At 38.7% G+C, this 57,671-nt stretch carries 45 protein-coding genes (2 of these 45 running past the window's edge); 15 read left to right on the forward strand and 30 right to left on the reverse strand.

Annotated features, from left to right (window positions below):
* A protein-coding gene (locus H9N25_RS15045; protein WP_190326422.1) for a hypothetical protein crosses the window boundary here: on the reverse strand, positions 1 to 1,913 show its 5' portion. 172 nt of this gene lie to the left of the window's left edge; the window shows 1,913 of its 2,085 coding nt (coding positions 1–1,913); the start codon lies at positions 1,911 to 1,913; its stop codon lies beyond the left edge, outside the window.
* Between the two features lie 231 nt (positions 1,914 to 2,144).
* On the opposite strand from H9N25_RS15045, the gene H9N25_RS15050 reads away from it, so the two are divergent.
* Complete coding sequence (locus H9N25_RS15050; RefSeq protein WP_223833397.1) at positions 2,145 to 2,852, forward strand: L,D-transpeptidase family protein; 708 nt, start codon at positions 2,145 to 2,147, stop codon at positions 2,850 to 2,852.
* A 158-nt stretch (positions 2,853 to 3,010) separates the two neighbouring features.
* Here H9N25_RS15050 and fabG read toward each other — a convergent pair whose 3' ends face one another.
* From fabG to sucD, 12 genes are all read right to left on the reverse strand, one after another.
* Positions 3,011 to 3,754 (reverse strand): 3-oxoacyl-[acyl-carrier-protein] reductase, encoded by a 744-nt coding sequence (gene fabG, locus H9N25_RS15055; RefSeq protein WP_167296775.1) that lies wholly within the window; start codon positions 3,752 to 3,754, stop codon positions 3,011 to 3,013.
* Between the two features lie 49 nt (positions 3,755 to 3,803).
* Positions 3,804 to 4,103 carry a GIY-YIG nuclease family protein gene (locus H9N25_RS15060; RefSeq protein WP_190326424.1) on the reverse strand — a complete coding sequence of 100 codons (300 nt, stop codon included), beginning with the start codon at positions 4,101 to 4,103 and terminating at the stop codon, positions 3,804 to 3,806.
* Between the two features lie 136 nt (positions 4,104 to 4,239).
* Complete coding sequence (locus H9N25_RS15065) at positions 4,240 to 5,316, reverse strand: agmatine deiminase family protein (protein WP_190326425.1); 1,077 nt, start codon at positions 5,314 to 5,316, stop codon at positions 4,240 to 4,242.
* A gap of 89 nt (positions 5,317 to 5,405) precedes the next feature.
* Entirely contained in the window at positions 5,406 to 6,281 is an 876-nt protein-coding gene (locus H9N25_RS15070) for a carbon-nitrogen hydrolase (RefSeq protein WP_167296778.1), read from the reverse strand.
* A 333-nt stretch (positions 6,282 to 6,614) separates the two neighbouring features.
* Positions 6,615 to 8,582, reverse strand: coding sequence for an SPFH domain-containing protein (locus H9N25_RS15075; RefSeq protein ID WP_167296779.1), 1,968 nt, complete (start codon positions 8,580 to 8,582; stop codon positions 6,615 to 6,617).
* Between the two features lie 604 nt (positions 8,583 to 9,186).
* Positions 9,187 to 9,423 (reverse strand): cysteine-rich CWC family protein, encoded by a 237-nt coding sequence (locus H9N25_RS15080; protein ID WP_223833398.1) that lies wholly within the window; start codon positions 9,421 to 9,423, stop codon positions 9,187 to 9,189.
* A 160-nt stretch (positions 9,424 to 9,583) separates the two neighbouring features.
* Positions 9,584 to 11,968, reverse strand: coding sequence for a ribonucleoside-diphosphate reductase subunit alpha (locus H9N25_RS15085; RefSeq protein ID WP_167296781.1), 2,385 nt, complete (start codon positions 11,966 to 11,968; stop codon positions 9,584 to 9,586).
* A 156-nt stretch (positions 11,969 to 12,124) separates the two neighbouring features.
* Complete coding sequence (locus tag H9N25_RS15090) at positions 12,125 to 13,096, reverse strand: ribonucleoside-diphosphate reductase small subunit (protein ID WP_167296782.1); 972 nt, start codon at positions 13,094 to 13,096, stop codon at positions 12,125 to 12,127.
* Positions 13,097 to 13,551: 455 nt separating this feature from the next.
* Positions 13,552 to 13,932, reverse strand: coding sequence for a septal ring lytic transglycosylase RlpA family protein (locus H9N25_RS15095; RefSeq protein WP_184464143.1), 381 nt, complete (start codon positions 13,930 to 13,932; stop codon positions 13,552 to 13,554).
* Between the two features lie 195 nt (positions 13,933 to 14,127).
* On the reverse strand, positions 14,128 to 15,675 hold the full coding sequence (locus tag H9N25_RS15100; RefSeq protein ID WP_190326426.1) for an arylsulfatase: 1,548 nt from the start codon (positions 15,673 to 15,675) through the stop codon (positions 14,128 to 14,130).
* 178 nt (positions 15,676 to 15,853) lie between these two features.
* Positions 15,854 to 16,357 carry a methionine-R-sulfoxide reductase gene (locus H9N25_RS15105; protein ID WP_190326427.1) on the reverse strand — a complete coding sequence of 168 codons (504 nt, stop codon included), beginning with the start codon at positions 16,355 to 16,357 and terminating at the stop codon, positions 15,854 to 15,856.
* A 786-nt stretch (positions 16,358 to 17,143) separates the two neighbouring features.
* Positions 17,144 to 18,016 (reverse strand): succinate--CoA ligase subunit alpha, encoded by an 873-nt coding sequence (gene sucD, locus H9N25_RS15110; RefSeq protein WP_025145781.1) that lies wholly within the window; start codon positions 18,014 to 18,016, stop codon positions 17,144 to 17,146.
* A 625-nt stretch (positions 18,017 to 18,641) separates the two neighbouring features.
* Here sucD and H9N25_RS15115 point away from each other — a divergent pair.
* Positions 18,642 to 19,070, forward strand: a complete 429-nt coding sequence (locus tag H9N25_RS15115; protein WP_190326428.1) for a cupin domain-containing protein — start codon at positions 18,642 to 18,644, stop codon at positions 19,068 to 19,070.
* 135 nt (positions 19,071 to 19,205) lie between these two features.
* Positions 19,206 to 19,895 (forward strand): VIT1/CCC1 transporter family protein, encoded by a 690-nt coding sequence (locus H9N25_RS15120; protein ID WP_190326429.1) that lies wholly within the window; start codon positions 19,206 to 19,208, stop codon positions 19,893 to 19,895.
* A gap of 144 nt (positions 19,896 to 20,039) precedes the next feature.
* On the opposite strand, the gene rlmF is transcribed toward H9N25_RS15120, so the two are convergent.
* The 5 genes from rlmF to truA form a co-directional block, all read right to left on the reverse strand.
* Positions 20,040 to 21,005, reverse strand: a complete 966-nt coding sequence (rlmF, locus tag H9N25_RS15125) for a 23S rRNA (adenine(1618)-N(6))-methyltransferase RlmF (protein WP_167296791.1) — start codon at positions 21,003 to 21,005, stop codon at positions 20,040 to 20,042.
* Positions 21,006 to 21,245: 240 nt separating this feature from the next.
* A complete protein-coding gene (gene dctA / locus H9N25_RS15130; RefSeq protein WP_190326430.1) occupies positions 21,246 to 22,532 on the reverse strand; it encodes a C4-dicarboxylate transporter DctA in 1,287 nt (428 codons plus the stop codon).
* A gap of 86 nt (positions 22,533 to 22,618) precedes the next feature.
* Complete coding sequence (locus H9N25_RS15135) at positions 22,619 to 23,644, reverse strand: isoaspartyl peptidase/L-asparaginase family protein (RefSeq protein ID WP_190326431.1); 1,026 nt, start codon at positions 23,642 to 23,644, stop codon at positions 22,619 to 22,621.
* Between the two features lie 56 nt (positions 23,645 to 23,700).
* A complete protein-coding gene (locus H9N25_RS15140; RefSeq protein ID WP_190326432.1) occupies positions 23,701 to 25,470 on the reverse strand; it encodes an ABC transporter ATP-binding protein in 1,770 nt (589 codons plus the stop codon).
* A gap of 116 nt (positions 25,471 to 25,586) precedes the next feature.
* The gene (gene truA, locus H9N25_RS15145; protein ID WP_190326433.1) at positions 25,587 to 26,339 is read right to left on the reverse strand and encodes a tRNA pseudouridine(38-40) synthase TruA; all 753 of its coding nucleotides are present in this window, start codon (positions 26,337 to 26,339) and stop codon (positions 25,587 to 25,589) included.
* Between the two features lie 200 nt (positions 26,340 to 26,539).
* On the opposite strand from truA, the gene H9N25_RS15150 reads away from it, so the two are divergent.
* The 10 genes from H9N25_RS15150 (at position 26,540) to H9N25_RS15195 (ending at position 37,587) form a co-directional block, all read left to right on the forward strand.
* A complete protein-coding gene (locus tag H9N25_RS15150) occupies positions 26,540 to 26,998 on the forward strand; it encodes a DUF4293 domain-containing protein (RefSeq protein ID WP_190326434.1) in 459 nt (152 codons plus the stop codon).
* 4 nt (positions 26,999 to 27,002) lie between these two features.
* Positions 27,003 to 27,473, forward strand: a complete 471-nt coding sequence (locus H9N25_RS15155; protein ID WP_190326435.1) for a DUF4293 domain-containing protein — start codon at positions 27,003 to 27,005, stop codon at positions 27,471 to 27,473.
* Positions 27,474 to 27,504: 31 nt separating this feature from the next.
* The gene (locus H9N25_RS15160; RefSeq protein WP_190326436.1) at positions 27,505 to 28,350 is read left to right on the forward strand and encodes a carboxylesterase family protein; all 846 of its coding nucleotides are present in this window, start codon (positions 27,505 to 27,507) and stop codon (positions 28,348 to 28,350) included.
* Between the two features lie 323 nt (positions 28,351 to 28,673).
* The gene (locus tag H9N25_RS15165) at positions 28,674 to 30,572 is read left to right on the forward strand and encodes a DEAD/DEAH box helicase (RefSeq protein WP_190326437.1); all 1,899 of its coding nucleotides are present in this window, start codon (positions 28,674 to 28,676) and stop codon (positions 30,570 to 30,572) included.
* 362 nt (positions 30,573 to 30,934) lie between these two features.
* Positions 30,935 to 31,468, forward strand: a complete 534-nt coding sequence (locus H9N25_RS15170; RefSeq protein ID WP_190326438.1) for a hypothetical protein — start codon at positions 30,935 to 30,937, stop codon at positions 31,466 to 31,468.
* Between the two features lie 340 nt (positions 31,469 to 31,808).
* Positions 31,809 to 32,147 (forward strand): restriction endonuclease, encoded by a 339-nt coding sequence (locus tag H9N25_RS15175; RefSeq protein WP_190326439.1) that lies wholly within the window; start codon positions 31,809 to 31,811, stop codon positions 32,145 to 32,147.
* Entirely contained in the window at positions 32,147 to 32,584 is a 438-nt protein-coding gene (locus tag H9N25_RS15180) for a hypothetical protein (RefSeq protein WP_190326440.1), read from the forward strand. The genes H9N25_RS15175 and H9N25_RS15180 overlap by 1 nt, the downstream gene beginning before the upstream one ends.
* Before the next feature lie 326 nt (positions 32,585 to 32,910).
* On the forward strand, positions 32,911 to 34,755 hold the full coding sequence (locus H9N25_RS15185) for an alpha-L-fucosidase (protein WP_190326441.1): 1,845 nt from the start codon (positions 32,911 to 32,913) through the stop codon (positions 34,753 to 34,755).
* Positions 34,756 to 34,824: 69 nt separating this feature from the next.
* On the forward strand, positions 34,825 to 36,411 hold the full coding sequence (gene bshC, locus H9N25_RS15190) for a bacillithiol biosynthesis cysteine-adding enzyme BshC (protein WP_190326442.1): 1,587 nt from the start codon (positions 34,825 to 34,827) through the stop codon (positions 36,409 to 36,411).
* A 90-nt stretch (positions 36,412 to 36,501) separates the two neighbouring features.
* The gene (locus H9N25_RS15195; protein ID WP_190326443.1) at positions 36,502 to 37,587 is read left to right on the forward strand and encodes an Ldh family oxidoreductase; all 1,086 of its coding nucleotides are present in this window, start codon (positions 36,502 to 36,504) and stop codon (positions 37,585 to 37,587) included.
* A gap of 277 nt (positions 37,588 to 37,864) precedes the next feature.
* Here the strand turns inward: H9N25_RS15195 and H9N25_RS15200 are convergent, their stop codons facing one another.
* From H9N25_RS15200 to H9N25_RS15245, 10 genes are all read right to left on the reverse strand, one after another.
* Positions 37,865 to 40,537: a glycoside hydrolase family 3 C-terminal domain-containing protein gene (locus tag H9N25_RS15200; protein WP_190326444.1), complete on the reverse strand. Its 2,673-nt coding sequence runs from the start codon at positions 40,535 to 40,537 to the stop codon at positions 37,865 to 37,867.
* A gap of 2 nt (positions 40,538 to 40,539) precedes the next feature.
* Positions 40,540 to 41,961 carry an alpha-L-fucosidase gene (locus H9N25_RS15205; protein ID WP_190326445.1) on the reverse strand — a complete coding sequence of 474 codons (1,422 nt, stop codon included), beginning with the start codon at positions 41,959 to 41,961 and terminating at the stop codon, positions 40,540 to 40,542.
* Between the two features lie 56 nt (positions 41,962 to 42,017).
* Entirely contained in the window at positions 42,018 to 43,610 is a 1,593-nt protein-coding gene (locus H9N25_RS15210; RefSeq protein WP_190326446.1) for a SusD/RagB family nutrient-binding outer membrane lipoprotein, read from the reverse strand.
* Between the two features lie 19 nt (positions 43,611 to 43,629).
* Positions 43,630 to 46,896 (reverse strand): SusC/RagA family TonB-linked outer membrane protein, encoded by a 3,267-nt coding sequence (locus H9N25_RS15215; protein ID WP_190326447.1) that lies wholly within the window; start codon positions 46,894 to 46,896, stop codon positions 43,630 to 43,632.
* 104 nt (positions 46,897 to 47,000) lie between these two features.
* Positions 47,001 to 48,191, reverse strand: a complete 1,191-nt coding sequence (locus tag H9N25_RS15220) for an ROK family protein (RefSeq protein ID WP_190326448.1) — start codon at positions 48,189 to 48,191, stop codon at positions 47,001 to 47,003.
* Between the two features lie 148 nt (positions 48,192 to 48,339).
* Complete coding sequence (gene lepB / locus H9N25_RS15225) at positions 48,340 to 49,872, reverse strand: signal peptidase I (protein WP_190326449.1); 1,533 nt, start codon at positions 49,870 to 49,872, stop codon at positions 48,340 to 48,342.
* A 24-nt stretch (positions 49,873 to 49,896) separates the two neighbouring features.
* The gene (gene dapB, locus H9N25_RS15230; protein WP_167296808.1) at positions 49,897 to 50,631 is read right to left on the reverse strand and encodes a 4-hydroxy-tetrahydrodipicolinate reductase; all 735 of its coding nucleotides are present in this window, start codon (positions 50,629 to 50,631) and stop codon (positions 49,897 to 49,899) included.
* A gap of 260 nt (positions 50,632 to 50,891) precedes the next feature.
* Entirely contained in the window at positions 50,892 to 51,617 is a 726-nt protein-coding gene (locus H9N25_RS15235) for a DUF5683 domain-containing protein (RefSeq protein ID WP_190326450.1), read from the reverse strand.
* Positions 51,617 to 52,525 (reverse strand): ParB/RepB/Spo0J family partition protein, encoded by a 909-nt coding sequence (locus H9N25_RS15240; RefSeq protein ID WP_167296810.1) that lies wholly within the window; start codon positions 52,523 to 52,525, stop codon positions 51,617 to 51,619. The genes H9N25_RS15235 and H9N25_RS15240 overlap by 1 nt, the downstream gene beginning before the upstream one ends.
* Positions 52,526 to 52,532: 7 nt before the next feature.
* Positions 52,533 to 53,336: a ParA family protein gene (locus H9N25_RS15245; protein WP_167296811.1), complete on the reverse strand. Its 804-nt coding sequence runs from the start codon at positions 53,334 to 53,336 to the stop codon at positions 52,533 to 52,535.
* A gap of 180 nt (positions 53,337 to 53,516) precedes the next feature.
* Between H9N25_RS15245 and H9N25_RS15250 the strand changes: the two genes are divergently transcribed.
* Positions 53,517 to 54,038 carry an NADPH-dependent FMN reductase gene (locus H9N25_RS15250; protein WP_190326451.1) on the forward strand — a complete coding sequence of 174 codons (522 nt, stop codon included), beginning with the start codon at positions 53,517 to 53,519 and terminating at the stop codon, positions 54,036 to 54,038.
* Between the two features lie 762 nt (positions 54,039 to 54,800).
* Positions 54,801 to 56,552, forward strand: a complete 1,752-nt coding sequence (locus tag H9N25_RS15255) for a HAMP domain-containing sensor histidine kinase (RefSeq protein ID WP_190326452.1) — start codon at positions 54,801 to 54,803, stop codon at positions 56,550 to 56,552.
* A gap of 155 nt (positions 56,553 to 56,707) precedes the next feature.
* Here H9N25_RS15255 and H9N25_RS15260 read toward each other — a convergent pair whose 3' ends face one another.
* Together H9N25_RS15260 and H9N25_RS15265 are read right to left on the reverse strand one after the other, a co-directional pair.
* On the reverse strand, positions 56,708 to 57,184 hold the full coding sequence (locus H9N25_RS15260) for an acyl-CoA thioesterase (protein WP_190326453.1): 477 nt from the start codon (positions 57,182 to 57,184) through the stop codon (positions 56,708 to 56,710).
* A 255-nt stretch (positions 57,185 to 57,439) separates the two neighbouring features.
* Positions 57,440 to 57,671, reverse strand: the 3' end of a protein-coding gene (locus tag H9N25_RS15265; protein ID WP_223833399.1) for a glycoside hydrolase family 97 protein. It continues 1,913 nt past the right edge of the window; 232 of the gene's 2,145 nt are visible here — the last part of the coding sequence; its start codon lies beyond the right edge, outside the window; it ends in the stop codon at positions 57,440 to 57,442.

Below are 57,671 nucleotides of genomic sequence, written 5' to 3' on the forward strand. Positions count from 1 at the left end.
GGCATAAACAATTTGCCATTGCTTTGTTTAGACATGGTATTTAAAAGCTGGTGATTGGCTGTTGTCTGCTGAAATTCTGCAATCAACGCATTTACATAGAAACTACCGGTAGCTGTGAATTTCTTGCCACCCAGTTCGGTATTGGCGAGATAAGAATAATTTCCGGCAGGCATGGTTCCTGCATCTAGCTGATAACCATTTTCTGTTTTAGAAAAAATATAATTAAACACTTTGCCCGCTTCATTTTTAACCTGAAGATTAACTTCCGACTCATTTACAGGCTGATAGCTATCGTTATAAAGGGTGCCGTTAAACTGGATAGTTTCATTTTCATCGTAAGCAGACTTTGAAGTAAACACCTTAAACCTTCGTTTATCATCTTTAACAGATAGGTATTGAACCGTTTTTGAAATCAGGTCATTTAAAACTGATTGATTGCTTTCATTTTCAGCTTCTGAAAGTTTCCATCTCCAAAGCCCCTCTCCCATCAAATAACCTACCTTTAAGCCATTTTCGTTCGCGAAGAACAGTAATGGCTGCTGCGTGCTTACTTTGCCGATACGCTGATTAAAAACAGGTATTGCGCCTGCATTTACGGTTAACCTTCCAAACGGACTTAACAAAGGATCGAAAGATGAAAACTGCTTCTTGTTATCTTCCGTAAGATTAAAACTAGTAAATCCATTGGCAAAATCAGCATATACTTCCTGGAGCGAACCATTAGCAGCACTTAAATTCACCTGATTTTGGATTTGGTTAAAAGCATTTATATTACTCTGTGCACCTAAAATATACCAGATCGGTTTTTTTAGGCCAGTCAACTTCTTGAGGAAAGCTGATGAAATATTCTGCGCATCTGGCAATTGATACAATACAATTAAATCGAATTTAGAAGGATCTGTCGCATTTAAATCATCAGCAAGGGCTAGTTTAGCTTCATAATGTTTATTGAGCGAAATGGCCTCTTTTAATACACTTAAATCGGGATGTGGTGCAGCTGCTGCGAGCAATACCTTCTGGCGGCCATCAATAACCTCTACATAAAAGGTCTGGCTATTATTTCTGGTCGTAATTTCATTTTGCAGGGTTCCCAATTGCAATGTATATTTCTGAACGCCAATTTTACCAGCATGAATCTTAACGGGAATCGTTTTAACAAAAGTACTTCCATTAATGGCTATGTTATGTTGCTCAATCTTAGCGCCGTTTTGACTAACCGTTAAAGAAGTGTTTTCGCCGTTGCTTTGAAAAGCCTGCACCTGAACTTCAACCGTAAAGTCATCATCCAAATACACAATATTATTGTAATTCACATTTGAGATCAATATATCACGCTTCGGAATACTATCACCCAAGGCAACCGTGTATACCGGGGCATTGATCTGATTAACGCTATACAGCGGATTTCCACCATGATTAAAAATACCATCCGTAGCTAAAATAATGGCACCAACATTTCTGTTGGCATATTCATCTCTAACTTTCCGAAAAAAAGCCGAAGCATCGGTTAATTTTCCTTGATTTTTAAAATCGAAACCATCTGCAACCTGATCGCCAAAATGAAGTGTTTTCACTTCGTACTTATCTGATAGTTTATCTTGTAAAGTTTTGAGGTTTTGCTCGTATAATTTTTGGTCGAAACCTGCTGCTTTAATCTGGCCAACAGACAGGGAATTATCCTGTCCGATAATAATTACGGGTTTATCTAACGTATAATTTAAGGTTTTGATGAGCGGTGCAAATATTAACCATGCAATAGTAGTCACTACAATAATCCGCAGTGCGGTTAAACCATACTGAAGTTTTTTATCTAAATTTTTGTTGCCGCGATACAGCAACCAGGCATACAACGCGCCTAAAGCCAAGCAACCGAGAAAAAACAAAATAGATGTACCCGAGAAAAAACTGTTCATACTTTTATAAAGATGGTAATTTTGAGGAAATTTTCAAGAGTATTAACCGCAAATGCGCAAAGAATTTACGCAAAGTACCGCAAAGCGAATGTGCATCCTGCAATTTCTAAACTTAGCGGCCTTTGCACCATGGTAATTAGGAAATCTCAGCGAACTTTGTGGTTAAAAAAGATAATTTCGTTAGTTTTAACCAAACCAAAATTTATGAAATTAATCTGTTTAACGTTTCTAGTGTCTCTAAGTCTTATGGTAAACGCCCAAAATAATTTTAAAGCCACTCAAATTAAATTTGAAAGAGTAGAAAAGGCCTATAATGAAAAATGGGAAACGCTGAAAAAATTTGTTCAGGCCGGTGGTTACGGAGATCAATTCTCGATGATAATCAATGCCTACAAAACAGAAGGAAAACTGGAAGTATGGTTAAAAAATAATTCAGCAAAAACCTATTCGTTGTTTAGAACATATGATTTCTGTGCACATTCTGGCACTATCGGCCCGAAAGTGATTGAAGGAGATGGACAAACACCTGAGGGATTTTATTACATAAATGTTTTCAACCCCATGAGCAACTTTCATTTATCCCTGGGCGTAAACTATCCAAATGCTGTAGATTATGCCAGAACGGGAAAAGATAGAAAACCTGGAGGTGATATCTACATTCATGGCAATTGCGTAACCGTTGGATGCATTCCATTAACCGACGAAAAAATTAAAGAAGTTTATGTTTTAGGCGTTGAAGCTAAAAATGCTGGCCAGGAAATGATCCCGGTTAATATCTATCCGTTCAAAATGACAGATGGAAATATGAAGAAATACATTGCTCAATTCCCTGCTCAGGCCAGCTTTTGGAAATCGCTGCAGCCAGGGTATTTAGCTTTTGAGAAGAATAAAAACCAGGCTAACATAAGTGAGGTAAAAGGGAATTATGTTGTAAAATAGTTGAAATGTTAAAGGCTGGACTGTTGTAAAGTTCTGCTATTAAATAAGGTAAAAACTAAAAGGCGTAAGGTTTAGGGTCATTACCCACCTTACGCCTTTACTATTTTATGGCTTTGGGAAGAAACCCTCCGCCTTAATACCTTATGGCTTCTACCTCCCTACAGCATTCCGCCGCAAACAGATAAAGTTTGACCAGTTACATAAGCGCTCATATCTGATGCCAAGAACACGCAAACATTGGCAATATCTTCAGTCTCACCAGCACGCTTTAATGGAATGTCTTTTTCCCAGCCTTCAACAACTTTAGGGTCCAAAACATCGGTCATTTCGGTGCGGATAAAGCCTGGTGCAACCACATTGGCACGGATATTCCTCGAACCTAATTCTTTAGCTACTGATTTGGTAAAACCAATAATACCTGCTTTAGAAGCCGCGTAATTTGCCTGACCTGCATTACCAGTAATGCCCACGACCGAGCTCATGTTGATAAAAACACCTTTACGCGCTTTCATCATCACTTTAGAAGCCGCTTTGGTTACGTTAAAGATCGATTTTAAGTTAATATTGATTACATCATCCCAGTTCTCTTCGCTCATACGCATTAACAAACCATCTTTGGTAATACCGGCATTGTTAACCACAATATCTATAGTACCAAACTCAGCTACGATATCATTGATCAATTGTTCAGCTTCAGCAAATTTAGAAGCATCAGAACGATAACCTTTTACCTTTGTTCCGAAGCTTTGTAACTCCTGTTCTAAAGCTTCACCTTTTTCTACTGATGATAAATATGTAAAAGCTACATTAGCGCCCTGTTCGGCAAATTTTTCAGCTATTTTACGGCCGATTCCTTTTGATGCGCCTGTAATTAATGCTGTTTTTCCTTCTAATAATTTCATTTGTTATTTTTATTGTTTGTCAGTCTGAGCCTGTCGAAGACCGAACATGTTATTTATTTTTATAGTTTGATAATCTTACAATTTCACTCCAATCTTCTTCGAATAAAGCTTCTTTTTTCTTTCTACTCCAGCCCTTAACCTGCTTTTCAAAATCTATTGCATCTTCTATTTGATCAAATCTTTGATAATACCTTAATAGAAGAGGTCGTCTTGCAAAAGTATAAGCAAAAACATTTTCACCATCATTATGCTGAGAAAGTCGAGCCTCTAAATCATTTGTTACTCCTACATAATAACTTTTTTCAGCGCATTCCAGGATATAGACAAAATAGTTATGAACTCTTGCCATAGAATATTTTTTAGCAGCTTAAAGTTACAAAAAAATCTTTCTCCAGGATATCATGTTAAATTTATCGAAACGCTTTAAAAAGTCCTTCGACAGGCTCAGGATGACAACCATGCAAGATTGACTGCCAACTCCAAGCTTAAACCGCAGGTTCCTGCTGACTTAAACAATGGAAACTTCCCAATCCCCAGATAATATCAACCGAATTGATTCCGATCACTTTTCGGTCAGGGAAACAACCTTGAATAATATCTAAGGCCTTCTGGTCGTTTACATCATCAAAAATTGGCACAATTACCGCTGCATTAGCGATGTAAAAGTTTGCATAAGATGCAGGGAGGCGGGTATCTTCATAGATCACTGGAGAAGGCATCGGCAACTCTACAATATTTAACGGTCTGCCGTCTTTCAGTTTCATCGCCTTTAAAGTCTCCAAATTTTCCTGTAACAAGATATAATTTTCATCCAGCGGATTGCTTTCTATGACAGTTAAAACCGTATCCTCGTTTACAAAACGCGTAATATCATCAATATGACCGTCGGTATCGTCGCCAACAATACCATCTCCCAACCATAATACCTGATCTTGGCCATAATATTCAAGCAAATATTGCTCAATCTGTTCTTTGGTTAAATGCGGATTACGGTTTTCGTTCAATAAACAGGCCGTAGTGGTTAAAACCGTTCCGGCACCATTAAACTCTACTGAACCTCCTTCCATTACGATATCGGGCGTAAACAAAGGTAAATCGAAATGTTTGGCAATTTTTGTCGGAATCACATCATCCAGGTCAAACGGAGGATATTTTCCACCCCAAGCGTTATATCCCCAATCTACAACAGCCTTTTCATTTCCTTTCAGCACAAATGCTGGACCATGGTCGCGGCACCAGGCATCGTTTGTTTCATTAAAATAAAATTCGATCTGGCTTAAATCCGCATCCACTTTTGTTAATTCAGAAACCGCAAAAGCTTTCATTTCTTCATCTTTCACATTTATGCGCACTTTTTCACCTTCGGCAACTACCTTGATGAACTGGCAATATGGTTTGTAAATGGTTTCGATTTTATCTGGCCAAGAAGCTTCTTTATGCGGCCAGCTTAACCAAGTTGCCTCATGTTTAGTCCACTCGGCAGGGAAAGCATAACCTTGCTTCTTCGGCGAATAATCAAATTGATTGATATTTAAATCTTTTCTTGGAGGAAAGTTTGACATCTAATTTTAATTTATAAAATGAATGGTCCGTGAGGACACGAACCATGGATTTTTATTTATGGGTTTACGATTTAAGCTTTGGTCTTAGCTTAATCCCCGTCAATATATCTTTTCGTAATTGGCTGGTAAGAATCAATTCTTCTGTCTCTTAAAAAAGGCCAATGTTTACGGAAGAAATCAGATTCTGATAAATCCAGCTCAACTACCTCAGTTTCTTCCTGATCGTGAGAACCTAAATAAAGTATTTTGCCCTGTGCATTGGTAGCGAAACTGCCGCCCCAGAATTTCATGGCACCATTCTGCTCAAAACCTACACGGTTTACACTTACTACAGGCACACCGTTTGCAACTGCATGCGAACGTTGGATGGTTTGCCAAGCATTGTATTGATCTTGATTGGTTTCTTCATCCTGATCGGTAGCCCAGCCAATTGCAGTTGGATAAAACATGATATCTGCACCCATTAAGGCCGTAATACGTGAAGCTTCAGGATACCATTGATCCCAACAGATCAGGATACCAATTTTAGCAAACTTGGTTTGGAATACCTTGTAGCCTAAATCGCCTGGCGTGAAGTAAAATTTTTCGTAAAAAGCAGGATCATCAGGAATATGCATTTTACGGTATTTACCTAAATACGAACCATCAGCATCTAAAACAGCTGTGGTATTGTGATACAAACCTTCAGCACGTTTCTCAAACAAAGAAGCAATAATTACCACACCCAATTCTTTGGCTACCACTTGCAAAGCATCAGTAGATGGCCCTGGAATAGCTTCAGCTAAATCGAAATTGTCGTAATCTTCAACATCGCAGAAATACAAAGAAGTAAAAAGCTCTTGTAAACACACAATCTGTGCACCTTTTGCAGCGGCTTCCCTTACTTTAGCAATCGCTTTATCTAAATTCTCTTGTTTATCTTTAGTACAACTCATTTGCACTAAGCCAACTTTTACTTTCTTCATGTTTTCAAAATGATTGAATTAACGAATTAGCGAATGATTGAATGTTTTAATTGCGCTTTGCACACTTACTCATTCAAAAATTCATTCATTCAAAATTAGGCTGCAAAGTTACTATTTTGTTTAAAAGTAGAACGGCATAATTATGTAATTGTTTTTGAAAAGCAAAGGCAGGGGTTCCTATTACTGTTAGCCGGGCTATCCATTATAGCTCCGATGAAAAATCGGAGGCTGCCATTCCTATCCCGTTTAGGTGGAAAAAGTTGTGCTCCTATTTAAGGTAAAACAAAAAGCCCCGATACTTATCGAGGCTTTCCATTCTAATTCAAAACCAGATTAAGGGTTGATATTATCCTTTTTAGGTTTTGCTTTTGTTTCTACAATTTCTGCAACGGCTACTACTTCTTTGCGTTTTTCTGGATCCATTAACTCCATCAATTTCAGTCCAAGTAGGCCATCCATGGCAGAGCCGCCATGATTACCACCATTGCCACCAATCAGCACATCAGGGATCAGTTTCACATTACCTTTTGATAACTCTTCGGTAATTTTGTAACGGGTAAAGTTTTCGCCGCCCAAAGCTTTCACAGCAAGTTCGTAAGCTTCGGCAGTTGATTTACCCACCGCTAAAATTTTACCTGCTTCGGCACTACCAGTTAACGAAATCTGCTCTGCTTCTGCAGATGCGCGGAGTTTAATCGCTTCAGAATCGGCCTGTGCTCTTGCTTTGGTAGCTTCTGCCTCTGCATGGGCCCTCATTTTAGTAGCCTCAGCCTCTGCTCCCACGGCTAATTTTACACCAGCTGCATCACCTTCCGATTTTTTTACCGTTGCACTTGCAGTACGTTCGGCAATCTCTACACTTTGTTGTGCTTTCACAATATCTTTTTGCATATCTGCAATCGCAGTTTCTTTCTCCATCCCCTGACGTGTTTCTTGGGCCTGTTTTTGAGTTTCGTAAGTAACCTTTTGCTCTTCCGCAATTTTACGGTCGGTTAAAGTTTTCATTAACGATTCAGGTGGAACAATGTCACCAATCAGCGTATCAACAGCATTTACGTTATATTCGTCAAGCACTTTGCGGATATGCTCTTTTGCCGATTCCTGACGCTCTTTACGGGTACTCAAGAAAGCAATCACATCACTTCCCTGTGCCGAGTTACGGAAATAGTTACCGATTGTAGGTTCCAAAACCTGCGAAACCAGATTCACCATATTACCAAAACGGGCAATTACTTTAGGTGCTTCGGTAGTAGGCACGTGGATAATCTGTGCCACATCTAAATTGAACGGGAAACCATCTCTCGAACGCACAGTAATGGTGGATAGGTTTTTATCCAGATTATGTGCTTCGCTACGTGCCGATGCCCAGTTCAATACCAAATTGGTTGTAGGCACCAGTTCTACCTTCATAATGTATTTATTAATTGGGTATTTACCCGGGCCAAGTGGTTCCAGCCAAACACCTTTCGATCCTTTGGCCACAATATTTCCATGTTTAAAATCAACACCAGTTAAATCATCGCCCTCTTTACCAATGAATGAAATCACCACCCCTACATAACCAATGGCAATTTCGGTCATGGGAATTTCTTCTAACTGAATGGCCCAGGGATTGAGGTTATAAGAACCGGCCAAAATTACCTGCGGCTGCAAACCGCGGTTTCCGCCCATTTTGATAAAAGCATCAAAATCCTGAAAGTTGTTATGTCCTTCTACCAGTTTACCCGCAATCTGGTTGGCTTCGATTGGTAAACCGTCCAATGTGGTTACAATGCCCACCATACTTTCCTGAATGCGGATCATATCGGTAACCGATACCTGAAACAGCATGGTATTGATACGATAGGAACCTGAGGTAATATAAGAGGTTTGCCGGCCTCTCTGACCACCATTTTCGAGGAATTTCACGGCATCCTGAAAGTTATCAGACTCCACTTTTTGTCCGAGGATATTCCCCGTTGGGATCTCCGCCCCGTCTTTGGCCATAATCAGCCCGATTTTACCTTCCGGAATAATGGTAAACTGCTCCATGGTTACACTGTACTGCCAGAACCACATCCCGAAATACAAGCCTGGCGCCAGTGTTTTTCCTTGGAAACCAGCTTCGCCTTTTATGGCGATAATCCGTCCATCGGGCAGCTCCCGGTCGGAGCCAAAGAGCACGAATTTTTTGGTAATCAACCCAATTCTATCTTCGGGTACAATCACCATCCCGAATAAGAAACGTAAAATATATTTGTATAAAACCACGCACAGCAGTGCCACTAAAACCCACCAATAATTAGAAATGAGCGCTTCCATAATGTTTTGTATTTTTCTGTTTTTTTAACTCGATAAACCATTTATCAAGCACGATATAGATATCAAACGGTGTGCTTTGTTACTGTTTTTAACACTTATTTTTAAACTATTTTTTGTTGGTTTTAAGGCCTAAAAGATGACTCAGGATCGATTATCGCAAGAATACCACCTGCAGATGACATTTTGAAGAATCCCCCAACTGAACGCTTATAAACGCCAAAAACTAACCATTTAGGTTTTACGAAATACCTTGGAGAATTTTAAATGTATAAATTACAATTAATCGAAAAAATATGTCCTTTTTTAGATCTATACAATTGACCAAAAAGGGATACACCGTTTTGTCAGTTCGGATTGCAAAAGAATAAAGATGAGCAAGAGTGAAGCGTTTCCAGAAAGAGCAGAACCCAGGTTAACTAAACCCCCGATTGCACGAATGCCGATTCTTTCCAATCGGTAGAAGGAAAAGCGGGACAGGAAACAACCCAAAAGTACAGGAACCTGCTTTTCAAACAACATGATTGATGATGTTTTGATGATCAGAATTTACAAAATATTAATAGGATCCGGTTTGTGGGCCACAGACCGTGGGAGTTGAGGAGAGTTACACGCCTATTTCTTCTCTATATTCCTGCTGCAGTTCGAACAGGCATTTGGCGCAGAGACAACCATCGTACAGTTCGGAGATGTATTGTACTTCGTTAATGCTGAGTTGCACCACACTGCACTGACATTTGGTATATGAATTTGCCTTGCACTCTATAGCAGTTCCGCATCTTTCGCAGGGAATGATTTCGTGTTTGCTATGTTTTAAAATTCCGTTCATTTGTTCAATGGTCATTAGTTCATTCGTGTTTGGCGCTTTAGAAACTAACGAACCAATGACTGATGAACTACTGAACTAATACAAAAGTAGCGACAAAAAATAAGGTTTTGAGCGTTTGCCCAAAACCTTACGATATTATTAGATTCTTAAAAGTCCCCTTTAGGGGATTTAGGGGTTAACCCGAGCAGCTGATACAGCCTTCTTCCATCGAACAAACTGGTCCGTCAACGATTTCTTCTGCAACCTGATCTTGTGGAATTTCAGCTGGGATAACGGCTTCAATTGCTTTACCGCCCTGGTTCTCTACCGTAAATTTAACGGCCTGAGAAGCTGCTTGTGTACGCAGATAATACATACCGGTTTTTAAACCTTTTTCCCATGCATAGAAGTGCATTGAAGTTAATTTTGATGTATTTGGTGCGTTTACGAACAAGTTTAACGATTGTGATTGGCAGATATACGCACCACGATCGGCAGCCATATCGATGATATTACGCATCTTGATCTCCCAAACGGTTTTGTACAATTCTTTAATATAATCTGGAATGGTATCAATAGCCTGGATAGAACCGTTAGCCAATATAATCTGGTTTTTCATATCGTTGTTCCATAAACCCAATGCAACCAAATCTTTCAATAAGTGTTTGTTTACCACTACAAACTCTCCACTTAGTACGCGGCGGGTGTAAATGTTAGAAGTATATGGCTCAAAACATTCGTTATTACCTAAAATCTGAGAAGTAGATGCAGTTGGCATTGGTGCAACGAGTAATGAGTTGTACACACCATCTTTAACTACTTTTTTACGTAATGCATCCCAGTCCCAACGGCCGCTATCTGGCGTAACATTCCATAAATCGAACTGGAATTTACCTTTTGATAAAGGAGAACCTTTAAAGGTTTGGTAAGGACCATGTTTCACAGCTAAATCATGCGAAGCTGTCATCGAAGCGAAATAAATCGTCTCGAAAATGTCTTTATTTAAACGTTTAGCCTCATCACTTTCAAAAGGTAAACGCAATAAGATAAAGGCATCAGCCAAACCTTGCACTCCTAAACCAACGGGACGATGGCGCATGTTAGAGTTTTCAGCTTCCTGAACAGGGTAATAGTTATGATCGATGATTTTGTTCAGGTTTAAAGTAGCCTGATAGGTTACATCGTATAATTTTTGGTGATCAAATTGTCCATTAATTACGAAACGAGGCAATGCCAATGAAGCTAAGTTACAAACCGCAACTTCATCTTTTGAGGTATACTCTATAATTTCGGTACATAAGTTAGAGCTCTTGATGGTACCTAAGTTCTGTTGGTTAGATTTGCTGTTCGCTGCATCTTTAAACAACATGTAAGGTGTACCGGTTTCGATTTGCGAATCTAAAATGGCAAACCAAAGTTCTTGCGCTTTAATGGTTTTACGGCCACGGCCTTCTGTTTCGTATTTAGTGTAAAGTTCTTCGAATTCTTTTCCGAAACAATCTGCCAAACCTGGTGCTTCGTGCGGGCAGAATAAGGTCCAATCGCCATTATCTTTAACACGTTGCATAAATAAATCGTTAATCCAAAGGGCATAAAACAAATCACGCGCACGCATTTCTTCTTTACCATGGTTTTTACGAAGATCTAAGAATTCGAAAACATCTGCATGCCAAGGCTCTAAATAGATGGCAAAAGCACCTTTACGTTTACCTCCACCCTGATCTACATAACGCGCAGTATCATTAAATACGCGTAACATTGGGATGATACCGTTACTTGTACCGTTTGTTCCACCAATGTACGATCCTGTTGCGCGGATATTGTGGATGCTTAGACCAATACCACCAGCACTTTGCGAAATTTTAGCTGTTTGCTTTAAAGTATCGTAAATACCTTCGATGCTATCATCTTGCATGGTTAACAAGAAACATGATGACATTTGAGGTTTTGGTGTGGCTGCATTAAACAAAGTTGGCGTAGCGTGTGTAAACCAACGCTCGCTCATTAAGTTATAAGTTTTAATGGCACTCTCGATATCTTCTTTGTGGATACCTACAGAAACACGCATAAACAAATGTTGAGGGCGCTCTACAATCTGACCGTTAACTTTTAAAAGGTAAGATTTTTCTAAAGTTTTGAAACCAAAATAATCGAAGCCGAAATCGCGGTCGTAAATAATAGAACTATCTAAAATATCCTTGTTTTTTTCTATGATCTCATAAACATCATCAGCAATAAGAGGAGCCTCTTTCTGTGCTTTCGGGTCGAAATATTCGTACAACATTTTCATCGTACCCGAGAATGATTTAGTAGTATTTTTATGCAAGTTCGAAACCGCTATACGTGATGCCAGCAAAGCATAATCGGGGTGCTTCGTTGTTAACGATGCTGCAGTTTCTGCGGCAAGGTTATCCAACTCCGACGTGGTTACACCATCATATAAACCTTCGATAACCTTTTTGGCTACATCGATTGGATCTACCAGATCTGAATTTAAACCATAGCACAACTTTTGAATACGAGCTGTGATTTTGTCAAATTGCACCGCTTCTTTGCGGCCATCTCTTTTTAGTACGAACATATTTTATGAGATTTTAAGTTAATATTTAGTAGCGAGTATCAAGTATCAACACTTAATGATCACTTTGTATTTTTGTTATTTATTTATTAGTATCGAGCAGCAGGTATCAAGTAGCGAGATCAAAACCTTTTGTTTCCCGTCTTTTAACCTTCTACTTTAAAAGTCTTCGTCTAAAGAAAACGCCTGTTTGTTATTATCAGCAGCGGTTAATACACCACTTTTCTGATAATCGCCCACACGTTTCTCGAAGAAGTTGGTTTTACCCTGCAACGAAATCATTTCCATAAAATCGAATGGATTGGTTGCATTGTAGATTTTTTTGTAACCCAACTCCTGTAACCATCTATCGGCTACAAACTCGATATATTGACTCATTAATTTTGCATTCATACCAATCAGTGCAACTGGCAAGGCATCAGTAATAAATTCTTTTTCAATTTCTACCGCATCGCTGATGATCGAATGAACCTGTTCTTCGCTTAGTTTATTGCTCAACATGCTGTACAACAAGCAGGCAAATTCACAGTGAGAACCTTCATCTCTCGAGATTAACTCATTACTGAAAGTTAATCCAGGCATCAAGCCACGTTTCTTTAACCAAAAGATAGAGCAGAAACTTCCGCTGAAGAAAATACCTTCAACCGCAGCAAATGCCACTAAACGCTCGGCAAAAGTTCCGTTTTCAATCCAGCGTAAAGCCCATTCTGCTTTCCTTTTTACCGCCGGTACGGTATCGATAGCATGGAACAAACGGTCTTTTTCTTCAGGATCTTTAATATAAGTATCGATTAACAGGGCGTAGGTTTCGGCATGAATGTTTTCCATCATAATCTGGAAACCATAAAAACAACGTGCTTCCGGCAATTGAACTTCGCTCATGAAGTTTACCGCAAGATTCTCGTTCACGATACCATCACTAGCAGAAAAGAAAGCAAGGATGTGCGAAATAAAATGCCTTTCGCCATCATTTAAATTGTCCCAGTGTTTCTGATCGTCAGAAAGATCAATCTCTTCTGCTGTCCAAAAACTAGCTTCGGTCTTTTTATACATTTCCCAAATTGCCGGGTATTTAATCGGCAAAAGCACAAATCTATCTTTGTTTTCTTGTAGTAATAATTCCTGTTCCATACGCTGATATTTTTAATTCTATTTTTTTAACAGAGCCGACAAAGGCACGCATCCATCAATTTTATATGATGATTGTAATGTCTTTTATCAAAACGCTGTTGTGAAAGTGCTAACCCTATTGCCTGACAAACAACTGAGTTTTTAGTTAGGAAAATTTAAAATTGCAATCAGGATGATGTACGTATAAATTACTAAAAACTAAGCTTTTATATTTGTTTTCAAGCGCAAGAAGTTAAAGAACTTTGTTATAACAAATATATATACGGTGGCCCTTTTTTGTGAACCAAAGTTGTTAACACCCTACCCAATTGATGGGGAAAAACGATCAGTCAAATATCATTTTCAAGCGAAAAAAAAGCTAATCGTTTCTTTTCAAGGGTTTAGCAAACCAAAATGAGTGTTAATAACTTAAATTTGAGGGCTATAATCGGCACTAAATAGCGCTAATAGGAGCATTACTCAACCGTGTAACTGAGTTTCACTTTGGCAATGCCTTTGCGAAAGATACCGATCTGTTTTGCAGCACGTTCAGACAGATCTATGGCCAGTCTTTTAGAAAAAGGACCACGGTCATTTACCTTTACTACTACCGATTTTCCGTTATCTGGATTGGTTACTGTAACCATGGTGCCGAATGGCAGGGTACGATGGGCAGCTGTTAGTTTTTTTGCCCGGTATTTGGCGCCGCTGGTGGTTCGGCGGCCTTCAAATTTTCTGTGATAATAAGTGGCGAGAACTGTTTTTTTGATGCTATCTGGTTCGTTTGATGAATCAGAATCTTGTGCTTTACCTTGTAAAAACAGGAAACAAAAACTTAATAACAGCAGATACTTCATAGGCTAAATTTTCTTTATCGAGCCTGCAAATATAAGTATTTAGTTTAAAATGAAGCTGTTAATTAGTATTCATCTGGCTAAACAGGGCTATTTAACCCTATGCCGCGCCATTGCTTTACCCGCAAAATCGCTACATAACACCATGTCAGGTAAGGTTTTTGCCTGTTGAAAAAAACCTCAACACAATATGATAATTTATTTCATTTCCTGCTCTAAAACCGGAATTAAAAAGTTGGATAAAGCTGGGGTGCGGTGCTCCTGCTTACTGATTTTAATCATTTTTTCGACAATATCCGGATGCTTTTCAGCCAGGTCGTTTTCTTCTTTAATGTCGCTCTCCAGATTGTACAAAGCCCACTTGGCATTGCCTTTAAGCATATTGAGGCGTACTCCTTTCCAGTTGCCCAAACGGATAGCCTGCTGGCCACCATACTCAGGGTATTCGAAATACAAATAAGGATGCGTATTTTTCTGCGGTTGCCCAAGCAAAGTAGGCAAAATGCTGATGCCATCAACCTCTCTGGGCGTATTTAAACCAAGCAGATCGCAAAAGGTGGGCATCATATCCATGGTGGAAGCAATCAGATTACTGGTACTACCGGGCTTCACTTTTCCGGGCCATGAAACAATAAAAGGTTCGCGGATACCACCTTCGTGAACAAAACCTTTACCCCAGCCATAACCGCCTTTAAACGGACCTGCACTGTTGAAAAAGACAGGATCAACCCCGGCATTAAAAGCTACACCATTATCGGCCGAAAACAGGATGATGGTATTGTCATATACCCCTTTTGCCTTCAGCTCCTTAATCAATTCGCCCACTTGCCTATCAAGCAAGGTAATCATAGCTGCATAAGTAGCGCGCGGGTAACGGCAAGGAAAATAAGATCCATCGCCCAGAAAGGGTTTTTCATCACCAAATTTCTGATGGTAATAAGCGACCAGGTCTTTCGGTGCCTGCAAGGAAACATGCGGTAATGGCGTTGGATAATACAGGAAAAATGGCTTGGTTGCATTTTTATCAATAAATTTTAATGCTGCCTTGATCAAAAAATCTGGGCCATAATCTTTCTGTGCATATTTCTCATAATTTTTCTCATCCTGACTGTCCAAATCTTTAGGAAAAGTAACTGTTGGTGCCTGAATTTTGTTATCTAAAGGAACCCTGTTTTCGTTTTCCCACAGGTGACCACTATAATAGGTATGATCTTGCCGCTGGCAGATATAGCCATAAAAATAATCAAAGCCTTGTTGCGTTGGGAAACCAGCAGTAAAGGGTGCGCCTAAGCCCCACTTGCCTACCATACCCGTAGTATAACCTGCACTTTTTAACACTTCGGCTAAGGTAACTGTCGAATCGGGTATTGGATACTGCCCTTCCAGGTAAGGGTTTTCTTCCATGGCTTTAAAATCCCACACAGGTCCGCGTTCGCCCCACTCGTGGTTCCCACGTATAAAGGCTTTTCCGGAATTTTGCCCCGTCATTAAAATATAGCGTGAGGGCGCACACACCGGATAGGCATAGTGCTGAGTAAAGCGCATACCGCGTTTGGCCAAAGCATCCAGATTAGGCGTTTCAATTTTCTCCTGCCCATAACAACCCAACTCACCGTAGCCCATATCATCGGCTAGGATATAAACGATGTTTGGTTTGGGCCGATTAGCTTTTTTTACCGCTTTTTGGGCAAAGGCTGTGCAAAAAGCAAATAAGCTCAGGGCGAAAAGCAAGAGTTTATGTTTCATTATTGTTTCCTGATAATGGGTTTGTACTGATTAGTGCAGCTAAAATAACGCATTCAGCAAACACTCGTATCTTTAAAAAATACGCAAACGATTGACCATTTGAATTATTACAAAAACCCATAAAAAAAGGCGTACAGCTTATCGCTATACGCCTCTACCTAACCCTTCTACATCTACCTTATTTTTTATCTGGCACGAAGTTCATTGAGATCGAATTTACACAATGACGGGTGTCTTTATTGGTAAACCCTTCGCCCAAAAATACGTGACCTAAATGGGCACCACAGTTGGCGCAAACAATTTCTGTACGCGAGCCATCGGCATCAGGAATACGCTTTACAGCACCTTTAATTTCGTCGTCGAAAGCAGGCCAGCCACAATGTGCATCGAACTTGCTTTCTGAACGGTATAAGGCCGCATTACAACGTTTACAGGTATAAGTTCCTTTATCTGTTGTATGCTCATATTTACCTGTACCAGGGTATTCTGTGCCTTTATTTACAATTACTCTTTCTTCTTCGGGTGTTAATGGATTCCAGTTCATTTTCTTCTTTGGTATGATTTGTTCTGCTTCCTTTGGTTGTTTCGCAGCTTCCTTATCCTGTTTTTGAGCGCAGGCAGAAAGACCTGTTATTAAAACAACAGCGGAAAGCAAAAATAGTTTATTTAACATCGTTTTCATACCTCAATATACGCTATAGATTCTGTTTTGGTTTGCTGGTTTAACAGTTTGTATTAGTGTTTACAAAGGGATGATAAATGTGTCATTTTAGTTGGGAGTTGAGCGTTTTCAATTGGGAGTTTTGGGTGCAGAAACCTCACCCTGACAAATTTTTGGTGATATGTTCTTTCTCTGCAGAGGGAAAGGAAGGGTAGTAGTTTTAACTCTATAGTGAAGCTCAGCCAAAGGCATTAAGATTCCCACCTACGCCTATCGTGTGGACACAATTAATTATAACATTCTTCTATCGCTCTATGCCGCGGGGCATGGTACTTTGGAGCGCCAAAGTACCCAAAGCGCTTTGTCAATCCAGCAATGAGCCTTTTGCGCAATCTCACACGCATCAAAAAACAGTGATACTTCGTTTTGTGTTCAATATTTTTTAAAATTAAATAATCGGTTATGAACACAAAACCACTGCGTTTCAGGTTTGTTAGTGCCTTTTTTACTGTTGTGCACCTGTTTTTTTGATTTCCCCGGCTCCTGGGATTGACAGCGTCCTTGGTTAAAATCCGTGCTTTATTAAAGTTGGTTAGCAAAATGCCTAAAAATACTTAAAAAAGATATGTCCACACAATAGGCCTGCGTGGGAATGACGGCATAAGAAGAAAGATGGCAGTAACACCCCACTTTGTGTGCTTTGCGCCTTAGTGGTTGAACACATTCTTCGCGAACTTTGCGGTAAAAAAACAAAAAAAGCGCCTCGAAATTAATCGAAGCGCTTTTCTATAACGAGATTTTTAAATCTTATTTTGCTAATTCTTCTGCCATTGCAGCACCGATTTCAGCAGGACTTTCTACTACACGGATACCACACTCGCGCATGATTTTCATTTTAGCAGCTGCAGTATCATCAGCACCACCAACAATAGCACCAGCGTGGCCCATTCTACGTCCCGGAGGCGCAGTTTGACCAGCGATGAAACCAACAACAGGTTTAGTACCATGTTCTTTGATCCAACGGGCAGCTTCTGCTTCCATTCCACCACCAATTTCACCAATCATGATGATACCGTGTGTTTCAGGATCGTTCATTAACAATTTAACCGCTTCTACAGTTGGCGTTCCAATAATCGGGTCACCACCGATACCGATAGCCGTTGTAATACCTAAACCAGCTTTAACCACCTGGTCTACCGCTTCATAAGTTAAAGTTCCTGATTTAGAAACCACACCTACATGACCTTTTTTGAAGATAAAGCCTGGCATAATACCAATTTTAGCTTCATCAGCAGTAATTACACCCGGGCAGTTAGGGCCGATAAGTGTAACATCACGGTCAGCAATATATTCTTTAACCTGAATCATATCCTTAGTTGGGATACCTTCAGTAATACAAACAATAACTTTAATACCGCCTTCGGCAGCTTCCATAATTGCATCAGCAGCAAAAGCTGGTGGCACAAAAATGATAGATACATTTGCACCCGTTTTATCAACGGCATCTTTAACAGTATTAAAAACAGGCTTTTCTAAATGCAATTGCCCACCTTTGCCAGGCGTTACACCACCAACTACGTTTGTACCATAGGCCAGCATCTGCTCAGCGTGGTAAGTTCCTTCGTTTCCGGTAAAACCCTGAACGATAACCTTAGAATCTTTATTTACTAAAACGCTCATGTATCAATATTTTTTTTGTGCAAAGCTAATATTATTGAACTGGAATTCAAATCTAAAACCATATTATTTAGTCCGTTTTTTCAGGAAAATGTAAGGAAATGAATTATGACAGCTGGAGACTTGCCATGCATTAAGCCTTACTTAACCTTCTGGGTTAATACTAGCAAAACCTAAAAGATTAATAAAAGTATTCCTGTTTTGGCAATAGATCAGAAGCAAGCCGTTCGGTGATAAACCTGACAGGAACGGCAGCCTCCGATTTAAGCACCGGTTTATATTATATTTTGGTGTGCTTGCTTGTTTTACAGGTCTTCTATTGGAGCTACAGTGGATGGCAGGGCGGAACCCCACCTAAGCACCACAAACCGTTCGTTTTCAAATCAAAACATCAACACTTAGGGTTAGGAAATGAGCAGTCCTGTGCTTTTGGAGGGCTGCACTCCCGCTCTCCGTTACTTCTGGTGAAGAACCAGAACCACTGCGATCGCGTTTAGTAACAAAGTGCTGGTGCTTGCGGCAACATCCATGCAAAACGCCTAAATTTATGTTTTGAGCGGAAAGACTAAAGACCAAAGTGAAAAGTCTAAAAGCCCAGACGAAGCTTTAAGCCAATTATAAAACGTATATGATCAAGAAACTAATCCCAATCGCAACCATTTTTGCTGCAACTTTCATTTCCATTAATGCACGTGCTCAAGGTACCGATACGAGTAAATATATCCTTCAAAATGATGTTGATGTAGCGAAAGAAGAACCCGGCACGCACAATGGTGGAGGTAAAACCATTGGTTTCAACTTTTTTGGTGAGGCTAAAAACTTAAAAACGGTATTTAAAAAACGTACTTTAAAATCAGGATCTTCTATAGGTTACCATTTGCAAAAGGAGGATGAAATTTATTACGTGATCAACGGAAATGGCACCATGAAAATGAACGGAAAAACTTTTGCTGTTAAACCTGGTGATGCCATTTTAACCCGACCAGGCAGTTCGCATGGCATTGCCCCTAATGTGGGTAACGACTTAACCCTTTTGATTGTTTACGAAAAGAAATGATGATATTAGGGCCTTGGTGAGATGTTACTGCCAGAGCCGGGGGATAAGAATCTTCAGCTACGCGCAGACTGACAACCCATTCTTAAAGAAGAACAATGTAAACAATACAACCACAACAGTAATCAGAATCTTACGATGGAATTAGAAAAACATTACACCAATAGAACGGGCTGGCTAAGGGCTGCTGTACTTGGTGCCAATGATGGCATTATTTCTACAACCAGTTTGGTTATCGGTATTGCTGCAGCCAGTGATACAAGGAGTCCGATTGTTCTGGCTGCCATGGCTGGATTAGTAGCCGGTGCACTATCTATGGCGGCTGGCGAATATGTTTCGGTGAGTTCGCAAGCTGATATTGAAAAGGCAGATCTGGCCCGTGAGAAAATAGAACTCGAAACCATGCCGGAGGTGGAGTTGAAAGAGCTTGCCAAAATATATGTAGCACAAGGTTTGGATGAAGATTTGGCCATGCAAGTAGCCATAAAGTTGACAGAGAAGGATGCCTTAAACACACATGCCAGAGATGAATTGGGTATTAACGAAATTACGCAGCCAAAACCGCTCCAGGCAGCTTTTGCATCGGGTGCATCTTTTATCAGTGGTGGTATCCTCCCCTTTCTTGTGGCCTTTTTTGCCCCTATAAAATCGATGGTGTTTTATCAATATGGCTTTGCTATCGTTTTCTTAGCGCTATCGGGCGCAATTGCAGCAAAGGCCGGAGGCTCCAGTATCATTAAAGGGGTATTACGGATTTGTTTTTGGGGAACAGTTGCTATGGTAGTAACCGCTTTAGCAGGATATATTTTTGGGGCTAAGACCAGTTAATCAGTAGGCGGTTCTATATTTGCAGCACTGTAAATCCAGAATTCAAAAGAAAAAGCCAGATTAAAAATTAATCCAGCTTTACTTTATTATTTATTTGAAACGATCGCTAGTCAACTAAAGACTCACGACTATTGGCTCCAAGACTTATTTCCATCCTTTTACCCACTCGGCCTGAGCCGCTTCATTATGGAAAGTCCAGGCTACAAAGCGACTTATTTTTTGTCCCTGGCTCATTTGCACCGTGCGTACTTCAAAGGCATTTTCTTTAACCAAATTTTTATAGATACTTTTTAGGTTTGCACTTTTAGAAACGAGTGAGCTGAACCATAAAACCTGATTTTTGATTTGTGCACTCTGGATAATGATCTGTTCTACAAAGGCACGTTCGCCACCAGGGCACCAAAGTTCGGCCTTGTTACCGCCAAAGTTTAATACATGTTTTACTTCTTTTTCATTTCCGCCCAAGTTACGCCATTTCTGACGGGTACCCTGTTCGGCTTCTTTTAACGATGAGTGAAACGGTGGATTGCAAACAACGGCATCAAAACGCTCAGTTCTGCCTACAATCCCTCTAAAAATACCCATTTTTGATGATTGCTGACGGATTTCTACAGCACCTTGTAAAGGCTTGTTGGCTTCGACAATACGTTTTGCCGATTCAACCGAAAGTGGGTCTATTTCTGAACCCACAAAGCTCCAGCCATATTCCTGGTGGCCAATAATCGGGTAAATACAATTGGCTCCAACGCCGATATCGAGTACATTAATTTTGGCACCTTTTGGATTTTTACCCTTATTACTCGACCCCAAAAGATCGGCTATATAATGGATATAATCTGCCCTGCCTGGAATAGGTGGACAAAGAAAATCTTGCGGAATATCCCACTGCTGGATATCGTAAAAATACTTCAACAATGCTCTATTTAATGCTTTTACAGCATTTTGATCAGCAAAATCAATAGAATCATCATTGTGCTCGTTTTTAAAAACGAAACGTTTTAATTCTTTTGAAGTTGCGGTAAGTTGTTTGAAATTGTAACGCGAACGGTGTTTGTTGCGTGGGTGTAACTCGCTTTTTTCTTTGCGGTTATTTTGTTCTTCTTGAGCCAATGTGCTATGGATTAATTAAACAAGCTGTGTGCATGTTTCTAACGCAAAGGTACATAAAAAAGGTTGAAGGTGTGAAGGCCGAGGGTTGAAGGGTTATCGGGGTGTTCGTCATGCTGAATTTATTTTACAAGTAGAGACAGTATTTTCAACTGCCTTGTAGCTACTCCATGGTCAGCATCTTGCCTGCTATTAAGACCCTGAAATGAATTCAGGGTGATGCTTCGAGAGGATAGCTCCAAACTACACCTCTTCCGCTTTTTCTATCATTACGGGCTGTATGGCCTTCTTATACTTTTCTTCATCAAACTGGTTTTCGCTTTTAGCAATCACGATGGTAGCTACACCGTTTCCAATTACATTGGTTATGGCTCTGGCTTCACTCATAAAACGGTCTACACCGATTAAGATCGAGATATGTTCAATCGGCATAATTTTAAGGGCGGTTAAGGTTGATACCAAAACGATAAATCCACTTCCTGTTACGCCAGCGGCTCCTTTCGAAGTAACCATCAGGACGCCTAAAATGCTAATCTGCTGCCCCAATGTTAAATCGACATGAAAAACCTGGCAAAGAAATATAACAGCCATGGCCAGATAAATTGCTGTTCCATCGAGGTTAAATGAATAGCCAGTTGGGATAACCAGGCCAACAACTGATTTATCGCAACCAATGGCCTCCATTTTTTGCATCATACTTGGCAAGGCCGATTCGGAAGAAGAGGTACCCAATACAATTAAAATTTCCTGTCGGATATACTTCAGATAAGCCCATAGGCTAAATTTGTAGTATCGGCAAATTCCATTTAAAACGATAAAAACAAACAGAATACAAGTTAAATAAACTGAGCCCATAAGCTTGGCCATCCCAACTATACTTTCCAGGCCATGAGTACCGATACTGAAAGCCATCCCGCCGAAAGCACCAATTGGCGCTAAACGCATAATCAGCTTCATAATTTTAAACAACACCTTTGATATTTTATCAAAGGCATTCAAAACTACGGTACCATCGGCACCCAGTTTATTCAGTCCATAACCAAAAAGAATGGCAAATAATAAAATCTGCAAAATATTGCCTTCGGCAAATGAGGCAATAATATTATGCGGGATAATGTGCAGAAAGAACTCAGCCCAGTTCATATCTTTTGCTTGCTCGGCATAACCTGCAATTTTTGTAGCATCGCCGGATTTAGCAATCATTCCCGCACCTGGCTTTAAAACATTGGCTACCAATAAACCAATTGCAATAGCTACTGTGCTTACAATTTCGAAATATAGCAGTGCTTTGCCACCTACCCTACCTACTTTTTTCATGTCGCCCATATGTGCGATGCCCAAAACAATAGTAAAAAAGATAATTGGCGCAATTAACATACTAATCAGGTTGATAAAACCCTGACTGATTAATTTAGCCGTAGGTGCAAAACCAGGAAAGTAAGCACCAACATAGATTCCTATTATGATGGCAAGTAAAACCTGAAAGGTTAAATTGGAGAATACTTTCTTTGCAAATTCTATAAATGTCATTTACTTGATATGAATAAGGAAATATATGAGTATTTTTCTATTAATAGTACAGTAACTTAAAGCTCAACTTTAAAACGGCCATTTCATTATTTATAAATACTGACTTCAATTTTCCCGTCGGCAGTAATTGCGCCTCTATACATTCCCTCGGTATTAAAGGGCATAGCCATATTTCCTTTTTTATCTAAAGCGATTAAACCGCCATCGCCACCCATTTTCCCTACTTTATCTAAGGCAATTTTCGAAGCCTCAGCAACGGATAGGCCTTTATATTCCATTAAATCGGAAATGGTTTTGGCCACCACATTGCGGATATAAAATTCTCCCCAACCCGTACAGGAAATACCAGCCGTTTCATTATTGCAATAAGTACCTGCACCAATAATAGGCGCATCGCCCACCCGCCCGTATTTTTTGTTTGTCATCCCCCCAGTTGAAGTTCCTGCGGCTAAGTTACCTGCTTTATCTAAGGCTACGCAGCCCACAGTACCGAATTTATAATCGTGATTTTTGCTTCCGAGTAATTCCGATTTCTTGTTGCCATGGTCTAATACCGCTTTTGTAGAATCTTCTTTAATTGCTTTTTGCAGACCGTCCCAGCGCTCTTTTGTCCAGAAATATTTTGGATCTACAATTTCCAACCCCACTTCTTTTGCAAACTGTTCAGCACCAGCACCAACCATCATTACATGTTCCGATTTTTCCATTACTGCCCTTGCTGCAGAAATTGGATTTTTAATGGTAGTTACCCCGGCAACCGACCCAGCCATTAAAGTTTTACCATCCATTATTGCTGCATCAAGTTCGTTTCTGCCATCATGTGTAAATACAGCGCCTTTACCTGCGTTAAAATGTGGATCATTTTCCATCACATGAATAGTGGCTTCAACGGCATCTAAACTGGTTTTCCCAGCTTTAATTTCCGCATAGCCCGCTTGTAAGGCTTGCGTTAAAACAGCAATATAAGAGGCTTCCTTTTCAGCAGTCATATTCTTTTTAAGGATGGTGCCGGCACCGCCGTGAATAACCATTACATATTTTTTCTGCTGTGCCGAAACTTGCAAGGTTAAAGCTAAAAACAAGAATAGGGTAAGTAATTTTAACAGTTTCATCTTCCTATTGGTTTAAGAAGCTGTTAAATTAAGAAAATCCTGGAGAATAAGTACGTCTAAACTTTTGCAATCCCTTTTGACGAGAATTGCAGATCGTAAAGCTTTTTATAGTAGCCGTTTAATTTTAAGAGCTGTTGGTGTGTGCCTTTTTCTTTGATTTCGCCTTTATCGAGCACTATAATCTGATCGGCCTTCTGGATGGTCGACAAACGGTGGGCAATTACAATCGAGGTTCTGCCTTCCATTAAATTATCAATGGCTTTCTGGATCAATAATTCTGTTTCGGTATCAACTGATGAAGTGGCTTCATCTAAAACCAAAATAGCAGGGTTGTGCACCAGCGCACGGATAAAAGAAATTAGCTGCGCCTGACCGGCTGAAAGCGTAGCACCTCTTTCCATCACATTATACTGATAACCGCCGGGTAAACGTTCGATAAAATCGTGTGCACCAACTTTTTTGGCCGCATTAACCACTTCTGCTATCGTAATTTCGGGGTTATTAAGTGTGATATTATTTAAAATGGTATCCGAAAACAAGAAAACGTCCTGAAGTACGGTGGCAATATGGCTTCTCAGATAATCGAGCTCAAAATCGTCTATACGAATGCCATCAACGGTAATATCTCCTTTTTTCACTTCATAAAAACGGTTCAGGATATTAATGGTAGAAGATTTACCTGCGCCTGTTGCACCAACCAAAGCAACGGTTTCGCCAGCTTTTACCTCAAAATTGAGGTCTTTCAGCACATAGTGATCATCATTGTAAGCAAACCAAACGTTTTGGAACTTGATATTACCAACCAATTTTGCAGGTTTTTGTATCCCGTTATTTAGTGTAGTTTCATCCGTATCTAAAACCTTAAAAACACGCTCGGCTCCCACCATGCCCATCTGTAGGGTATTAAACTTATCTGCCAGTTGACGGATTGGTGTAAATACCATACCCAGGTACATAATAAACTGCGTAATGGTTCCGGGTGTTACATCCAAAGGTTTAGACAGGATGCTTTTGGCGCCATACCATACCAATAAACCTAAAGACATGGCGGAGATTAGCTCCACTACCGGAAAAAATATAGAATAATACCAGTTAGAACGGATATTGGCATCGCGATAACGTTTATTAATAGCGTAGAATTTTCTGTACTCCTGTTTCTCCCTTGCAAAGTATTGAACAATAGAAACACCTGTTATATGTTCTTGTAAAAAGGTATTCAGATTGGAAACCTCATTCCTGATTTCCTGAAATGCAACCTTAATCGCCTTCTGGAATTTTCGGGTAGCCATAATTAAGAGCGGAATGGGCAACAGCACTACTAAACTTAACTGCCAGTCGGTGTATAACATTACGCCCACAATTACCAACACCTGCAAACTGTCGCCAATCATAGAAATTAAACCTTCCGAAAAGATATCTGCAATGGTTTCTAAATCAGAAACAGTTCTGGTAATTAATTGCCCTATTGGTGTTTTATCGAAAAATTTAAGGCGGAGTTTGGTAATGTGGTTAAAAACGTTAATCCGCAAATCGCGGATAACCGACTGACCTAGTGTATTGGTTAAAAGCGTATGGTTATATTGGATCAAAGTCTGTAAGATCAACATAAAGATCATCAGCATGGTCATATTTACCAGGCCAGAATAATTGCCTGTTAAAATATAATGATCGAGTGTATACTTAATCAAAAACGGACGTACGGGCGAAATGGCCGCAAGCAGAATAGTTAAAATAACCGACCATACAAAAACGGCACGGTAAGGCTTTACGTATTGAAAAATACGTTTCAGTAATCCGGTGTTATATACGTCGCCTGTAACTGCCATGCTTATGGTTTAAAGTGTAAGGTTTAGGGCTTAAGGCCTGTATGTCTTACACAAATTTCAAAAAAGGAATAAGTTTATCTTGTAAAGCGGTCTCCAAACCCTTTACCTTACGCCTTCTACCTTATATAAGGATATTCTATCTTCACTAAATACAAACCACAAGCAGGTACCGATTGACCGGCCTTACTGCGGTTCTTACTTTCTATTATTGTTTTAAAATCTGCTAAATTTATTTCTTTTTTACCAATCTGTACTAAAGTACCCATAATAGCTCTTACCATGTTCCGCAAAAAGCGATCGGCCTGAATGGTAAAAACTAATCCATCTTCTTGCTGTTCGAAAACGGCTTTAGCTACTTTACAGTTGTTTGTAAAGGTTTGCGTATTTGATTTACTAAAACACGAGAAATCGGTATAATTTAATAACAGTGCCGCGGCATTGTTCATCGCTTCTATATCCAATTTATCTTTAACCAACCAAGATCGGTTAAGTTTAAAAGGATTCTTTTCGAAGTGCATATAATATTTATAGGCACGGGCAGTAGCATCAAAGCGGGCATGGGCATCATCATGTACCGGTATAATCCGCTTTGCTGCAATTTGATAAGGCAGCATGGCGTTGATACCGGTTACCGCACTTAAAACCTTTGCCTCTTCTACACCTTCAACATCAAAATGCGCATAAAAATCGGTAGCATGTACGCCGGCATCCGTTCTGCCGCAGCCTAAAGTTTCGATAGGCTGCCTAAAAAAAACAGACATAGCCTTATCTAACAATTCCTGAACGGTAATTGCATTAGGTTGGGTTTGCCAGCCATGGTATAAGCTGCCATCGTAAGCCAATTGGATGAAATACCTTTTTTTACTCAAAGCGATGCAAAAGTACAGTTTAACGGGCAAAGAGCAAAGTGCTAAGGCGAGAGTTTGGCGTTTAGAGTTTGGCGTTCGGAGCAAATTTCAATCATAAACAGTAATTAATGCTTCTTATGAATTCCTGCTCCTATTTGGGAACTTTTATCTTTCTTTCTTTTCTCAAAAAAGGCTAGATTTGTTGCAATATATTCACATTCATGATACAAAGAATACAATCGATCTGGCTTTTATTAGCATCAATTATAATTTTATGTTTATTAGTTGTTCCTATATTAACAGTTGTTAATGAAAATACAGGTTATGTATTATATGGAACAGGAATTAAAGAATTTAAAAATGGTGTCGAAACTGTATCAGCTATCAATACTCCTCTACTTATTATTACCGTTTTAGCTGGACTACTTAGTTTAGTAAATATTTTCAATTTTAGAAACCGAACATTACAAAAACGAATTGCTATAATAAACATCGTACTAATTCTAGGCCTATCTTTTTGGCTATTTCACTTAGCCCAACAAATTCCTGGAGGCATTGAGCTTGCAGAAATTAATCCAGGTATGTTTCTACCACTTGGCAACATTATTTTTACCCTCCTGGCCATAAGAAGTATTGGACAGGATGAAAAATTAATCCGTTCAGCCGAGCGCCTACGTTAAAATTATGATACAAAGAATACAATCTATCTGGTTTTTTTTAGCAGCTCTAACCTTAGTTTTAATGTTGTTTTTACCAATTTTAACCAAAAATATAAATGGAATCTCGTACCCAATACTGTACACAAGGGGTTTTGCTACAAGCTGGGATGCTGGTGAATTTATAGCCATTAACATTAAACCAATATACCCATTGCTAATCACCAATATCGCTGTTGCACTTATCTGTTTCATCAACATTTTCAACTATAAAAAGAGGAGTTTCCAAAAACGCTTCGCCATTGTTTCGATTATACTGATCGGTGGTTTTGCTTTTTGGTGCAGCATTTACGCCAAAGAACTTCCTGGCGGCATTGATGGTGCTAATTTCGGCATTGGAGCTTATTTACCAGCTGTAGCCATCCTATTTGTTGTACTGGGTATTTTCGGCATTAATAAAGACGAAAGATTGATCCGTTCGGCCGAAAGGTTACGATAATTCTTTAATTTCAATAGGAAATTACCTCTCCATGCAGATTAAATTAAATTATGCTTTTGCTGTGTTTTTCCTTTGCGGAATCTTATCATGCAACAAAAGCATCCACACTTTTGGAAAAACCAAAATCGAAAAAAGTATCGATTCTATCTATCTTAAACAGAGAATAGCCGAAATAAAAAGTTTAAATACCGATGTTTTTGCCAAAGGATCATTCAAAGGTACTACCGATACACCAATTGTATACCGCTTATTAAAACCAAAAAGTACGAACAGGAAACTTCCACTGGTAATTGTATTTCATGGATCAAACGCAGTTGGAAACGATAATACGAGCCAGCTTGGCATTTTGGCAAAACTATTTGCCACGGATGAAATACAGGCGAAATACCCAGCCTTTGTTTTAGCACATCAGTTCCCTTCCCGTTCGTCTAATTATATATTGGATCAAAAAAGGAATGTACTGACTTCGGTACCACAACCTTGCCTAACAACTGCATTACAACTGATCGACAGCTTAAAAAATACTTTAAATATTGATGAGGACAGGATTTACCTGATCGGTTTTTCGATGGGGGCTTCTTCGGTGATCAATGCCTTATCGTTAAAACCCGATTTATTTGCTGCGGGTATAAGCATTTCGGGAATACCGCAATTCGACAAAGTAAAAACACTAACGAACATTCCGATTTGGTTGATACACGGAAATATGGATACCGAGAACCCTTTTAATAGTGACGAAAAGTTTTTTGAAGAGGTAAGATACAACAACAGAACGAGGTTTTGGGAATTCGACAATCTGGCCCACAACGATATTTTTGCTCCCGCAATTTTAACTGATGAACTGCCCAAGTGGTTATTCAAAAACAAACGTAAATAGTTGCATTCCCGCAGCCATCTAAACCCGGTTGCAGTGAAAATCCTTTTTAAAACCTGAAAGGGTTAAAAAGATTGAAACGGAAAACGGGACTGAATTAACCCAAGCCCCACTGCAGCTGCTTTTCAAATAAAAAACACATGCTCCTATTATCGGCATGCTGTCAATCTATACCTGTTCCATCCCACCTTTCCCCTCATCCATTTCACCTTCTTCCTTACATTCTTATTTTCAAATATTTAGCCTAAAAAACTATTTACTTGATTATCTGTGAAATACGAAATATTAACCTTACCTTTGCGGCTCAATTAAAAATAAAAAGACGAATGACAAACCCATTTCAATTATTGGGGATAAGTGATGACGTCGTTAATGCCGTAAAGGACCTTGGATTTGAAAATCCAACGCCGATTCAGGAGCAAAGTATTCCTGTACTGTTAGAAGGCACTAATGATTTTGTTGGTTTGGCCCAAACAGGAACAGGAAAAACAGCCGCATTTGGTTTGCCGCTGTTAGAACTAATCGATTTTAAAGTTAACAAACCACAGGCATTGATTTTATGCCCTACCCGTGAGTTATGCTTGCAGATCGCTAACGACCTTAAAAACTTTTCTAAAAACATTGCTAATGCCCACGTTGTTGCCGTTTACGGTGGCGCGAACATTATGCAACAACTACGCGAAATACGCCAAGGCATTCAGATCGTAGTGGCCACGCCCGGCCGTATGTTGGATATCATTGGCCGTAAAGCCATCGATTTTTCAAACGTTAAATATGTTGTGCTTGATGAAGCTGACGAGATGTTGAACATGGGTTTCCAGGACGATATCAACGACATTTTATCAACTACTCCTGATGACAAAAAAACCTGGTTATTCTCGGCTACCATGCCTGCAGAAGTTCGCCGTATAGCTAAAAACTATATGGATAACCCTGTTGAATTAACCATGGGCACAAAAAATACAGGTAACGTAAACATCGAACACGAATATTACATTGTTCGTGCACGTGATAAATATGCTGCCTTAAAACGTATTGTAGATTTTAACCCTGAAATTTTTGCTGTAGTATTTTGCAAAACCAAATTGGATACGCAAGATGTTGCAGAGCATTTAATTAAAGATGGTTACAATGCTGATGCTTTACACGGCGATTTATCGCAACAACAACGTGATAAGGTAATGCAACGTTTCCGTGAGCGTAACATGCAGTTATTAATTGCTACTGATGTTGCCGCACGTGGTATCGATGTAAACAATGTAACACACGTAATTAACTACTCTTTACCTGACGAAATTGAAAGTTATACCCACCGTTCTGGCCGTACCGGTCGTGCTGGTAAAACTGGTATCTCTATCTGTATCATCAACTCTAAAGAATTAGGTAAAATCCGTCAGCTAGAGCGCATTATTGGTAAACAATTTACCAAAGCTGAGCTACCAACAGGATTTGACGTTTGTGAAAAACAATTATTCTCTTTGGTACATAAAGTACACAATGTAGAGGTTAATAACGAACAGATCGATCAGTACATCCCTCGTATTATGGATGAATTTGCTGATTTAAGCAAAGAAGACGTGATTAAACGTTTTGCATCTTTAGAGTTTAACCGTTTCTTGGATTACTATTCTAAAGCACCTGACTTAAATGCTGCGGTAGGCGATGATCGTGGTGAAAGAGGTGAGCGTGGCGAAAGACGTGGACGTGGTAGCGAAGGTTACACCCGTTTATTCATTAACTTAGGCTCTGTAGATGAATTTACCCGTGGCGATATGTTATCATTTATCTGTAATAACGGTAAAATTGGTGGCAAAAGCGTTGGTAAAATTGATTTAAAAGGTGTTTTCTCTTTCTTTGAAGTAGAAGATGCTGTTGCCGACAAAGTTTTTGAAGGCTTTAAATCAGTTGAATTTAACGGTCGCCAGGTACGCATTGAAAAAAGCGGAGACGGTGGTCGTGGTGAAGGTGCTGGAGAGAGACGCGGCGGTGATAGACGAGGCGGTGGTTTCGGCGGTGAACGCAGAGGCGGCGGTGGCGGTGGCTACCGTGGTGGCGACAGAAGATCAGGTGGTGGTAGCGGCAGACGTGAAGGCGGAAACAGCGGTGGCGGTTTCAGAGATTTCTCTGGGCGTAGCCGTGATGACAAAGGTGGCAACACCGGAGGTCCACGCAGAGAAGGCGGAAACCGTGAAGGTGGCAGTGGCGAACGCAGAAAAAAATGGTAAATTACTAAACCAAATATTTTATAGCCGTCTCGATTTTTCGAGACGGCTTTTTTTTAAAAAATTAGGCTAAATAAATACATTACGATGTCGGATGTTTCCATCCAACATAAAACTGAATTCTTAATTTATCAAACAGCTTGCAGTTTTTTTGCAATAGTGGGGTGGCGAACAAAGGCTCAAGTTTAGTTTTTCAATTTATTTTTAGTACAGGGTTTGGAACTGACGGAATTCTATTTCCCCACCACAGCCAAGCAACAAACCGTTGGCGATTATGTTTCGCATACACCCACCAAAACGTATTCCCTATTAGCAAAAGACAAGTAACGCTTGACTAAAACCTTAATTTTTCGTAAATTAGTGTATTGAAAGAGCAGCAGACTACGAAATTTGATTTTATAATTGACAAGCTTACAAACTCTATTGAAAACGCAATTTCAGGTGAAGTGTTTGATACATCAATTACAAAATTGACGGCATCCGATGCCAGGATTATTAAGAAGAGCGAGTGGGCATTTGACTGGCAGAATGAGTTAAAGGATGAAGCTAAGCAGGTTTCTAAATTGACAACAGTTAACAATTTAGCTATCATCCAAGGACTTATAAGCTTTACCGACAAAGGCGACCACATTTTTATGAACATAATTGAGAGTGCAAAGTTCAACAAAGGAAAGAACAAGCTTTATAAAGGGGTTGCAGGAAATCTAATTGCCTTTTGTTGTAAAACCGCATTCGAACTAAATTATGACGGAGTTGTTTCATTTGTAGCCAAAACCCAACTCGTTTCCCATTACCAGGAGACATTGGGTGCCAAGATTTATGGTGGGAACAGAATGTTTATCGATACTAAAGAAGCATTTATTTTGACTACAAGATATTTTAAAGATTTTAAGTTATGATAAATTTCAAAAAGATGGACGACAAAGACTTTGTATTCGTAAACAAAACTTTGACAGAAAAAGAAGAAAAAGAATTTAGCGATTTTCTAAAAACACGTAAGAAAAAATCTGTTACAACTAATGTAAGGACAAATTCTAAGCCTTATATGGGTAATTGCACGAACCGCTAACAGCAGATTTGGCAAAAGTGTCAGAAAATCTTCTATGACCTGCCAAATTGCATAAAGGTTTATCTCGGGGCCGCCACCATCGCTGAACTCTGGAGCATTGGGCGCCACTTTATTGTCCTTATATTGGACAATCTTAAAATCAAAGACAAGTCTTAAAACTTAAATGTAACATGAATATTGGAAAGGAATTCGAGGAATACGTAAGATATATTTTTTTTTATATTTTAAACATAAAAGATGAAGGCATTGAAATCAAGGAAAGACATAAACTACGAGGACTTAGTGGCGAAATGCATGAATTTGACTTATTTTACGAATTTGACAAGTCGGGCTTTAAACATCAGGTAGGAATAGAGTGTAAAAATACTAACCGCCCCATTGAAAGAGCAGAAATACAAATTTTTGTCGATACGCTTAATAATTTTAGAAATATTGTAGGTATTTTTATTTCTAAAAGTGGGTTTCAGTCGGGGCAAAAGAGTATGGTAAAAAACATGGACTTATTTTAATGGATAATGACGATTTGCCCACATTTCCGCAAATGCTTGCGGATAGAATAAAAATGGTTGCTTTACCAGAGGAATCTCATATAGGCGAACCATTTTGGGTAATTATGGAAATAAATGATAAAAATAGGGTCACAGGCTCTTACTATGGTACAAACAAACCATTCCCACATATTCCTATTTACCTCTCAAAACGTCATGCGGAATCAATGCTTGAAGTTTTAAATAAAAATGGTACAGGAAAATATGCGGTTAGAGGATTGACTCAATATGCATTAAGAACATTTATTATCACAACCAAATTCATGAATATTCGCCTTATGATTTGCCTAAAAGACAGAAATACGATTAAGGCGACAGACTTTTTTGCTTTTGAAATTTCAAATGACGAACTTCAGAAACAATATTACTATGGAGAGCAAATAGACTTTTCTCTTTAATATTACCCAAAGAAAAGCGAACGTCCAATATCGTTTTTGTGCAAGTTGTTGGTGTCTAAAGAAATAAATTAACATCTGTAATTCCATTCTACTTTTTGTACGAAATTTTAACTGATACGATTCTAATCCCAACAAACACAAAGCCATTCTCCATTACCAGCAATCTTCACAGATACATTACTAAGACAGCTATAATTTTTCGGACAATATTTGTTTCCCAATTGGGAACTTATACCTTTAAGCAATATCGATATAAAAACGCATCTTTTTCTAACTAAATCTTCTTAAAACATTATATTTAACGTTTAGATATACTAAACAACATCATGCGTTATTTTAAATTTTTTATTGTCTTATTCCCTTTATTTATAGTGAGCAGGCTAAACGCTCAACAAAAAAATTCTGATCAAAAAATGCAATGGTTTGCAGATGCCAAACTGGGTATTTTCATCCATTGGGGCATTTATTCTGTTAATGGCATTTCCGAATCGTGGTCGTTTTTTAACAACTATATTAACCACGATGCTTACATGAAACAACTCAATGGTTTTACCGCCGCAAAATACAAACCAGAAGAATGGGTAAATTTGATTAAAGAAAGTGGTGCTAAATATGCGGTAATTACCACCAAACATCATGATGGCGTTGCCCTTTGGGACAGTAAAATGCCAAATGCCACCACTACAGTAAAGAACAGTGCAGCTAAAAAAGATTTAATTACACCATTTGTGGCTGAACTCAAAAAATCAGGCCTTAAAACAGGTTTATATTTTTCATTACCCGATTGGAGTTATACGGATTATGATGGTTTTACCCGCGATCGTAAACGGTATGATTACAAACAAGATCCTGCCCGCTTTAAAAAATTCCAGAACTATTTTCAGGGGCAGTTAAACGAACTTTCTAATCAGTACAACCCCGATTTAGTGTGGTTTGATGGCGACTGGGAACATAGTGGCGAAGAATGGCAAGCCAAAAACATATTGGAAAATTTACGCAAAGTAAACCAGAACATCATTATCAATTCGCGTTTAAATGGTCACGGTGATTACGATACTCCCGAACAAGGCGTGCCGGTGGTAAGGCCTACATCACCAGAGTGGGAATTGTGTTACACCATGAACGACTCATGGGGCTATCAACCTTACGACAATCACTACAAATCGTCAAATATGATTATCCGTACCCTGGTTGATTGCATTAGCATGGGCGGAAATTTATTGCTTGATATTGGACCAAAAGCAGATGGTACTATTGCGCCAGAACAAGTAAAGATTTTAAAAGATTTGGGTCGCTGGACCAACAAACATGCGGAAGCAATTTACAGTACACAGGCTGGAATTCCGAACGGGCACATCAATGGAAAGACTGCTTTATCCAAAAACAAAGATATATTGTACCTGTATCTCGATTATAAAACAAAAAATGGGATTTTACTGTCGGGAATAAAATCGAGAATCAACAAAATTGAAGTAATTGGGAGCAAAGCACAGGTATATTCGATTCAATTAAATGAAACAGATTATCTGCTTAATTTAAAAGATGCCGATTTTGACAGCGATGTAACCGTTCTAAAAGTATCATTAAACGGCCCTATTCAGCTCGCTGAAGACAAACAGGAAAGCCTTTCGCTGGCAGACTTATATGCTGCGCCTAAGCAGCGGGGGTTAACCAACTTAAACCTGAGCAGGCTGGCCATTAATTTAAATGCAGGTACAAATATATTTCAGAATACCGGTTTACCTGCTGATGGCTTAGACTTTAATCCTGGAGTTAAAAACGTAGATCAAAAGATTAGTAACTGGGTAATCAAAAATGCCGAGGTCCTTTACAAAACAGGCAAAGGCATCCCCAGCGGACATTACCAGGGCAATACGGCACTTTCTGCCGATAAACAAACCCTTTACTTATTTGTAGAAGGCACACCAACCGGCCCAATTGCCATTAAAGGTTTAAAAAATAATATCAGCAGGATCAGGATTGTGGGTGAAGGTACCATGCTTCCGCACGAAATTTATAACAAACTGTACTGGAGCAAAATACCAGGAATTGTTTACATTCCTGTACCTAAAGATAAATTAGATCCTGAATTAACGGTAATTGCGGTGCTTTTAGATAGCCCGATTGATTTGTACCGTGAAAAAGTTGGTGCTATTGAAAGCAATCTCTAATTATTTAACAATTGTAAAATAGTGGTTCAACTTTACGATTATCCTTAAATTGCATTACTTTCGCACATCATGCAGGCAAAATATATCTCATATAAGGAGACCGGATCATTTTCAAAACTGGTTTTAGATTATATTAACGACGAAAAACAGCTTAAATCTTTTTACAGCTATCGTCCTGATATGGAGGGCTTAGCAAAAGCAATTGAGCATAGAAATTTCCTTGGAAACCGGGCAACCTTAGTACAGGTTTTACAAGATCAATATCGGCATTTACAACCCAATAAATCAGTTACCAAAAACATAGAACTTTTAGGTTCAGCGAATACCTTTACAGTTACAACGGGCCACCAGCTGAACCTTTTTACCGGTCCGCTTTATTTTATTTACAAGATTGTAACCACCATTAATTTAGCCATCGAGTTAAAAATGGCTCATCCAGATAAAAACTTTGTTCCGGTTTATTGGATGGCAACAGAAGATCATGATTTTGATGAAATTAACCATGTAAGCGTTGATGAAAAAAACATTAGCTGGATACAAGCTACCAATGGCGCCACTGGAAGATTAAGCACCCAAACCGTTGCTGCTGCAGTAACTGCATATAAAGGATACCTTGGGATTTCTAAAAATGGAAAACGGATTGCCAAATTGGTAGAGCAGGCTTATTTGCAACACGACAATTTAGCCGATGCCACCAGGTTTTTAGTGAATAACTTATTCGAGAAATATGGTTTGGTAATTGTAAATGCAGATAATGCGCAGTTAAAAAAACAATTCGCGAATATCATTACCGAAGATATTATTCAGCACAACAGTGCGAAAAATATAGAAAGCAGCTCGAAAAACCTGGAGGATTTAGGCTATAAAACCCAAGTAAATGGCCGTGATATTAATTTCTTTTACCTGATCGATAATTTGCGTGAGCGTTTGATCTTCGAAAAAGGAAAATACATTGTAAATCATACAGACATTAGTTTTACCGAAGCGGAACTAAAAGCCGAAATCGAATCACATCCCGAACGCTTTAGCCCGAATGTGGTGATGAGGCCGATGTACCAGGAAGTAATTTTGCCAAACATTGCTTATATAGGTGGGGGTGCAGAAGTAGCTTACTGGATGCAGTTAAAGGCAAATTTCGACTTTTATAAAGTTGATTTTCCTGTTTTACTACTTCGTAACTCAGCTTTATTGATTGATAAACGCAGTGCCCAGAATTTATACCACTTAGGTTTTTCTTTAGAAGATATATTTTTACCAGTTGAAGAGTTAAAAAACATTTGGGTAAAGCGAAATACAACTGCCCAATTGAGCTTGGCCGATGAAACCAGGGCCATTAACAGCATATTCGATCAAATTAAGCTAAATGCCTATAAAATAGAGAAAACACTTTCTGTTTCTGCTGATACGGCAAAACAACGAACCAACCATTTGTTAGCTAACCTGGAAAAGAAACTATTCCGCGCAGAGAAAAGGAAACATGAAATGGCATTGCTGCAGATTGACAATGTAAAGAAAAGACTATTCCCGAATGGAGCACTTCAGGAAAGAACCTTGAATATTGCGCCGATGTATGTGAATTACGGAGAAGATTTTCTTTCATCGTGCATAGAAAACTTCGAACCATTGGGCGGCGATTTTACTGTTTTATTGCCTTAATTTATTTTTAGATTCGTCATGCTGAACTTATTTCAGCATCTATCAAGCAAGACCCTGAAATAAATTCGGGGTGACGACAAATAGTATATTATGAACTTCATCACTTTTACAGAAACCACCCTCAGAGCTTTTACTTATAACGTTTTTAAAAAAATGGGCTGTTCTGATGAGCATGCCAACTTAGCAACCGATGTATTGATCCGCTCAGATTTACGTGGAATCGACTCGCATGGTGTTGCGCGTTTAAGTGGCTACGTACGCCTTTGGGAAAAGAAAAGGATTAATGCCACACCAGACATTAAAATTGTACATGAAACCCCTACCACAGCAACAGTAGATGGCGATGCCGGATTGGGCCTGGTTGTGGCGCCTTTCGCGATGAAAGTTGCTATCGAAAAAGCAGAAAAATATGGCAGTGGATGGGTGTCGGTTAAAAATTCCAATCACTTCGGTATTGCAGGTTACCATGCTTTAATGGCAATAGAAAAAGATATGATCGGTATCAGTATGACTAACGCCAGCCCTTTGGTGGCTCCTACTTATGCTAACGAACGTTTACTGGGTACCAACCCCATGTGTTATGCTTTCCCGGCAGGAAAATACCCACCAGTAATTGTAGATATGGCCACGGCAGCCGCAGCTAACGGAAAACTGGAAATTGCCCAACGTGCCAATAAAAGTATCCCTGATGGCTGGGTTCAGGATAAAAGCGGAGAAAATTCTACCGATCCGAACGAATTAAAAAACGGTGGTTCGCTTCTTCCTTTAGGCAGTGATAAAGATCATGGTAGCCATAAAGGTTATGGCCTGAGTGCTACAGTCGATATTTTATCAGCGGTGTTATCTGGCGCTAATTACGGTCCATGGGTGCCCCCTTTTGTCGCATTTTTAGAGCCATCGGCCAATCCGGTTGGAGAAGGACTTGGCCACTTTTTAGGTGCTATGCGTGTAGATGGCTTCAGGCCAGCAGCAGACTTTAAAACTCATTTGGATAATTGGGTAGAACGTTTTAAAAGCGCAAAAACGATAGATCCCGATAAAAAAGTAATCATTCCTGGCGAACCTGAACATGAATTTGAGCAGGAAAGGAAAATCAGCGGTATTCCATTAATTGATGTAGTGGTAAAAGACATGAATGAATTGGCTGTGAAATTGGGGATTGAAGAATTGAAATAATTCATCTTTTATTTAACCGCAAAGAACGCGGAGATAAAGGCGCTCGCAAAGCTGGGCGGGTAATTCTCTTTTTTACTTTAAAAACCCAATCTGTCCGTAGAGTTCCGAAGGGCTCTACGGACAGGAGAATGACAATTTAACTCTTTGAGATTAGATCCTGAAATAAATTCAGGAGGACGGAATCAAGAGAACGCACATAAAAAAGCCGCAGATTTAACCAGAATCTGCGGCAACTATTACTCGATATGGTTTATACCCAACCATAAGGGGTGTATTTTTAAGGTTTAACAGTTAAATTATCTTTTAGATAAAGTGTTTTGCTTGATGATCCAATCATCATTCTATATTCGCCTGGAGCCACTTCCCAAACATTATTGATATTTAGTGTTTGAAGCACCTCTTTATCCAGTTTGAATGAAATGACCTTTGTTTCACCGACTTTTAAACGTACTCTTTGGAAAGCTCTCAATGCAAGAACAGGCTGCGCTAGTTTGCTTAAAAGCGGCCTCATGTACAGCTGCACCACTTCTTCACCATCATAATTGCCTGTATTTTTAAGTTCGAAGCTTAAGTTAGCGGTTTCATTTTTAGCAATACTTTTGCGGTCAAACTTCAAATTTTGGTAAGAAAAGTTGGTATAACTTAATCCATACCCAAACGGAAAAAGCGGTTCGCCACTTAAGTTGTTGTAATCATCGCCCCTTCCGGTAGGTTTGTGGTTGTAAACCAGGGGTAACTGCGATTCGTCAATCGGGTAAGTAATTGGAAGTTTACCCGATGGATTTACTTTTCCAAGCAATACATCAGCAACGGCGCTACCGCCTGCTTCGCCAGGGTACCACACATTTAAAACCGCATTTACTTTATTTAACCAGGGCTGCATATTGATGGCGCTTCCACCAGTTAATACAACGATAATAGGTTTTCCAGTTTTCGCAAGTTCTTCCAACAACAATTCCTGGTTGCCCGGAAGATTTAACATTGCCCGATCTAAAAATTCCCCCTCTTTTATACCCGCAACAAATACGATTGCGTCGTTATTCTTCGCTGCAGCTACTGCATCAGTTATTTCGTTGGATTTCGTGATGCCATAATCCCAGATCAATTTGATTTTACCGTTGCCCTTAGGCTCGAAAAACTCGATTTTAATTGCATGCTCCTTATTTTTCTCGAAATGAAAAGGAACTGTTTTGGTACTAAAAGACTTTTTGTCCCAATTATCGATCATTAATTGGTTATCGAGGTATAATCGGTAACCATCGTTTCCCTCCAATCCGATATTAACATCAGCATTTTGTGGCACTTTAATTTTACCATCCCACCGCACCGAATAATCATCCAGCTGCAGCTGCTCATCTGGCGGGTATAATGTCCAACTGAAATTAACAGCCTTTTCATTTACTTCTTTAACAGGTTTTCCGGAGAGGTATAGCCCTTTAAAATAACTTCCGGTTAACCCTGCCTTTTGGTTGACAGAAAGAAACTGGCTATCTACCGAAATATAAGATTGAAGCTCTCGGGTACTGCCTTTTAAATAGTTGATTTTAACATCATTGGATACTGCATTTTTTAGCCCATCCAAAATATTTATTTTATTATTTCCAGTACCGCTATATCCACCTAACCTGGCTTCTATTGCATCTTCACCTAACAATAAAATTTGTTTTGCATTTTTTAGCGGAAGTATATTGTTATCGTTTTTTAGGAGCACGAAAGATTTTAAAGCGGCCTCTTTGGCCAGATTGCGATTACTTTGATCGTTCAACATCTTTTCGGCAATACTTTCATCTACATAAGGATGCTCAAACAGGCCCAGCTCGAATTTAGCTTTCAGAACCCTTGCCAATGCATCATCTATTCTCGATTTTGGAATGCTGCCATCTAAAAATGCAGGAAGAAAAAGTTTGTAATGGTTATAATCTACCTGGAAGATTACATCAAGGCCTGCGTTAATTGATTGTGCCGTGGCATCTTTATAATCCTTAGCTGTAAAATGTAATACATTGGCACCTCCAACCGCGCCTGCATCAGAAATTACGAAACCTTTAAAGCCCCATTCTGTTTTCAGTTTAGTAGTAAGTAGCCATTTATTTGAAGTTGCCGGAGAGCCAAAAACACTGTTATAGGAAGTCATTAATGAACGGATGCCAATGTTTTTAACCCCGTCTTTAAATGCTGGAAAGTGAATTTCTTCTAAAAAATGTTTATCCATCTCAATCGGGTAGCTATCCCGACCGCCATCGCCAACATTGGCAATAAAATGTTTTGGGGTAACGATGATATTCTGCCTTTCTATGGCATTCATAAAAGCATGGCCCAGCACAGTTGTGAGATAAGGGTCTTCTCCATAGGTTTCTTCTACCCTGCCCCATCTTATATCTGTAGCCATATTAATTACAGGAGCCAGAAGATCTCTCAAACCACGGGCCCTTGCTTCCTTAGCGATAGCCGTGCCAATCTTGGCCACTAAAAGAGTATCAAAACTTGCAGCTAAACCGATTGATTGTGGAAAAGCTGTAGCGCCCTGCCTAACCAATCCATGTAAAGCCTCATCAAATGGAATAATTGGAATGCCCAAACGGGTTTCTTCAATAAAGTATTTTTGAATTTTATTAACCTTTTTAGCAAGAGAAAGTCCATCTTCAGAGGTATTGTAGGTTAACATCTGTTGTGCATTGCCACTTCCTTGTGCAGCCGCACTTACTTGCAAACCAAAAATACCGTGCTTAAACTGTTCTTTATTTGTTTCGGTTACATCACCCGGAATCATAAATAACTGCCAGAATTTCTCTTCAGGAGTCATTCTCGAAATCAGGTCTTTTACCCTTAAATCAATATTTAATTTTGGATTTTTATAGGGCAAAGATTGTCCTTTTTTAACCTGAGCAAAAAGGCTGCTGCATAAAAACAATGCAGGCAATAAATGTAGATATCTTCTCTGTTTCAGCATTACTAATTGGTTTCGGGCGTAAAAGAAAAAGTCAAAGCAATTTTCTCCTCGGTTTTTGGAAAATCAAAATGTACTTTGCCATTTATCAGCTTCCATTTTACTTTTTGCTTATTACTTAACAGTGTAATAAAAGTCCCTTTTTTAGGAATACTTCCCTGCCAGGAAATTTCTTTAGGCAGGTTACGATCAAGCAAACTGATACCATAAATGGTTTTGCCATCTTTACTCTGGGTAAACCAGTTTTGCCCGTCATGATAGTTTTTGGTGATGCGCGTTCCATAAATGGCAGCACCATTTTTTGAGGTCCAATGCCCAATTTCTTCTAATTTTTTAATTACATCATCAGGTAAAGTTCCATCTGCTTTCGGACCAACACCCAATAACAAACTTCCGCCTTTGGCTACAATTTCTACCAGTTTGTGCACTACTTCAGCTGCAGGTTTATATTGATCATTAGGGACAAATCCCCATGCGCCGCCTAAGGTCATACAGCTCTCCCAAGGATAATCCAATTGTTTTTCGGGGATTTTCTGTTCAGGAGTCTGGTAATTTTCGAACTGACCATGTACGGTACGGTCGACCATAATTAACCCAGGCTGTGCTTTCCGGGCGTCAGCGGCAATCTTTGGCATATCAATATCCTGGCTCCACGCTGGAATAGGTGCTCCCCATGAAAGTACTTCTTCATTTACCGATGCTAAAGGCCTTACCCAACCGCCATCTAACCACAAAATATCGATGCTTCCGTAATTGTTCATCAACTCGCCAATCTGGTTCTGAGTATAGCTTTTGAACATATTCCACCGCCATGGATTCTTTCTGATGTCGTAGTTGTTATTTCTATCTGCAGTGGCATATTTATCCCACCAATAGTATTGCGAATGCCAGTCGGGCTTTGAAAAATAAGCACCGATCATAAAATTCTGCTTCCGAAAAGCATCGAATACATATTTAGCAACATCTTTTTTAGGGTTGTTGGCAAATGGACCTTTTGCAATGCTAAAATCAGATTGTTTAGTATCGAACATAGCAAAGCCGTCATGATGTTTGGTGGTAAAAACCAGGTATTTCATTCCAGCATCTTTACCGGCCTTTGCCCATTGCTCGGGGTTAAATTTTGTTGGGTTAAACTTTTCATTTAATCCCCAATACCATTTCTTGTAATCATTGTACTTTATTGTACTGTCTCTGTCAATCCAGTCTTCCGAACAGATTGACCAAGATTCAATAATTCCAGGAACAGCATATAAACCCCAATGGATAATCATTCCAAACTTTTGGTCTTGCCAGTATTCTAATTTCTTTTTTACTGCTTCATCTTTGGGCCATTCATATTTGGTTGATTCTTTGAGGATATCGTTTCGCTGTGCGAAAGCGATATTGACGCAACAGATAAAGGCAATTAAAAGGCCAGGTAATTTCATATTTTAATATAATTAAAAATCCCGGCAGAAACTACCGGGATTTAATTTGAAAAGGATTAAGGCATCCAGAATATTTTAGTTTTGCGGGTATCTTTAGCTACTACAGCTTGATAATTTGTACTATTTAAAGTTTTCTCCTTTGCTGGATAAACCAATCTTGTTGGAGGGGTCTCATAACCTACTTGTTTTCCGTTTGTAGGGAATGTTAATACAGGGAAACCAGTTCTTCTATACTCCGACCATGCCTCTGTTGATTGTAGAACACCAAAGTGTACCCATTTTTGAGTGTAAATTTTTGTTAATTTATCTGTTGAAGCACCAGTATATGCTGCAGTAGAAGCGTTTACCCAAGTATCTACTGTTGCAGCAGCCGGAGCTTCTAATTTAACATAAGCACCTTGATTTAAATTATTAAGGTAGTAATAGAAAGCAACAGATTGTCTTAAAGCAACATCATATGCCGTTTTTGCATCGGTTGTACTTCCCCAACGCTCAAATGCTTCTGCTTTTAATAAGTTAACCTCTGATGCTGTGATTAAAATTCCAGGAAGTTTTTGGTTGAAAACAAATGTTGCTGAATCTAATACTGAATAATCAGCAAAGCTTGATTCTTGCTGCGCGGTTGTAAAAGTTACTGGCATAGCTCTATAAGTAGCATTCTGGACAAACTTACCTGCTACTGTACGACCGAATTTATCATATAATACAGGAATACGTGGATCATTTGCTGGTAACAAAACGGTATTTAGCATATAATCAGTAGCATACCAGCTACCTTCAAAAAATGCATCATGCAAATCACTTGTACTATTTGTTAAAGGCTGTAATAACACATCTGAGTTACCTGGGTTATAAGTACCAATATTACCTCCATCTACCAGTGGATATGCAGTTTGGTTACCTAACATTTGTAAAACAGCAGTTTTTGCAGTCGCTTCATCTGTTTTTGAAATACGCATTAATAATCTTAACCTTAAAGAGTTAGCATAGCGGGTCCACTTGCTAACATCTCCTTTAAGAAGAATATCAGATTTAGCAAATGCTGCCGTAGTAGTAGCAGATTTAAAAAAAGTAGCAGCAGCATCTAAATCAGCAATAAAAGAAGTATATAATGCCTTTTGCTCATCATATTTAGGATTACTAATTGTACTGTTTGTTGGTAAGCTACCTGCGGCTGAATAAGGGATATCACCCCACAAATCTACCATTTTAGCAGCCTGTTCTAATAAAACTACTTTGGCCGCCTGCATAATAATTTTCTGACTAGCTTGATCTGCTGCAGAAAGAGAACTATACTTTCCTTCCATTACTCTATAGATTGTTAACGGGCCACTCCCATTTCCACCAGTGCTGTAAAAATCATCCCAATATTGTTGTGAATAACTATCGCTTTGCTGATAAATGGTATTTCCATTTGAGATATAAGTGGTCTGCGCATAAACTCCCGGCATTTGGCTTAAGAAAGTACGCACATTCCAATATTTAGCAGCTACGCGATCATTGTTTAGCATGGCTGTAAACAATCCTGGCAAGTTCGGGTCTAAAACCTTTTCCGGATTGTTAAATTTTTCATCAATATCTTTTTTGCAACCAAGCACTGTTGTTAGCGACAATAAAAGAAAACTTGCTTTTATGATTAACTTTTTCATAATATCTTATTTGTTTTGACTAAAAATTTGCATTTAATGAGAATCCAAAGTTTCTAGATGCAGCTGTTGAGCCCACATCTACACCTTGCGACCACCATTTGTTTCCAAGCGGTGCCTCTGGATCTAGATCTTTCAAAGTTCTGTGGATGTAAAACAAGTTACGTCCGATCAATGAAAATCTTAAATTGGAAATTTTCAGTTTTTTAGTGAAAGAAGCTGGAATTTTATAGCTCAATACAACCTCTCTCATCTTGATGTAATCGTTATCAAAAATCTCTGCTTCGGTTAATGAACCTTCACCCCAGTTATATGTAGTTAAGTAATAATCAGCAGCAGAAAGCACCTTAGTATTTGGCAATCCAGTGGTTTGATTTACACCTTTCAAAACTACACCATCGTTGTAGGTTTTACCATTACTAGTATAACTTAAACCGCCGTTAGCCGCATCTCTAAACTCCATTGAATTCTCTAACATACCTGCACCGCGCATGTATTTCAAATTAGGAGCAATCATTTTACCACCGAAACGATAGTCGATGGTAACATCTAATGCAAAGTTTCCATAGCTAAAAGTATTAGAGAAACCTCCAACTGCTTTCGGCATGATGTTTCCTGCCTTAACATAAACAGAGTTATCCATTACATAGTAACCATCATCACTGATTAAGTAATTGCCATTCGCATCCGTTTTTCTAGGACGGATATAAATATTACCCAATTCTTCTCCAGCTCTGGCCACGATTTTAGCTGTAGCTTGATCTGAAGAATAGAAATTGATCTCTGAATTGGCATCTTTTAATGAATTTACTTTTGATTTATTGGTTGAAAAGTTTAAACGCGTATCCCATCTAAATTTCCCAGAAACTGGGGTGGCATTTAAGGCAATCTCGAAACCCTTATTACCAATTTCTCCAACGTTTACAATTTGACTTTGAGCGCCATTTGTAGAACTTACTTCCAATGGTAAAATTTGGTTTTTGATCTTGTTGTCATAATAACTAACATCCAAACCCAATCTTCCATTTAAGAATCTAGTTTCTAAGCCAAACTCGGCTTCATGTTTCTTTTCTGGCATTAAACCTAGGTTACCATAAGCTCTTGCAGGAACTAATGTAGGTACTGAACCGTTAATCGTTTGTTGCGAAGTTTGAGTATAAGAAACATTAGCTTCATAAATTGGAGGGGCATTACCTACCACACCATAAGAAGCTCTCAGTTTACCATAACTCCAGAATTTTGGTAATTTCCAAAGATCACTAAATACAAAACCACTGTTTACTGAATAATAAGAGTATTGATTGTTTCCTGGAGGAAGAGTAGAAACATATTCTTGTCTGGCTGTACCTTCTGCAAATAAGAAATCTTTATAGCTTAAGTTCATAATCCCTAAGTAAGCGTATTTAAGTTGCTCTTTACGCGTTTCAGAAGTTTCAGCAACGCCAAATGAGTTGGATAAAGCAAAAAAGTTCTCTGTAACTAATCCATCTCTGGTATTAGATTTTAAGTCTTTGTAAGTCTCTTTTCTACCTTGGTAACCACCACTTACAGATAAACCAAAATCTTTGCCGATTTTATTAGAATAAGTTAATAACGCATCTCCATAAAGTACTGAATATTGTCCCTGAGTTGTAGTATAAGAACCTGTACTTGTGTTACCGTTTAAAGCTGTAGGAATTTCAGTAAATTGACGATTCTCTGTTTTAGCACTGGTATAATCATTACCAATACGACCTCTTAGTTTTAAATTTTTAGCTACATCATAGTTTAAAGTGAAACTAGATAACAATCTGTTTTCATTTTCGTCATATTGGTTTTTCAATTGTTGCCAATAGAAATCCAACAAATTAGTAGCTCTGATATTGAAAAGGAATGGTTCAGGGCGAGCAGTTTGATCAAAAGTAGCATATTTGTAACCATTACTCGTTTGGAATCTTTCTTTCATCAAGCTCATATCTTCCGCACGGCTGAAAAACCCACCAAATGAACCTAAAACCTGGCCTAATTGATAAGGTCTGTTTTTGGTAATGGTATTTACATAACTCACGATCACATCTGCAGATAATTTTGGTGCAAGTTTAATTGTAGAATTTAAGTTAAAGGTATTTTTAGCACCGGTATTTCCCGGTTGAGTACCTTTATAATCTAAACGAGAAGCAGAGAAGCGATAGTTAACGCCTTCTGTCTGATTAGAAATTGCAACGTTTGCATTAGAAGTATATCCATTTTGGTATACATCTCTGTAGTTATTTGGTTGAGGAGAGTATGAACGAATTGAACCATCCCACCATCTTACTTGTTGGCCTTCCATTTTAGGACCAAAATTCGCATAAGCTCTGAAATACGGTCTGAAACCACTTGGAGAACCTGCATCTGCGATCCAGCCTTCTTCAGTTGCACCGTTTGCTACGTTAGTTTCTCTATCATAACCCGGGCCATAAGTGTTTTGAAAATTAGGCAAGAAAGCAACCTGATCAATAGAACCTTGGTAGTTAAAATCAACTCCTAAACCTCTGTTCTTTGAACCTTTTTTTGTTGTAATTACTACAACTCCACTTGCTGCATCAGAGCCATAAAGCGCAGATGCACTTGCTCCTTTTAATACGGTTAAACTTTCGATATCTGCAGGGTTAATATCCAAGATACCATTACCACGTACACGTTGATCATCCCAATAGTTGTTGTTATTCGCACCAGCAGCACCATTTTGTCCATCGTTTCTGATCATCACCCCATCCACCACATATAAAGGTTGTTGATTGTAGTTAATAGAGTTAATACCCCTAATCTGAACATTTACAGCACTACTAGCACCACCCGGAGCTGTTGTAATTTTAACACCTGCAGCTTTACCATATAATGCCGATGCAAAGTTGGTGTTACCAGCCTCTGTTAGCTGTTTAGCCGTTACCGTACTTACTGCGTAACCAAGAGATTTTTCCTGGCGCTTAATCCCCAATGCAGTTGTTACTACGTTAACTTCATCAAGCTGATTAGAACTTTCTTTTAAGATTACATTTATTGATGTTTGATCGTTTATGCTAATTTCTTGTTTAGCGTAACCTATTGCAGTAAATACCAAAGTTTCGTTAGGACTTACTGATATAGAGAATTTTCCACTGCCATCTGTTTGAGTTACTTTTGCAGTTCCTTTAACAGATACGCTTACACCAGGAAGAGGACCTGACGCGTCTTTTACCGTACCGGTAATATTCTTCTGTGCAAAAACTGTTATTGTTAAAAAACACAATAACAGCATACTTAAGCACTTTAAGTATGTCTTTTTCATAATTTTTAGTTTAGTTAGTTTAAAATAAGTTTAAGGTAGTGCGAGACTTAGTAAGTTGATTTTTTATTTTTGCATATGTATTTGTTTTATGTTTAAGAATCTCTTTAGTCAAATTGATTATACTCTACTATCAAACTTCCAGCAGCCAATAATTCAGCTTCATCCGTCAGGGTAGAGAGTTTTATTTTGGTTTGTTCTGCTATTCGGGGAATACAAAACTCATGGATAGCTTGTTGGATTGGCGGCAAAAGCATTTTACCTACCTTAGCCCCTCTTCCACTTAAAACAATACACTGAGGGTTTAAAAGATGGATTAATGTGGCTACTCCTTTGCCCAGTTGAAAAATAGCTTTAGCCAATACTGATATGGCTACAGGATCTTGCTGACTTACAGCGTATAAGAAATGATCAGCAGGGTGTTTACTTTTGTCTTCAAACAGTTTTTTCATGCTCGATTCAGCACCTCCTGCAATTGCTTCTTCCGCCCGCTTAGCCATTACCAATAAGGAAGTATCAACCTCTAAACAGCCTCTTCTGCCACAAGAACACAAATTGTCACTGTTCGAAAGTGGGATGTGACTAAACTCACCTGCACTGCCACTACTGCCCCGGTATAATTTACCATTTACAATCATTCCCAAGCCCGTTCCCCAGCCAATATTAACCACCATTACATCTTTTAAATTAACAGCTTCTCCGAAATTTAATTCGGCCAGCGCAATCAAACTAGAATCGTTATCTATATATACAGGTAAATTGATTTTAGAAGAAAGATAATTTTGTAAGGTTGTTCCTTCTTTAACTTTAAGAAAAGAGTGATTAATTCCTTCATCAGCATTAACAAAACCTGGCATACCAATACCAACCCCTAAAATATCTGTCCTGTTGATTTCAGATTGATCGATACTGGTGTTGATGAAATTTACAAGGTCGCCAATATTGCTTTCCTTTGATGACAGCTCAAACTCTAAAGTCCGAATTGGTGTAACCATTGTTCTTGAGAGGTCGTAAATGGTTAACCTAGATGTTAACTGATCCATTGCAATGGCTACAATATATTTTTTCAAATTTGGATTGATCAAGAACATTGCAGCCCTTCTGCCACCTGTTGATGGCGCGAAACCCTCTTCTATAATATAGCCTTCAGTTATCAAATTATTAACCACAGCGGTAACCAAAGGCAAGCTCTTTTGCGTCAGCTTACTCAAATCTGTAAGTGATAGCGATTTCTTATAGTATAAATGCTTAATAATACCAGCCCTAAGGCGCTGATTTTTCTCTACAATTACAGACATGATATTTGATTACAGTCCAAACTTAAAAAATATTTTTAAAACATCATAATACTTTTTAATTTTTTTTAAAAGTTAATTATCAATCGACCGTAAACAAAAAGGGCGAATAATCTTTGATTATCCGCCCTTTTTAAAGAATTATATTTTATTAATGAATACCCATAAACAACCTGCTCCATCTTATTTTATGCAAGAAAGATGCAGTACTATCCCAACTCATCCAAACAAATAAGGCTTTACCTACAATGTGGTCTTCGGGTACAAAACCCCAATAGCGCGAATCAGCGGAATTGTGGCGGTTATCGCCCATCATCCAATAGTAGTCCATTTTAAAGGTATAAGAAGTAGCCGGTTTATCATTAATATACCAAACACCCGCTTTTTGCTCTACTTTATTTCCTTCGTAAGTTCTAATTGCCCTATAATACAGCGGCATGGTATTGCTATCGATTTTAACCGTCCATCCTTTTGAAGGAATTTTAATCGGCCCGAAGTTATCCCTGTTCCAAGCTCTGTTTGGATCGTTTGGAAAAACACCGCCTTGAACCGGCCCCGGTGCATCAGGACTTAAGGTAACTGATTTTACAAAATCAAATGCTTTTAATTTATCGGCAATTTCTGGCGATGCATCTACAACATAGGTCTTATCGGCAATAGGTGGTGTTCCACCTAAATTTAAGTTAAACTCATCAAGTGCGGCATAATTAAAGTCCATGGTTTTAAACTCGATGCGATATGGCATCATACCTGTATTTTTTAAAGGCTCATTTTTGCCATTTACATTGGCAATACCACTGCTCATCGAAATTACATCGCCCGGAATACCAATACATCTTTTAATAAAGTTCTCCCGCTTATCTACCGGGCGGTCTATTATCGTAAATGTGCTTCTCACCTGCTGCCGGCCCATACTGCGTTCTAAAGCATAATAACTTTCTGCCTGGTTTTCTACGGCAACCGTATCTCCTTCGGGAAAGTTGAATACCACAACATCGTTTCTCTTAATTTTAGATAAACCCGGTAAACGGTGATATTTCCACTGCACACCATCCCAATAAGCTTTGGTAGAGGTGGTTAAAGGCATTGTATGGTGAGCAAAAGGAAAAGCAATCGGAGTCATCGGGATACGTGCACCGTAATTAACCTTACTTACAAAAAGGAAATCGCCAATAAGCAAAGACCTTTCCATCGAACCAGATGGAATAGTGTAAGCTTCAATAAAGAATACCCTAATCATGGTTGCTGCCACCACGGCAAAAATAATTGCATCAGCCCATTCACGATTTTTTGATTTAATATATTTGTGTTGTTGCTTAAATTCTTCGGTCGCAGACTCGCCCAAATATTTTACACCTTTATCAAATCCCCATAATGGCAAAACAACGAATGAAAGGATAACAGTTGCAGCATGCTCCCAAAATTTGAACTTACCAAAACACTTTACAAAATCTATAGTTACACCTATAGCAACAAAAAAGTTAACAACGGGAATAAAGTAAAGAATAACCCACCAAGCTGGTCTTCCTGTTATTTTTAACATTACCCAAAAACTATAAATTGGCACTAACGCTTCCCAACCAGGTTTACCCGCCTTTTCGAAAAGTTTCCAAAGACCTATATATTGTAAAATTACTACCGGAGCTAAAAAAATTAATACCCCAAAAAGATGTGCTAATTCCATTTATTTAAATGTATATGTTTAGTTCTATTCAAAAATATCAGTAATGCTGAAAAATCCTTTTTTATCTTTCAACCATTCTGCCGCCACAACCGCACCTAAAGCAAAACCAGCCCTATTATGCGCAGTGTGTTTAATTTCTATTTCATCTACCTCGCTACTGTAAATTACAGTGTGTGTACCTGGAATATTTTCTATCCTATGCGATTCTATCAGTAATTGTTCTGCTTTCGGAAACAATTCAACATCAGTTCCTACCACTTCGTTTAACCACTCTTGTTTTCTGTCCAGGTTGTCTACAATCCCTTCTGCAAGAGTAATGGCTGTACCACTTGGTGCATCCAGTTTTTGTGTATGGTGAATTTCTTCAACCTGAACTTCGTAGGCAGGATAATTATTCATCAGCTTGGCCAAAGTTTGATTAAGCTTAAAGAATAAATTTACGCCAATACTAAAGTTAGACCCATAAAGCAATGTATTGTTACTGCTGTTGCAATCGTTTTTCACTTCTTGAAGTTTGCCGTACCAACCGGTTGTACCTACTACTATTGGCACATTAGCATCAAAACAGGCGTCGATATTTTTTAAAACCGAATCAGGTGTGCTAAAATCGATAGCCACATCAGCCGATTTTAAATTTTGTCTGGTTAAATCTTCCTGATTATCGATCGTTATTTTTAAAACAATTTCGTGGCCACGTTCCACAGCAAATTTCTCGATAATCTGCCCCATTTTACCATATCCTAAAAGCGCAAGTTTCATCTGTTTATTTTTAGTTTTAATTGTGATAAAGCGATCAGATTTTTCACCAATGTAGATATTTTTAACGGTGTTCAAGAAGGCTTGAGCCATTTATTCATCACATTGTAGTTTGAAAAACTATGATGGTTTCATCTGTTTATATTTTTCAGTTTCTATTCTTATTTTTTGTTACTTTTTGTCCTTAACCTTCGCCGTTAATTAGCAAATCATCACGATTTCAATTGCTTATCCTATATTAAGTATCATGATGGTTTTCTGTATTAAAATGTTAGTGATAATTTTAACGCAGGCGTTGCATTGAAACCATACATCGAATTGGTATTAATCATGGATGGCATTACCTTAAAAGAAAGGTTATCATCAATATTGAAGAAATGTAATCGTGCTGCAACATAGGCGTCTACTATATTGGCGAAATAAACCAAGCCGTAAGAGAACAATACAATCTGTTTATTTCTTCTGTAGGTATCTTTACGCTGGGTTATACCTGAAGTAGAATAACGGCTACCAAAAGGGCCGTTAGGATCAGGCTGATCGCTATGCGAGTCGCGATACTGCAATTCTGTTAATGCTAAATTGTATTGTTTGCTACTTTCGATGTACGACATGGTAAGTACAGTTACACCACCATAAATAGCCGCAATTTTGCCACCGGTATATAACTTTTGAAAAAACTGGCTTTTTCCTGCTCTTGTACCATAACCATCGTTAAGCAACTGCATATTGTACAATTGGCCCCAGCCTGGTATTATCATCGATCTAAAAACAGCTTTTCTACCAGCAATCTTACCTGGATTAACGTATTTGGCTTTCATCGAATCCTTTCTGGTCATCGGTTTTTTAGCCGCAGTATCTAACGATTTAGATAATTTAATTTTCGAAGTATCAACAGGTTTTAATACCGTATCCTTAACCTGTGCCGAGGCTAAGTTTACAAGAAAAAATGTAAATGCAGCAACCAGTATTAAAAGCTTAGTCTTTTGCATTACCAGTCTAATAACTCTAAAATTCGGTTTAAGTCGTCATCGCTCATAAAGGGAATTTCTATTGCTCCTTTACCGTTCTGGCTAACTTTTAACTTTACGCGGGTAGCAAATTTAGAAGCCAAATCATCCTGCAATTTTTGATATTGAAAAGAAACAGCTTTTTCTTTCGATTTTTCGCTAGCTTTTAAAGGTACATGTTGCAGATTGCGCACAAGCTCCTCTACCTTACGTACAGATAATCCTTTTTCTAAAATTTCCTGGTGAATAAACAATTGTTTGTCAACACCATCAACATTAATTAAGGCTCTTGCGTGCCCCATGCTAATTTTCTGATCGCGGATGGAGGCCTGAATAGCTGGCGGAAGTTTTAACAAACGCAGGTAATTGGTAACCGTGGTACGGTTTTTACCTACACGTTCGCCTAATTGTTCTTGTTTTAAGCCTACCTCATCAATCATCCGCTGGAAACTCAACGCCACTTCAATGGCATTTAAATTTTCTCGCTGAATATTTTCGATCAAGGCCATTTCCAACATCTGCTGGTCGTTGGCACTACGGATGTAAGCAGGAATCTGTGTTAAGCCAGCTAGTTTCGAAGCCCTGAACCTACGCTCGCCCGAAATGAGCTGGTATTTATTTGCAGCTAGTTTTCTAACTGTAATGGGTTGTATTAAACCTTGTACTTTTATCGAATCGGCAAGCTCGTTTAAAGCTACCTGGTCAAATTCGGTACGGGGCTGGTACGGATTGGTTTCAACTTCAGTTAAACTTACGTGACTGATATTGCCAATCTGCTCGGTTTCGCTAACAGCATTTACCTGCTGCTTCGGCGGATGAGCAGATTCGCTATCATCTAAAAGCGCACTTAACCCTCTTCCTAAACCTGTTTTTCGCTGAAAAGATGTCATCTATAATTTATAAAGTTGCTGTTCCTATGTTTTCTTCTTCCTTTAAAAGGCCGTTTTTCTTTACAATTTCGCGGGCAAGGTTAAGGTAGTTAATGGCACCTTTACAATTCGCATCATGCATAATTACCGAAACGCCATAACTAGGCGCTTCACTTAAACGTGTATTACGCTGAATAATGGTATCGAAAACCAGTTCGTGGAAATGTGTTTTCACCTCTTCTACCACCTGGTTCGATAAACGCAAACGTACATCGTACATGGTAAGTAAAATACCTTCAATTTCCAGATTAGGGTTTAAACGGTTCTGAACGATTTTTATGGTGTTTAACAACTTACCCAAACCTTCTAGTGCAAAATACTCACACTGAACAGGAATAATAACCGAATCGGCAGCTGTTAAAGCATTAATGGTGATTAAACCTAAAGACGGTGAACAATCGATAATGATAAAATCATACTGATCTTTGATTTTCTCTAAAACCGCTTTCATTTTATACTCACGGTTGTTCAGGTTAATCATCTCAATTTCTGCACCAACCAGATCAATGTGGGCAGGTAATAAATCTAAATTCGGTGTATCCGTTTTTTGGATGGCCAATAAAGGATCAATGTCATTAATGATACACTCGTAAATACTATCTTTAATGTTCCGGGGGTCGAAACCGATACCTGAAGTCGAATTTGCCTGAGGATCAGCATCTACCAGTAAAGTTTTATATTCTAGTACGGCCAAACTCGCAGCCAGGTTTATAGATGAAGTTGTTTTACCAACACCACCTTTTTGATTTGCTAATGCAATAATTTTGCTCATCTATGTATCCGAAATTTACTTAACGTTTATTTGGGCTGTGTTATTTATGCGTTTTAATTGGCAAAAAGTTCTATTTTTGCGTTGTTTACGGCCTTTTTCACAATCAGCTAAGATACAAACTATATGGCAATTTTAGCAAGAAGCGTATTTGGGTTTTACACATCTTATTAACAATTATCCATGATCACAATTATAGCCGCTACCAACAGGCCCAATAGCAATACGCTAAAAGTTGCTAAATATTACCAAAGGCAACTAAAAGAAAAAGGAGTCGATGCCAATTTGTTCAGCCTGGAGCACCTGCCTATAGATGTTTTGAATACGGATATGTATGGCAAAAGATCGGAAGCTTTTCAAGAAATCCAGAACATGATCAATAACACCGAAAAGTTTTTGTTTATCATGCCAGAATACAATGGAAGCTACCCAGGTGTACTAAAAGTGTTAATAGATGCCAGTAATTTCCCTGATAGTTTTTATGATAAAAAGGCTGCTTTAGTTGGAATTTCTTCTGGTAAATATGGCAATATCCGCGGGGTAGATCATTTTACAGGCGTTTGCCATTATATCCACCTCCATATTTTACCCTTACGTTTGCATATTCCTAGTATTAAAACAGAGTTAGATGCCGAAGGCAATTTCAATCATCCGGATACTATCAAGTTTACCAACGAGCAGATAGAAAAATTTATCAAATTCTAATCTTACGCTAAATACTTCCAAATCTACTTTCCTAAAAAATTCATTTCTACAAAAACTTCTTTGCTTTCGGAAAGCAAAACCTGTGCTCCATAGGTAGGTTTGTCCCTGTCTTCCGCTCATACACCTGCAGGCCTTAATCACAGGCCGGTACCCGCTTCAACCAGGTTTAAAAACAAAGGAACTGCCGTGACCTTAAAATCTTTTTTTAAGATTAATTTTCATTTTCTGCGCTCTGCAACCCAAATATTATTACCAGACGGGCCACCTAAACTTGATGGAAGCGACACGCAGTAAAGCGGACAGCTGCTGTCTTCAAAAAAAATAAAACGCTATTCTTCTTTTGAAAAGCAAAGCCTGTGTTTCATATTAGCGTCACTCCTGCTTTCTGTTGCAAGTCCTTGCTGCGCTGTGGGCTTTCCACGTCAATCAGGTTTAGAAACACAAAACAGCACTTTGAACTCTAAAAAATCACAATTTCATTTTGATAAAAACCCTTCCAAAATGAAAAGGTTTTTTTTGCTTAACATAATTACAAAAATACCCTATAAACCTAAAAAACAACAACTTAAATAACAATTCAATCTACTGGCATAGCTATTGACTATAGGCTAAACAGATGCTATTTATTTAACCTTTGTTATATAATTTAGTTAATCAGGAAACAAATTTAATTATAACCTATTTTTATCACAAAAAAGAGAGAAATTGCTTTACATTACTTTGCGAAAATCTCTCCGCCCTTTGCAGTTAAACTAAAAAGTCATGAAAATAAAAACCAAGCTCCGCCTCGGATTCGGCTTTCTCTTTATCATCGTTTTATCCTTCGGATTAATTGCGCTCTTTTACTTAAATGAGCTTTCCGATAAATCGAAGGTAATTCTTAAAGACAATTACAAATCATTGAAATATGTTGCTGCCATGCGCAATGTAATCGACCTGAACCAGTTTCCATTAAGCCGTACGCCACTAACAATATTTACCGAAAACCTAAAAAATGAAGGGTTAAACATTACCGAACCCGGCGAAAAGATGGCTTTCCAGAAATTAGAAGTAGCTTTTAACGTGCTGAACAACTCACAATCGTTGGCCATTAAAGAAAATAGCATCAAAAATTTACGTATAGCGCTGCGAAATATAGAAGAATTGAATATGAAGGCCATTTATGATAAAAATGAATTGGCTAACAAAACCTCATCGAGGGCAAATCTCTACATCATAATTGCGGCTACCTTGAGTTTTATTATTCTCTTTACCTTCATTGTAAACTTCCCGGGTTTTGTAGCTAACCCCCTTGCCGAATTTAGTGCGGCTATTAAGCAGATCAGCCGTAAAAATTATAAACAACGCTTACATTTCGAAAACGAGGATGAGTTTACAGAACTGGCAAACTCCTTTAACGGAATGGTGGTTAAATTAAATGAATGGGAAAACAGCAACTTATCTAAAATTAAATCTGAAAAGTCGCGTATTGAAGCCATTATTGCGCAAATGCAGGATGCCATAATCGGCCTAAATGAAAAAGGAGAGGTACTTTTTCTAAATCATCTGGCTGCAAAACTAATGAACCTGGATGAAGATAAGGTTATTGGTCAGAACGTGGCCGAGCTCATGCAAAAAAACGAGTTACTTAAACGGATCATTAAACCCGAAACAGATGATAATACCTTAAAAATTTATGCTGATGATAAAGAATCTTATTTCCTGTTGGAAAATCGCGAAATCATCATCCCAAATTATGAAGAGCAGGATGAAAACACATTAATTGTTTCTTCTAAATCTGCCGGAAGCGTTTACACGTTAAAAAATATTACGCAATTTAAAGAGCTCGATGAAGCCAAAACAAATTTTATCGCAACGGTTTCGCACGAGTTAAAAACACCCCTATCATCCATCAAAATGAGCTTGAAATTGCTTAACGATGAGCGTGTGGGCACTATGAACGAAGAACAACATGAGCTGCTCAATCACATCAAAGAAGATAGCGACAGGCTGCTAAAAATTACCAGTGAGCTTTTAGATCTCTCGCAGGTAGAAACCGGTAATTTAAAGCTCACTTTTGCCATCACCAAACCCGAAGAAATTGTGCACTATGCAATTGATGCCGTTAAGTTTCAGGCTGAACAAAAATCAATTCAACTGGTACTTAACTGCAATCAGAACTTACCGAATGTGAATGCCGATATACAGAAAACCGCCTGGGTACTGGTTAACTTCTTATCTAATGCTTTACGATACAGTTCCGAAAAATCGAAAGTAATTATCGATGTTTTGCAAAAAGACAATTTTATTGAATTCTCTGTCCGCGATTTTGGAAAAGGCATTGAGGAAAAGTACCAAAAAAGATTATTCGACAGGTATTTTCAAGTACCAACCGATGGACAGAATAAATCGGGCTCGGGATTAGGCCTCGCCATTTCTAAAGATTTTATCGAAGCCGAAAATGGAAAAATATGGGTAATTAGTGCCATTGGTGAAGGGAGCAAGTTTTGTTTTAGTTTACCTGTTGTCGTTTAAGTTTCGCTATTTTACCGCAAAGAATGCTAAGTTTTTGGCAAAAAGACGCAGAGTGAAGTGTCCCTGTCTGAGTAGAGTCGAAGACTGACCACAGTGAGCGCGGAGAAAATAAGTAAGGTGGGAAATGGACGATAGAAAACGGTAACGCCAAACGCCTACACAATATAAGGCTCCATTTCCTTATCAATACTTTTACGCAATTCCATTAATTTAATGGCATAGCCATGCATGGCAATTTCTTTTTCGCTTTTTGGCTTAAAAGCTGGAATCGCCTTCGGTTGTCCATCGTCATCTACTGCAACAAAAACAATAATACAGTGTGTGTTCTTAACAAAATCGGTTTGCCCTACTGGTTTAGAAAAAGCATCAACAGCAATATGCATACTGGTTTTACCCGTATAAATAATGCGCGCATCCATTTTAACCAAATGACCGATATGAACCGGGTGAAAAAATCTGATACCACCAACATAAACGGTTACACAATAACTTTGGCTCCACTGTAAGGCACAGGCAAAAGCAGCCTGATCAATCCACTTCATCATCATGCCACCATGTACCTTACCTCCATAGTTAACATCAGAAGGTTCGCTTAGAAATTGAAGTTCGATATGGTTTTTGGTTCTGGGCATGGTAATAATTGTTGAAATTGCTTGGCTTTAATGTCTTTGCTAAGATATTATAAAATAAGATATTTTCATACGATCAGCTGTTATGATCTGTTTGGGAAAGAACTCTCCTATCTATCGCCATCCTAAGTTCATCTCAGGATCTGACCAACATGATGGATACTGAAATAAATTCAGTATGACTAACGGAGAGAGAAAATGCCCCGACTGATAGATAACTTGGTGTCAGTTGGTAACAACCGACACCAATTGATTAAATTATTTCGCTATAATACTAATTGCATATCCTCCACCCGGTGCGCAATATTGAGTCAATTTAGTTTTATTGGTTACTTCCATTTTGCGTATGGTATAAGCTTTTGGATTGGTTTCATAATTTGCATCCTTAGCGTCAGCATAAATAGTTGCCGTATATTTTTTACCAGGGTCCAAGAAGTTAAAATCGATTTTAGATGTCCGCGCCACCTCATCATTGGTACGGCCAACAAAC

Source organism: Pedobacter riviphilus, from assembly GCF_014692875.1.
Taxonomy (GTDB): domain Bacteria; phylum Bacteroidota; class Bacteroidia; order Sphingobacteriales; family Sphingobacteriaceae; genus Pedobacter; species Pedobacter riviphilus.

Excerpts from the sequence above, each read along its gene's own strand:
- fabG (WP_167296775.1), bottom strand. The coding sequence starts at position 3,754 with ATGAAATTATTAGAAGGAAAAACAGCATTAATTACAGGCGCATCAAAA.
- H9N25_RS15060 (WP_190326424.1), bottom strand. The coding sequence starts at position 4,103 with ATGGCAAGAGTTCATAACTATTTTGTCTATATCCTGGAATGCGCTGAA.
- H9N25_RS15065 (WP_190326425.1), bottom strand. The coding sequence starts at position 5,316 with ATGTCAAACTTTCCTCCAAGAAAAGATTTAAATATCAATCAATTTGAT.
- H9N25_RS15070 (WP_167296778.1), bottom strand. The coding sequence starts at position 6,281 with ATGAAGAAAGTAAAAGTTGGCTTAGTGCAAATGAGTTGTACTAAAGAT.
- H9N25_RS15075 (WP_167296779.1), bottom strand. The coding sequence starts at position 8,582 with ATGGAAGCGCTCATTTCTAATTATTGGTGGGTTTTAGTGGCACTGCTG.
- H9N25_RS15080 (WP_223833398.1), bottom strand. The coding sequence starts at position 9,423 with ATGACCATTGAACAAATGAACGGAATTTTAAAACATAGCAAACACGAA.
- H9N25_RS15085 (WP_167296781.1), bottom strand. The coding sequence starts at position 11,968 with ATGTTCGTACTAAAAAGAGATGGCCGCAAAGAAGCGGTGCAATTTGAC.
- H9N25_RS15090 (WP_167296782.1), bottom strand. The coding sequence starts at position 13,096 with ATGGAACAGGAATTATTACTACAAGAAAACAAAGATAGATTTGTGCTT.
- H9N25_RS15095 (WP_184464143.1), bottom strand. The coding sequence starts at position 13,932 with ATGAAGTATCTGCTGTTATTAAGTTTTTGTTTCCTGTTTTTACAAGGT.
- H9N25_RS15100 (WP_190326426.1), bottom strand. The coding sequence starts at position 15,675 with ATGAAACATAAACTCTTGCTTTTCGCCCTGAGCTTATTTGCTTTTTGC.
- H9N25_RS15105 (WP_190326427.1), bottom strand. The coding sequence starts at position 16,357 with ATGAAAACGATGTTAAATAAACTATTTTTGCTTTCCGCTGTTGTTTTA.
- sucD (WP_025145781.1), bottom strand. The coding sequence starts at position 18,016 with ATGAGCGTTTTAGTAAATAAAGATTCTAAGGTTATCGTTCAGGGTTTT.
- H9N25_RS15115 (WP_190326428.1), top strand. The coding sequence starts at position 18,642 with ATGATCAAGAAACTAATCCCAATCGCAACCATTTTTGCTGCAACTTTC.
- H9N25_RS15120 (WP_190326429.1), top strand. The coding sequence starts at position 19,206 with ATGGAATTAGAAAAACATTACACCAATAGAACGGGCTGGCTAAGGGCT.
- dctA (WP_190326430.1), bottom strand. The coding sequence starts at position 22,532 with ATGACATTTATAGAATTTGCAAAGAAAGTATTCTCCAATTTAACCTTT.
- H9N25_RS15135 (WP_190326431.1), bottom strand. The coding sequence starts at position 23,644 with ATGAAACTGTTAAAATTACTTACCCTATTCTTGTTTTTAGCTTTAACC.
- H9N25_RS15140 (WP_190326432.1), bottom strand. The coding sequence starts at position 25,470 with ATGGCAGTTACAGGCGACGTATATAACACCGGATTACTGAAACGTATT.
- H9N25_RS15150 (WP_190326434.1), top strand. The coding sequence starts at position 26,540 with ATGATACAAAGAATACAATCGATCTGGCTTTTATTAGCATCAATTATA.
- H9N25_RS15155 (WP_190326435.1), top strand. The coding sequence starts at position 27,003 with ATGATACAAAGAATACAATCTATCTGGTTTTTTTTAGCAGCTCTAACC.
- H9N25_RS15160 (WP_190326436.1), top strand. The coding sequence starts at position 27,505 with ATGCAGATTAAATTAAATTATGCTTTTGCTGTGTTTTTCCTTTGCGGA.
- H9N25_RS15165 (WP_190326437.1), top strand. The coding sequence starts at position 28,674 with ATGACAAACCCATTTCAATTATTGGGGATAAGTGATGACGTCGTTAAT.
- H9N25_RS15175 (WP_190326439.1), top strand. The coding sequence starts at position 31,809 with ATGAATATTGGAAAGGAATTCGAGGAATACGTAAGATATATTTTTTTT.
- H9N25_RS15180 (WP_190326440.1), top strand. The coding sequence starts at position 32,147 with ATGGATAATGACGATTTGCCCACATTTCCGCAAATGCTTGCGGATAGA.
- H9N25_RS15185 (WP_190326441.1), top strand. The coding sequence starts at position 32,911 with ATGCGTTATTTTAAATTTTTTATTGTCTTATTCCCTTTATTTATAGTG.
- bshC (WP_190326442.1), top strand. The coding sequence starts at position 34,825 with ATGCAGGCAAAATATATCTCATATAAGGAGACCGGATCATTTTCAAAA.
- H9N25_RS15195 (WP_190326443.1), top strand. The coding sequence starts at position 36,502 with ATGAACTTCATCACTTTTACAGAAACCACCCTCAGAGCTTTTACTTAT.
- H9N25_RS15200 (WP_190326444.1), bottom strand. The coding sequence starts at position 40,537 with ATGCTGAAACAGAGAAGATATCTACATTTATTGCCTGCATTGTTTTTA.
- H9N25_RS15205 (WP_190326445.1), bottom strand. The coding sequence starts at position 41,961 with ATGAAATTACCTGGCCTTTTAATTGCCTTTATCTGTTGCGTCAATATC.
- H9N25_RS15210 (WP_190326446.1), bottom strand. The coding sequence starts at position 43,610 with ATGAAAAAGTTAATCATAAAAGCAAGTTTTCTTTTATTGTCGCTAACA.
- H9N25_RS15215 (WP_190326447.1), bottom strand. The coding sequence starts at position 46,896 with ATGAAAAAGACATACTTAAAGTGCTTAAGTATGCTGTTATTGTGTTTT.
- H9N25_RS15220 (WP_190326448.1), bottom strand. The coding sequence starts at position 48,191 with ATGTCTGTAATTGTAGAGAAAAATCAGCGCCTTAGGGCTGGTATTATT.
- lepB (WP_190326449.1), bottom strand. The coding sequence starts at position 49,872 with ATGGAATTAGCACATCTTTTTGGGGTATTAATTTTTTTAGCTCCGGTA.
- dapB (WP_167296808.1), bottom strand. The coding sequence starts at position 50,631 with ATGAAACTTGCGCTTTTAGGATATGGTAAAATGGGGCAGATTATCGAG.
- H9N25_RS15235 (WP_190326450.1), bottom strand. The coding sequence starts at position 51,617 with ATGCAAAAGACTAAGCTTTTAATACTGGTTGCTGCATTTACATTTTTT.
- H9N25_RS15240 (WP_167296810.1), bottom strand. The coding sequence starts at position 52,525 with ATGACATCTTTTCAGCGAAAAACAGGTTTAGGAAGAGGGTTAAGTGCG.
- H9N25_RS15245 (WP_167296811.1), bottom strand. The coding sequence starts at position 53,336 with ATGAGCAAAATTATTGCATTAGCAAATCAAAAAGGTGGTGTTGGTAAA.
- H9N25_RS15250 (WP_190326451.1), top strand. The coding sequence starts at position 53,517 with ATGATCACAATTATAGCCGCTACCAACAGGCCCAATAGCAATACGCTA.
- H9N25_RS15255 (WP_190326452.1), top strand. The coding sequence starts at position 54,801 with ATGAAAATAAAAACCAAGCTCCGCCTCGGATTCGGCTTTCTCTTTATC.
- H9N25_RS15260 (WP_190326453.1), bottom strand. The coding sequence starts at position 57,184 with ATGCCCAGAACCAAAAACCATATCGAACTTCAATTTCTAAGCGAACCT.